57 protein-coding genes (2 of these 57 only partly in view) are annotated in these 57,671 nt (G+C 49.4%); 35 read left to right on the forward strand and 22 right to left on the reverse strand.

The annotated features are described in order from the left end of the window. On the forward strand, nt 1–388 hold the 3' portion of the coding sequence (locus HHL17_RS12860; RefSeq protein ID WP_169225113.1) for an NUDIX hydrolase. 17 nt of this gene lie to the left of the window's left edge; the window shows 388 of its 405 coding nt (coding positions 18–405); the start codon falls outside the window, past its left edge; its stop codon occupies nt 386–388. Nucleotides 389–397: 9 nt separating this feature from the next. Then, nucleotides 398–1,174, forward strand: a complete 777-nt coding sequence (locus HHL17_RS12865; protein WP_169225114.1) for a hypothetical protein — start codon at nt 398–400, stop codon at nt 1,172–1,174. Nucleotides 1,175–1,177: 3 nt separating this feature from the next. Here HHL17_RS12865 and HHL17_RS12870 read toward each other — a convergent pair whose 3' ends face one another. Beyond that, nucleotides 1,178–1,903: a hypothetical protein gene (locus HHL17_RS12870; protein ID WP_169225115.1), complete on the reverse strand. Its 726-nt coding sequence runs from the start codon at nt 1,901–1,903 to the stop codon at nt 1,178–1,180. Nucleotides 1,904–1,998: 95 nt separating this feature from the next. Between HHL17_RS12870 and HHL17_RS12875 the strand changes: the two genes are divergently transcribed. Together HHL17_RS12875 and HHL17_RS12880 are read left to right on the forward strand one after the other, a co-directional pair. Further along, a complete protein-coding gene (locus HHL17_RS12875) occupies nt 1,999–2,568 on the forward strand; it encodes a Crp/Fnr family transcriptional regulator (RefSeq protein ID WP_169225116.1) in 570 nt (189 codons plus the stop codon). 57 nt (nt 2,569–2,625) lie between these two features. Then, nucleotides 2,626–3,318: a class I SAM-dependent methyltransferase gene (locus HHL17_RS12880; RefSeq protein WP_169225117.1), complete on the forward strand. Its 693-nt coding sequence runs from the start codon at nt 2,626–2,628 to the stop codon at nt 3,316–3,318. A 2-nt stretch (nt 3,319–3,320) separates the two neighbouring features. On the opposite strand, the gene HHL17_RS12885 is transcribed toward HHL17_RS12880, so the two are convergent. Beyond that, nucleotides 3,321–4,508, reverse strand: coding sequence for an MFS transporter (locus tag HHL17_RS12885; RefSeq protein ID WP_169225118.1), 1,188 nt, complete (start codon nt 4,506–4,508; stop codon nt 3,321–3,323). A 65-nt stretch (nt 4,509–4,573) separates the two neighbouring features. Between HHL17_RS12885 and HHL17_RS12890 the strand changes: the two genes are divergently transcribed. Continuing rightward, nucleotides 4,574–5,419: an AraC family transcriptional regulator gene (locus HHL17_RS12890; RefSeq protein WP_169225119.1), complete on the forward strand. Its 846-nt coding sequence runs from the start codon at nt 4,574–4,576 to the stop codon at nt 5,417–5,419. Here HHL17_RS12890 and HHL17_RS12895 read toward each other — a convergent pair. From HHL17_RS12895 to HHL17_RS12905, 3 genes are all read right to left on the reverse strand, one after another. After that, nucleotides 5,402–6,151 (reverse strand): metallophosphoesterase family protein, encoded by a 750-nt coding sequence (locus HHL17_RS12895; protein WP_169225120.1) that lies wholly within the window; start codon nt 6,149–6,151, stop codon nt 5,402–5,404. The genes HHL17_RS12890 and HHL17_RS12895 overlap by 18 nt on opposite strands. A 197-nt stretch (nt 6,152–6,348) precedes the next feature. Further along, nucleotides 6,349–7,326, reverse strand: a complete 978-nt coding sequence (locus HHL17_RS12900; protein WP_169225121.1) for a 3-keto-disaccharide hydrolase — start codon at nt 7,324–7,326, stop codon at nt 6,349–6,351. 76 nt (nt 7,327–7,402) lie between these two features. Beyond that, nucleotides 7,403–8,731, reverse strand: coding sequence for a hypothetical protein (locus HHL17_RS12905; protein WP_169225122.1), 1,329 nt, complete (start codon nt 8,729–8,731; stop codon nt 7,403–7,405). A 265-nt stretch (nt 8,732–8,996) separates the two neighbouring features. Between HHL17_RS12905 and HHL17_RS12910 the strand changes: the two genes are divergently transcribed. Next, a complete protein-coding gene (locus HHL17_RS12910) occupies nt 8,997–9,506 on the forward strand; it encodes an RNA polymerase sigma factor (RefSeq protein WP_169225123.1) in 510 nt (169 codons plus the stop codon). Between the two features lie 5 nt (nt 9,507–9,511). Beyond that, the gene (locus tag HHL17_RS12915; protein ID WP_169225124.1) at nt 9,512–10,162 is read left to right on the forward strand and encodes a hypothetical protein; all 651 of its coding nucleotides are present in this window, start codon (nt 9,512–9,514) and stop codon (nt 10,160–10,162) included. Nucleotides 10,163–10,313: 151 nt separating this feature from the next. Here HHL17_RS12915 and HHL17_RS12920 read toward each other — a convergent pair whose 3' ends face one another. Further along, nucleotides 10,314–10,793: a copper resistance protein NlpE N-terminal domain-containing protein gene (locus tag HHL17_RS12920; RefSeq protein ID WP_169225125.1), complete on the reverse strand. Its 480-nt coding sequence runs from the start codon at nt 10,791–10,793 to the stop codon at nt 10,314–10,316. Nucleotides 10,794–10,847: 54 nt separating this feature from the next. After that, complete coding sequence (locus HHL17_RS12925) at nt 10,848–11,180, reverse strand: SMR family transporter (protein ID WP_169225971.1); 333 nt, start codon at nt 11,178–11,180, stop codon at nt 10,848–10,850. Nucleotides 11,181–11,457: 277 nt separating this feature from the next. On the opposite strand from HHL17_RS12925, the gene HHL17_RS12930 reads away from it, so the two are divergent. The 3 genes from HHL17_RS12930 to xth all read left to right on the forward strand — a co-directional run bounded on the left by HHL17_RS12930 (nt 11,458) and on the right by xth (nt 13,344). Continuing rightward, nucleotides 11,458–12,024 carry a hypothetical protein gene (locus tag HHL17_RS12930; RefSeq protein WP_169225126.1) on the forward strand — a complete coding sequence of 189 codons (567 nt, stop codon included), beginning with the start codon at nt 11,458–11,460 and terminating at the stop codon, nt 12,022–12,024. Continuing rightward, a complete protein-coding gene (locus tag HHL17_RS12935) occupies nt 12,011–12,502 on the forward strand; it encodes a hypothetical protein (protein ID WP_169225127.1) in 492 nt (163 codons plus the stop codon). The genes HHL17_RS12930 and HHL17_RS12935 overlap by 14 nt, the downstream gene beginning before the upstream one ends. A 65-nt stretch (nt 12,503–12,567) precedes the next feature. Then, nucleotides 12,568–13,344 (forward strand): exodeoxyribonuclease III, encoded by a 777-nt coding sequence (gene xth, locus HHL17_RS12940; RefSeq protein WP_169225128.1) that lies wholly within the window; start codon nt 12,568–12,570, stop codon nt 13,342–13,344. Here the strand turns inward: xth and HHL17_RS12945 are convergent, their stop codons facing one another. After that, nucleotides 13,345–13,920, reverse strand: a complete 576-nt coding sequence (locus tag HHL17_RS12945) for a thioredoxin family protein (protein ID WP_169225129.1) — start codon at nt 13,918–13,920, stop codon at nt 13,345–13,347. It abuts the gene before it with no gap. An 11-nt stretch (nt 13,921–13,931) separates the two neighbouring features. Beyond that, nucleotides 13,932–14,537: a 5'-methylthioadenosine/S-adenosylhomocysteine nucleosidase family protein gene (locus tag HHL17_RS12950; protein WP_169225130.1), complete on the reverse strand. Its 606-nt coding sequence runs from the start codon at nt 14,535–14,537 to the stop codon at nt 13,932–13,934. A 139-nt stretch (nt 14,538–14,676) separates the two neighbouring features. On the opposite strand from HHL17_RS12950, the gene HHL17_RS12955 reads away from it, so the two are divergent. Next, entirely contained in the window at nt 14,677–15,612 is a 936-nt protein-coding gene (locus HHL17_RS12955) for an SRPBCC domain-containing protein (RefSeq protein ID WP_169225131.1), read from the forward strand. On the opposite strand, the gene HHL17_RS12960 is transcribed toward HHL17_RS12955, so the two are convergent. After that, entirely contained in the window at nt 15,609–15,965 is a 357-nt protein-coding gene (locus HHL17_RS12960) for a winged helix-turn-helix transcriptional regulator (protein ID WP_169225132.1), read from the reverse strand. The two genes, HHL17_RS12955 and HHL17_RS12960, sit on opposite strands and share 4 nt — an antisense overlap. A 95-nt stretch (nt 15,966–16,060) precedes the next feature. Here HHL17_RS12960 and HHL17_RS12965 point away from each other — a divergent pair, with 95 nt between their 5' ends. The 5 genes from HHL17_RS12965 to HHL17_RS12985 all read left to right on the forward strand — a co-directional run bounded on the left by HHL17_RS12965 (nt 16,061) and on the right by HHL17_RS12985 (nt 23,418). Beyond that, a complete protein-coding gene (locus tag HHL17_RS12965; protein WP_169225133.1) occupies nt 16,061–16,465 on the forward strand; it encodes a putative quinol monooxygenase in 405 nt (134 codons plus the stop codon). 65 nt (nt 16,466–16,530) lie between these two features. Then, a complete protein-coding gene (locus HHL17_RS12970) occupies nt 16,531–16,833 on the forward strand; it encodes a hypothetical protein (protein ID WP_169225134.1) in 303 nt (100 codons plus the stop codon). 378 nt (nt 16,834–17,211) lie between these two features. Next, nucleotides 17,212–18,192 (forward strand): aspartate--ammonia ligase, encoded by a 981-nt coding sequence (asnA, locus tag HHL17_RS12975; protein ID WP_169225135.1) that lies wholly within the window; start codon nt 17,212–17,214, stop codon nt 18,190–18,192. Between the two features lie 475 nt (nt 18,193–18,667). Then, entirely contained in the window at nt 18,668–21,763 is a 3,096-nt protein-coding gene (locus HHL17_RS12980; RefSeq protein ID WP_169225136.1) for a SusC/RagA family TonB-linked outer membrane protein, read from the forward strand. 11 nt (nt 21,764–21,774) lie between these two features. Continuing rightward, nucleotides 21,775–23,418, forward strand: coding sequence for a SusD/RagB family nutrient-binding outer membrane lipoprotein (locus HHL17_RS12985; protein ID WP_169225137.1), 1,644 nt, complete (start codon nt 21,775–21,777; stop codon nt 23,416–23,418). A 73-nt stretch (nt 23,419–23,491) separates the two neighbouring features. Here HHL17_RS12985 and HHL17_RS12990 read toward each other — a convergent pair whose 3' ends face one another. Further along, nucleotides 23,492–24,385, reverse strand: coding sequence for an alpha/beta fold hydrolase (locus HHL17_RS12990; protein ID WP_169225138.1), 894 nt, complete (start codon nt 24,383–24,385; stop codon nt 23,492–23,494). A 257-nt stretch (nt 24,386–24,642) separates the two neighbouring features. Here HHL17_RS12990 and HHL17_RS12995 point away from each other — a divergent pair, with 257 nt between their 5' ends. After that, nucleotides 24,643–25,644, forward strand: a complete 1,002-nt coding sequence (locus HHL17_RS12995; protein WP_169225139.1) for a sensor histidine kinase — start codon at nt 24,643–24,645, stop codon at nt 25,642–25,644. After that, entirely contained in the window at nt 25,641–26,354 is a 714-nt protein-coding gene (locus HHL17_RS13000) for a LytR/AlgR family response regulator transcription factor (protein WP_169225140.1), read from the forward strand. Before HHL17_RS12995 ends, HHL17_RS13000 begins: the two co-directional genes overlap by 4 nt. 9 nt (nt 26,355–26,363) lie before the next feature. Here HHL17_RS13000 and HHL17_RS13005 read toward each other — a convergent pair whose 3' ends face one another. Further along, a complete protein-coding gene (locus HHL17_RS13005) occupies nt 26,364–27,275 on the reverse strand; it encodes a serine hydrolase (protein WP_169225141.1) in 912 nt (303 codons plus the stop codon). 81 nt (nt 27,276–27,356) lie between these two features. Here HHL17_RS13005 and HHL17_RS13010 point away from each other — a divergent pair, with 81 nt between their 5' ends. The 3 genes from HHL17_RS13010 (at nt 27,357) to HHL17_RS13020 (ending at nt 29,226) form a co-directional block, all read left to right on the forward strand. Next, nucleotides 27,357–27,776: a c-type cytochrome gene (locus tag HHL17_RS13010; protein WP_169225142.1), complete on the forward strand. Its 420-nt coding sequence runs from the start codon at nt 27,357–27,359 to the stop codon at nt 27,774–27,776. Nucleotides 27,777–27,939: 163 nt separating this feature from the next. Next, nucleotides 27,940–28,722, forward strand: a complete 783-nt coding sequence (locus tag HHL17_RS13015; protein WP_169225143.1) for a hypothetical protein — start codon at nt 27,940–27,942, stop codon at nt 28,720–28,722. A gap of 3 nt (nt 28,723–28,725) precedes the next feature. Beyond that, the gene (locus HHL17_RS13020) at nt 28,726–29,226 is read left to right on the forward strand and encodes a DUF2004 domain-containing protein (RefSeq protein ID WP_169225144.1); all 501 of its coding nucleotides are present in this window, start codon (nt 28,726–28,728) and stop codon (nt 29,224–29,226) included. On the opposite strand, the gene HHL17_RS13025 is transcribed toward HHL17_RS13020, so the two are convergent. Next, nucleotides 29,210–29,593 carry a winged helix-turn-helix transcriptional regulator gene (locus HHL17_RS13025; RefSeq protein ID WP_169225145.1) on the reverse strand — a complete coding sequence of 128 codons (384 nt, stop codon included), beginning with the start codon at nt 29,591–29,593 and terminating at the stop codon, nt 29,210–29,212. The two genes, HHL17_RS13020 and HHL17_RS13025, sit on opposite strands and share 17 nt — an antisense overlap. A gap of 95 nt (nt 29,594–29,688) precedes the next feature. Between HHL17_RS13025 and HHL17_RS13030 the strand changes: the two genes are divergently transcribed. Beyond that, complete coding sequence (locus tag HHL17_RS13030) at nt 29,689–30,441, forward strand: SDR family NAD(P)-dependent oxidoreductase (RefSeq protein WP_169225146.1); 753 nt, start codon at nt 29,689–29,691, stop codon at nt 30,439–30,441. A 77-nt stretch (nt 30,442–30,518) separates the two neighbouring features. Here HHL17_RS13030 and HHL17_RS13035 read toward each other — a convergent pair whose 3' ends face one another. After that, a complete protein-coding gene (locus HHL17_RS13035) occupies nt 30,519–31,481 on the reverse strand; it encodes an ADP-ribosylglycohydrolase family protein (protein WP_169225147.1) in 963 nt (320 codons plus the stop codon). Between the two features lie 3 nt (nt 31,482–31,484). Here HHL17_RS13035 and HHL17_RS13040 point away from each other — a divergent pair, with 3 nt between their 5' ends. From HHL17_RS13040 to HHL17_RS13050, 3 genes are all read left to right on the forward strand, one after another. Then, the gene (locus tag HHL17_RS13040) at nt 31,485–32,060 is read left to right on the forward strand and encodes a Crp/Fnr family transcriptional regulator (RefSeq protein ID WP_169225148.1); all 576 of its coding nucleotides are present in this window, start codon (nt 31,485–31,487) and stop codon (nt 32,058–32,060) included. Nucleotides 32,061–32,141: 81 nt separating this feature from the next. Next, the gene (locus HHL17_RS13045) at nt 32,142–32,573 is read left to right on the forward strand and encodes a carboxymuconolactone decarboxylase family protein (RefSeq protein ID WP_240975199.1); all 432 of its coding nucleotides are present in this window, start codon (nt 32,142–32,144) and stop codon (nt 32,571–32,573) included. Between the two features lie 147 nt (nt 32,574–32,720). Then, on the forward strand, nt 32,721–33,665 hold the full coding sequence (locus HHL17_RS13050; RefSeq protein ID WP_169225150.1) for a polysaccharide deacetylase family protein: 945 nt from the start codon (nt 32,721–32,723) through the stop codon (nt 33,663–33,665). A gap of 85 nt (nt 33,666–33,750) precedes the next feature. Here HHL17_RS13050 and HHL17_RS13055 read toward each other — a convergent pair whose 3' ends face one another. From HHL17_RS13055 to HHL17_RS13070, 4 genes are all read right to left on the reverse strand, one after another. After that, a complete protein-coding gene (locus HHL17_RS13055; RefSeq protein ID WP_169225151.1) occupies nt 33,751–35,127 on the reverse strand; it encodes an AlbA family DNA-binding domain-containing protein in 1,377 nt (458 codons plus the stop codon). 123 nt (nt 35,128–35,250) lie between these two features. Further along, nucleotides 35,251–36,153 carry an NAD-dependent epimerase/dehydratase family protein gene (locus tag HHL17_RS13060; protein ID WP_169225152.1) on the reverse strand — a complete coding sequence of 301 codons (903 nt, stop codon included), beginning with the start codon at nt 36,151–36,153 and terminating at the stop codon, nt 35,251–35,253. A 134-nt stretch (nt 36,154–36,287) separates the two neighbouring features. Further along, nucleotides 36,288–36,422 (reverse strand): hypothetical protein, encoded by a 135-nt coding sequence (locus HHL17_RS13065; RefSeq protein WP_317166550.1) that lies wholly within the window; start codon nt 36,420–36,422, stop codon nt 36,288–36,290. Nucleotides 36,423–36,451: 29 nt separating this feature from the next. Continuing rightward, nucleotides 36,452–36,667: a DUF1016 N-terminal domain-containing protein gene (locus tag HHL17_RS13070; protein ID WP_169225153.1), complete on the reverse strand. Its 216-nt coding sequence runs from the start codon at nt 36,665–36,667 to the stop codon at nt 36,452–36,454. A gap of 236 nt (nt 36,668–36,903) precedes the next feature. On the opposite strand from HHL17_RS13070, the gene HHL17_RS13075 reads away from it, so the two are divergent. The 10 genes from HHL17_RS13075 (at nt 36,904) to HHL17_RS13120 (ending at nt 53,861) form a co-directional block, all read left to right on the forward strand. After that, nucleotides 36,904–37,503, forward strand: coding sequence for an RNA polymerase sigma-70 factor (locus tag HHL17_RS13075; RefSeq protein ID WP_169225154.1), 600 nt, complete (start codon nt 36,904–36,906; stop codon nt 37,501–37,503). 95 nt (nt 37,504–37,598) lie between these two features. Beyond that, a complete protein-coding gene (locus tag HHL17_RS13080) occupies nt 37,599–38,576 on the forward strand; it encodes a FecR family protein (protein WP_169225155.1) in 978 nt (325 codons plus the stop codon). Nucleotides 38,577–38,797: 221 nt separating this feature from the next. Then, on the forward strand, nt 38,798–42,235 hold the full coding sequence (locus HHL17_RS13085) for a TonB-dependent receptor (protein ID WP_169225156.1): 3,438 nt from the start codon (nt 38,798–38,800) through the stop codon (nt 42,233–42,235). Nucleotides 42,236–42,260: 25 nt separating this feature from the next. Then, the gene (locus HHL17_RS13090; RefSeq protein WP_169225157.1) at nt 42,261–43,985 is read left to right on the forward strand and encodes a DUF4397 domain-containing protein; all 1,725 of its coding nucleotides are present in this window, start codon (nt 42,261–42,263) and stop codon (nt 43,983–43,985) included. A gap of 6 nt (nt 43,986–43,991) precedes the next feature. After that, nucleotides 43,992–45,155 carry a hypothetical protein gene (locus tag HHL17_RS13095; protein WP_169225158.1) on the forward strand — a complete coding sequence of 388 codons (1,164 nt, stop codon included), beginning with the start codon at nt 43,992–43,994 and terminating at the stop codon, nt 45,153–45,155. 7 nt (nt 45,156–45,162) lie between these two features. Next, nucleotides 45,163–46,194: a fasciclin domain-containing protein gene (locus HHL17_RS13100; RefSeq protein ID WP_169225159.1), complete on the forward strand. Its 1,032-nt coding sequence runs from the start codon at nt 45,163–45,165 to the stop codon at nt 46,192–46,194. Between the two features lie 8 nt (nt 46,195–46,202). Further along, nucleotides 46,203–47,372: a fasciclin domain-containing protein gene (locus HHL17_RS13105; RefSeq protein ID WP_169225160.1), complete on the forward strand. Its 1,170-nt coding sequence runs from the start codon at nt 46,203–46,205 to the stop codon at nt 47,370–47,372. 24 nt (nt 47,373–47,396) lie between these two features. Next, the gene (locus tag HHL17_RS13110) at nt 47,397–48,374 is read left to right on the forward strand and encodes a fasciclin domain-containing protein (protein WP_169225161.1); all 978 of its coding nucleotides are present in this window, start codon (nt 47,397–47,399) and stop codon (nt 48,372–48,374) included. Nucleotides 48,375–48,398: 24 nt separating this feature from the next. Next, nucleotides 48,399–51,659, forward strand: a complete 3,261-nt coding sequence (locus HHL17_RS13115) for a TonB-dependent receptor (RefSeq protein ID WP_169225162.1) — start codon at nt 48,399–48,401, stop codon at nt 51,657–51,659. Nucleotides 51,660–51,683: 24 nt separating this feature from the next. Next, nucleotides 51,684–53,861, forward strand: coding sequence for an IPT/TIG domain-containing protein (locus tag HHL17_RS13120; RefSeq protein WP_169225163.1), 2,178 nt, complete (start codon nt 51,684–51,686; stop codon nt 53,859–53,861). A gap of 175 nt (nt 53,862–54,036) precedes the next feature. Here the strand turns inward: HHL17_RS13120 and HHL17_RS13125 are convergent, their stop codons facing one another. From HHL17_RS13125 to HHL17_RS13140, 4 genes are all read right to left on the reverse strand, one after another. Beyond that, nucleotides 54,037–54,774, reverse strand: a complete 738-nt coding sequence (locus HHL17_RS13125; protein WP_169225164.1) for a M57 family metalloprotease — start codon at nt 54,772–54,774, stop codon at nt 54,037–54,039. A gap of 511 nt (nt 54,775–55,285) precedes the next feature. Further along, nucleotides 55,286–56,236 (reverse strand): HEAT repeat domain-containing protein, encoded by a 951-nt coding sequence (locus tag HHL17_RS13130; protein ID WP_169225165.1) that lies wholly within the window; start codon nt 56,234–56,236, stop codon nt 55,286–55,288. Nucleotides 56,237–56,340: 104 nt separating this feature from the next. Then, nucleotides 56,341–57,525, reverse strand: a complete 1,185-nt coding sequence (locus HHL17_RS13135; protein WP_169225166.1) for an MFS transporter — start codon at nt 57,523–57,525, stop codon at nt 56,341–56,343. Between the two features lie 108 nt (nt 57,526–57,633). After that, nucleotides 57,634–57,671 carry the final stretch of a TetR/AcrR family transcriptional regulator gene (locus HHL17_RS13140; protein WP_169225167.1) on the reverse strand. The gene runs 541 nt beyond the window's last position, so 38 of the gene's 579 nt are visible here — the last part of the coding sequence; its start codon lies off the right edge, out of view; its stop codon occupies nt 57,634–57,636.

Consider the following 57,671-nt stretch of genomic DNA (forward strand, 5'->3'; position numbering starts at 1 on the left):
TGTTGGCCTGATTGTAGTAGAAAACAGGGAGCTGTTATTGGCTTTCAGTAAGAATAAAGGCGCCTGGTACCTGCCTGGCGGAAAAGTGGATGCTGGTGAAACACCATTGCAAGCTATGCAGCGGGAAATAAAGGAAGAGTTGAATATGGACCTCCCGGAAGACAGCCTGCAATGGTATTATCACATCACGGCGCCTGCTTTTGGGGAAAAAGAAGTGGAGATGCGGCAGAACTGCTTCCTGCACCAGTTGCGGCAAACGCCGCAACCATCCGCAGAAATAGGCGCCGTGCGCTTCTTCAGCCTCGAGACTTACAGAAAAGAACCACACCAGGTGCGCGGCGTATTGCTGGCATTTGAAAAACTGCAACAGGATGGCCTGGTAGATTAACTGCAACATATGAAAGTCATCCGTCATAACGACATTGTCAATATTATCCCAGAAGAAGGAGAGGAGATCACCATCCATCGGGAAACCGTGTACCCCAACAGGATCATTGTCTTCAAACGCTTGCCTGAAAAAGGCTGGCAGGAAATCCATTTCGATAAAAACAAAGGAACACTGATCAGCCGCGAAGAACGGGAACAAACACTCCCCGTTTTCCGCTATCATTTCGATGACGCAGGCATTAAAGCTGAAGTGCAACACATATTCCAGGATACGGCCCACTTTAACGGCTATACGGTGGAAGACGAGGATGCGGAAACCATACGCATCAAATTATTCCGCGATGGGAAAGAGTTGAGCCATGGCATCCGTGTGGAACGGATAAACGCCCGACCGCATAACTATTTCGAAGAGATGCGTCGCGATGTGGACAGCCTGTTGCAACAGGAAGAAAGCAACCGGAAATTTGATCTGTTCTTGCAGGAAACGTACACTCATTGGACCATGGAAGAAAAGGTCCATTATCACTACGGCCGCATCCTCTTCGAAGACAGGATGCAGGGCGGATATCCTTCCGGTTATACCAGTCCGGCTGCGCACTATTTCTCCAAATGGTTCATGAATACCTTTGAGCCTTATAACATCGACAGCATTGGTACTTTACAGGCGATCGCAAAACGGTTTGATCTCCATATTGAGGAAACCCTGCTTCGGGAAATGGTCCGGCACGAATTACGTAGTGACGAATGGCGGACCATTGCCCGTCAGCTGGGACTGCTGGACAAATAGCCGTTACCGGGCCGCAGGCTTTACCAATTGGTCGAGCTTTGTTTCCAGTGTGTCTATACGTTTCTGTTGGTGGATGATGTATAGCGTCAATTCCTCAATTTTCTCCAGCAGTTTGCGGTTCATCTCTCCCAGTTCTATTCCTTCCTGTGCTACGCAGGCTGCTGCCGGAATATTGGGCAGATGTTTGTTGGTCCTGATATACTCCTCCAGTGTCTGCAGAGAGGGCAGGTGATAGTCTTCCCCAAAAACATAATCGGGCCAGTTGCTGATGTTTTTAACGGTTATTTTTTGTGCCAGTATATTTCCGTTGACAGCCAGTTTAGCCCCGCCTGTCCGGTCAGTGCCGATAGAAACATTTCCCTGGTTATCGATGCGCAGGCCGTCGTAGTTATCTGCCCAGGGTGTAATCACAAAGCTGCCGCGCCCGCTGGTGCCGCCGGAATAAACAATGCCCTGATCACCGGGATGCATCATGCTGGAATAGTTTTGACCACCAAAGCTGCTGCTGATCAGCACAAAATGGCTGTCGTTGTTATACAGGGCGAGGGTGGGATCGGGGGAGTAACCAACCGGGTTGGTAGCGACGATGGTACCTACTACGTCCAGTTTACGGCTAGGCGTCCGCGTGCCGATACCGACGTTGCCATTGCCCGGAAAAATGTTGGTGGAGTCCTGTGCGCTGGCAGACAGTCCTGCCGCGGTTAACAAAATAAGAAGGGTCTTTTTCATAAGTAAAGGATGATTGTTGGCAAACAACAAAAGTATCCATTTTTTGTAATCCCGGTCAGAAAACTCTAAGTTTACAGCCCATTAATACTACGGCCATGCAGCGCATGCACGAATATCTCCGTCAACAGGTAAATATCTCTGAAGAAGACTGGCACATTTTTTCTGCCTGTTTTGAACCCAAAACCTATCCCGCCAAAACTTTCTATCTGCAGGCAGGGGAAACGGAGAACTACCTCACCTTCGTGGACAGTGGTGTGGTACGTTTTTATGTGGAAGATGCCAATGGCGATGAAACTACCGTCGGCTTTGGGTTTGATGGTTGGTTTATGTGCGTGTACAGTTCGTTCTATACCCGCCAACCTTCACGTTATTACGGTGAAACCATCACCGAAACAAGACTGTGGCGTATTCACTACGATGATATGCAGCGGATGTACGACCGCCTGAGGATCGTAGAACGGATAGGCAGGCTGGCAACGGAACAAATGCTGCTCTTTAAATCAGAACGGGAGCTGTCGTTGTTAATGAAGACAGCGGAAGAGCGTTACCTGGACCTGCTCAACAAATCTCCGCAGCTATTCCGGTATGTGCCGCTGAAACACCTGGCTTCCTATATCGGTATCACACCGCAGGCCCTCAGCCGTATCCGCAAACGTATTTCTTAACCCAGGTTCATCTGCCCGGGGATGTTTGTCCGCTACCTTTGCTGAAAACTATGTGAAGTGAGCGAAACAGACCCATTCCGTCAGATTACACGGGGCATTTACACCTGTCTGGAGAATACTGGAGGTGCATCCTATGATTTTAAGGCCGGTTATTATGAGCGGCTGGTCAGTACCCACTGGTTCAACCGCCTCTTTTGGGATACCTCCCGTAACGATTACCAGGAGTTTGCAGCCAAAGCTATTCTACGTACAGCCGGTACCGTGCTGGACATCGGTTGTGGCGGCCTTGCGCAGACAGCACAGCTGTACAGGGCCACCAGCAATGATTGTATACTGCTGGACCGCTCCCTTGAAATGCTGAAAATAGCGCGGGCCAGATTGTCTGCCGATAACGGCCAGCTGCCTTCCCACATACAGCTGTTGCAGGGCAACGCTTTTCAGCTGCCCTTCCCCGACAATACTTTCGATATCGTTTGCAGCTTTGGCACCATCCATCTGTTTGACAACAAGCGGGAGTTTGTGGACGAAGCATTGCGCGTGCTGAAGCCAGGCGGGAGGTGTTACTTCTATTCCATGACCAATGAACGAAAGATCAGCCGCGTTTTTATGTCGTCCCTGCGGCTGATACATGAATTCGGAGAAGTATACTCCGCAGCGCAAACATTGTCATTGTTCCATCAGCGGCCATTCCTCCTCCAAAGCCATCTGATTGGCAGTACCATATTCATTGAAGGACGGAAAATGGAATAAACTTACTGCTCAGTAGGCACTATGCGGGCCCGCGCTCTGGCAGACCATCCCACGATGATCAATGCCACTATGCTCCATAACAGCAGCTGCCAGGTGGCCATGTCCCAACCACCATACTGCCACGCTGCCACACCACACGAGGTGCCAAGGGCCGCGCCCATAAAGTAGGCGGTCATATATACGGTATTAAGCCGGCTGTGGGCATGTTCATGCAAACTGTATATCCGTGTGAAATTGGTGATCTGCGTGGCTTGTACGCCTACGTCCAGCAGGAAGATACTAACAGACAGCAACAGGATAGAATGTGGAAATATTTTCAGCAGCAGAATACTGACAATGACCATAGATACGGTAAATAACAGGGATTTATACACCTGTCCCTTATCTGCCAGTTTACCGAAGAGAGGGGCCGCCAGCGCTCCGCCGATAGCGATCAGGCCAAACAGCCCGATGCGGGAGGCGGAATAATGCAGCGGTGCAGCGCTCAGGTGAAAAGTCAGCGTTGTCCAGAAAGAACAAAACGTGCCAAACGTAAAAGCACCGAGCAGGGCTGCCTGGCGCAGTACGCTGTATTCTCCGATGAGTTTTATGGTAGATGATAATAGTTGTGGATAACTGCCCTGGAACTTCGGCGGTACCACCGGCAGGTAACGATACATGAGTATGGTCACGATGAGTACCAGCAACGCCGATATGGCAAATACGTAACGCCAGCCCAGCAGGTCAGACACGACGCCGGCCACTACCCGTGCGCCCAATATGCCAATGAGAATACCGGCAAACACGCGCCCTACGGTTTTGCCCCTGTCGCCGGTACTGATAGTTGCCGACATGGGCAACAGTATCTGCGCTGGCGTGGAACCAATGCCCACAAAAAAGCTGAGCAGGCAGATAAGTTGTATGCTGCGCGCAAAACTTAATAGCAACAACGAAAGAAACAACAGGCTGGTCAGCCCGGTGATCAGTTTTCTACGGTCCAGCTTATCTCCCAATGGCAGCACGAAAAACATGCCCAGCCCGTAACCCAGCTGGGCGAGGGTGGATATCCTTCCGGCTTCGCCGGCAGTAGCGCCGGTAGCGGCGCTGATATCATTCAGGATGGGCTGGTTGTAGTAGATGTTGGCCACCACCACACCGGCGGAAATAGCCATCAGCGGGATGGTGAAAGGATGGTAAGGCGTTGTTTTCATCTTACAAACCTACATTGGCAGGGCTGCGGAAAACTTGTACTTTTGAGGATATTACTTGTATCAAAATGAGATTGATCCAGCACGACGATTTGTTTATCCGGCATTTTCAGACAAAGGAATGGCCCTTTGAACTGCACAACCACAATCATTTTGAGCTGATCTTTATTCATCACGGAGAAGGTACGCACCAATTGAATGGGGAGACTTTCCGTTATGCAGGCCCCTGTGTCTATGCGCTGGCACCGGAAGATGAACACATCTTTTTCATTGAACAGGAAACGAAATTCACCGTACTGAAATTTACCAATGTATACCTGGGGCAACAATTACAGGCAGCTGCCAAAGAGCTATGGGAGCAACGTTTTCAGCAGCTGATCGTGGCTACGCGCTCGCATGGCGCACCGGCAGCCATGCCGGAAGCGCTGGCCCGTATTGGCAGTGTGATGCTGGTGATTGCGGCAGAATGGACGCTGCATCCGGTGCCATCCAACGAAGGGGTGTTACATTTGATACGGGGGGTGCTGGCGATGCTGGCGGAACTGCCCACGGAAACGGAACAGGGGCCGCAGCGCTCTGTGGCGCTCACACAGGCCATGCATTATATCCATACACATATCGCCAGTCCTGAACAGCTGCAGCTGGAGGTGATGGCGCCAGCGCTGCAAATGGGAAAGGCGCGGTTACAGGGACTGTTTAAACAGGAGCTGGGCACTTCTGTCCGGGATTATATCAATGAATATAAAAGCCGCCAGATCGAAAACAAACTCCGGTACAGTGACATGAGTATTAAGGAAATCGCCGTCCGGTATGGATTTGGCGACCTCAGTCATCTTAATAAGTTCTTCCGGAAAATGAAAGGTATCAACCCCCGCTCTTACCGGGCACAGTTAAAATCAGGTGAGGACGCCTGACAGGAAATCAGCATAAAAATCCGGTACGGGGCTATTACGTATGCCCGTTAGCGTTAATTTCATATCATATTCCACTTTCCGTATCGTTGCATGGAACAGTTCGGGCAACGTAGGTGCGTTCCTGTTACAGATCTCCAGCCGGAGGTAAGCCGCCAGCCGGTCGGGCTCTTTGCTGCGCCCTGCGGAGCCGGTATTAATAGCAATTTTCTGTCCGTTGCCAATGGCACGGATATACGACAGGTGCGTATGCCCGGTGATGAGGATATCTGCGCCGGCGTTATTCATCATTTCCAGCAAGGCTGCTTCCGGGTGATCGGCGTAGAGATAGGTCTCGTTGCTGTCGGGAGTGCCGTGCGCCAGTAAAATGCGGTAACGGCCAAAGCTGAGATGTAAGAGGGATGGCAGTGTGCGGAGGAACTGTTTGTTATCGGCCGTAATGGTGTTCCGGGTAAATTCGATGGCTGTCAGCCGGGCGTCTCTTTCTTCCGGGCCGTGTTTGGCCAGGGGCTTTACCGGCAGGTCAAAAGCGATGCGTTCATCGTGGTTGCCCATAATGGTAGGAATGCGCAGGTTACGGACCCGTTGTATCACTTCGTTGTGCCAGGGAGCTGCGTCGGTAAGATCGCCCAGGCAATAGAGCTGGTCGGCCCCATAGCGGGAAATATCTTCCAGTACGGCCTCCAGTGCGGGCAGGTTACCATGGATATCACTAATAACGGCTATTTTCATCATCCTCTCTTTGGGGTGAAGGTAGGAAAGCGGGAGTACAGAAAAGTGGTATCAATCGCAGGAAAAGTTGTACAAATATTTAGGGATTTTTTGATTTACGGATTTTGGAATTTATTCAGGCATTTTGCTATTTGGAGGTTTATCAATGATAACATATCCAAATAAATTCCAAAATCCGTAAATCAAAAAATTCCTAAATCTTATTTAGCTGGTGTGATCACGAGTTTCCTGAATTCGATCGGACCGTGGTCGCCCTGGATGTAGATCGGACCGGGTTCGCCTTCGTTGCTGTCCAGTGCGCCGCCGGTGATGCCGGGGATTTCCTGGTTGTTGATCACGGTTTTACCGTTTACTACGATGGTCACCATCCGTCCGATGAGCGTGATGTCGTAAGTCTGCCATTTGTCTGGACCAAGCGCGTTGATCTCGCTGGGTGCGAGGAAGCCGTATACGCCGCTGAACAGTACGCTGGACGGGTGTGTGTCCGGACTGCTGTCTTCGATTTGTACTTCATGACGGCCTCTCAGGTAGATACCGCTGTTGCTGCCTTTCTGGTATCTGAATTCAGCGTGCAGTTTGAAGTCGGTGAATTGCTGGTCGGAGACGAGATTGGCGCCGGAATGGGGGCTGGTAAGGATACCGTTTTTCACTACCCACTGGTTTTCTTTGCCTGCGGCTTTCCATCCGGAGAGGTCTTTACCGTTGAACAGGTCGATGGGTTTACCCCATGCTACTGTGCCGGTTTTTTTCATGTAAGGTGCTTTCACGCCTTTCCAGTTGTATTTTTTGCCTTCGCTGGTGGTGATGGTGCCCTGGATGCCGGCGTCGGTCAGTTCACCTTCGATGAGGAAGTCCTGGTTGCCGCCTTCCCACTGTGGTGGGATGGAGAAGCTGAATTTGCCATTGTCGAAATTGACTTTAGCAACGGGCCGGGCGCTGCCGGAGGTGCCTACAAAATATCCCACGAGGGTTTTGAAGCCGGAGAGTTTCACTTCCAGCCAGGAAGGGGCGGATTTGCCGTTTTCGTCGATGGTGATGTCCCAGCGGCCAATCAATGCTTTAGCATCTGTGGGCGCCTGAGAGGTGTGGGGCTGCGGCCGGCCGGATGCCATTGCCGGAGCCATGGCTCCCAGTGTTAATAAGCCGCTCATGCCGAGTACCAGGATGTTTCTGCGCATATGTATCATGTTTTTAGCTGATTCGTGAAATCTTTCAGCAGAACAAGATAGCGCTTATTCGCAGTTTTACAAATGCCTATCTTACCACAAACCGCAGGTATTTACTGAACACGCCCATGGTGGAGATGCCCTGGATGACGCACACAAATACGCCCGGGAGATCGTTGAGCCGGAAGGAGAAATTGGCGTGGCCTTCTTCGTCGGTATTGATCAGGTGGTTCCAGTACTGGGTGGTGTTGTAATTACGGGTAGTGACGGTGTCGCTGGCTTGTTGGAATTCCGGTGCCTGGTATACCGGCTTCACTTTTTTCACATAACCGGGTTCCTGTTGAGGGGCAGGTATTTTAGGTTTGGCGGCAGCGGGTGTGATGACGGTGGCCGCTGTTGTTTCTTCCGGCGTGAAGAGTGTGCTGTCAGCCATTTCTTCGGGGGTATAGGGGTAGTTGATTTTAGCCAGTTGATAGTTGACTCTTTCAATATCATTCAGAAAATTGATTTTAAATTCAGACTGGTTACCTTTCACCACGCTGAGGATGGCATCTGGTTGCCCGGAAGCGGTGTACAGCTGGTAGGAGTTGAGGCAGAAAATGCCGTCTTTATTGGTTTTGAGGGTAATCATTTCATTGTTTTTCATCAGCAGCATGGGGATGGGCTTTTTCACTTTTTTAGTGCCTTTGGTGACGAAGCCGCTGACCGGGTTGAGTTCCTGTTGCGCAGTGGAAAGATCTATCGAAGCGGGGAGCCGGTACTGGTCGATGTAATAGTAATGGCAGATATCCCATTTGTCGTGTTTGCGCAGTCTTTTTTCGCATACGCAGGCCACGGAGAACAGTCCCTGTATGGCTTTGCCGGTGGTGTCGGTCAGTACCACGCGGCAGTTGACCATGCCTCGTTGCTGATAGGCAGCGGAGTCTGTTTCCAGCTGGATGCAGATATTGGAATCAGGTATTTTCAGTGTAGCCGTGCGGGCGGTATCGGCCGGTGTTTTTTTCATTTTAAAGGGGGGCTGATGTGGTTTGCGGACAGATATCCATTGCTGGAATTCCTGTTCGTGGTTATCAGCGATGTAGTTGTTGGTGTAACCTACGAGGGCGTAGTCGCCGGCGGGGAGGCTGTCCGGCAGGTCCAGCATGCCTTTGCAGACGCCGCGGTCAAATGCAAAACGTTCGTTGAGTACAGGTTTATGGGTGTTGGGATTGATGAGTGCTACGAAGAGTGTATGATAGGGAAGGGTATCAGTAGCCTGGATATTGAGCAGGTAGCCGGTGAACCATATTTTTTCTGTGGGCGTATAGACGTGTTTGTCCGTATGGATGTACAGTCCTGTGGAGTTGATGTCCCTGTTTTGTGCAGTGCAGGGTGCGTACAGAAAAATGCTCAGTAGCAGCAGTGTAGCGTTTTTCATAGTGGTCTGGTTAGTTGTAGTCAACAGTTTGCGTGGAGGCCGGGAAGGGCCGGTTAATAGATGGTGGTGGAGCCGGTGCAGTCCTCACCATGTTACTGCAATACTACAGCAGAACCAACTTTTAAATCTCCTGATTTCCCTAAAAACCAACGATTAACGTCGGATTAACATGTTGTTAGACAGGCCCTTCCGTAAAAATACCCTCTGTCCTGTGATTTTTCTCTTTATCCGGCGAACAATTAAATAGTAACATTATTTTTCACCAATGGATTCAGTTATCACAGATCAGTTCCTGGCCGTTGTAGAGGCACACAAGGGCATCATTTACAAGGTGGCCAATGCCTGGTGCAGGCAGGCGGAGGACAGGAAAGACCTGGTCCAGGAGATCATTATACAGTTATGGAAAGCATTTGGGCATTATGATAGCGGGCAGGCGCGGTACAGCACCTGGATATACCGTATTGCGCTGAATGTGGCCATTTCCTTTTACCGTAAGGAAACCCGCCGTCAGGCTGCAGCGGACAGGCTGGAAGCTACGGTGCTGGAAATGGTGGACAACGGACCGGCAACGGAAACAGATGAGCAGTTGCAATTGTTGCAGCGGTTCATCCACGACCTCCGGGAGCTGGACCGTGCGCTGATACTCTTATACCTGGAAGAAAAAAGCCACCCCGAAATTGCGGAGATACTGGGCATTTCCGTGACGAATGTGGCGACGAAGATTGGCAGGATCAAAGTATTGCTGAGACAGCAATTTTCACGTATTAAAACGTAATCGTCATGCAAGACACAGACATCATTCATCTTTGGAAATCGTACGAAAAGCATTTGGACGAAAACCTGTTCCTTAACAAAAAAAACGCAGCAGAAATTACCGGCATTAAAATCCATTCGTCTATCGCCTCCATGAGACCCATTAAATATTTTGCGCTGCTGGCGGGCATTTTATGGGTGGCATTTATTGATACGCTGCTGGTCAGCATGTTTAACACCGCCAGTCCGTTTTTCCTGGTGTCAATGGGCATTCAGTCCCTGCTCACCACCATCGCTATCGGTATTTATCTCTATCAGCTGATATTGATCGAAACAATAGATATTTCAGGGCCCGTACTGGACACGCAGGAAAAACTGTCCGGGCTGAAATCCTCTACCTTATGGTGCGCCCGTTTGTTATGGCTGCAACTGCCGGTGTGGACTACCTTTTACCTGCACGCGGCCATGTTCATTAAAGAGAATGCATGGCTGCTGGCCATACAAGGGATCGTGACGGCTGGTTTTACCATCGCGGCGATCTGGCTTTTTGTGAATATCCGTTATGAAAACAAAGACCGTAAATGGTTCCGATGGCTCTTTGAGGGAAAGGAATGGACGCCTGTGATCCGGTCCCTGGAAATGTTGGAAGAAATAAAGGCATTCCGGGAAGGAAAATGAGCGGGTGGAGTGAGGCACGATGGTCTCTTTCGTATCGTCCTCGGAAACATCTTCGGAAACATCTTGAAGACATCCACGGAAATATCTTCGAACGTAATCCACACGATCAAACAAATCGTAGCCCAGGGCTTTAGCCCTGGGACCATGGGCATCACGGTTGCTGGCGGCGCAGGGTGTATTCAGGCCCGCCGGTTTTTTCCGCCTGTCCCGGGGCCTGTATGGAGTGGTCTTGCAGTTGAATGGTGTTGTCATCAATGATGGAGAAGGAAGTGCCCCGGTCAGCCAGATTTTTATAAGCCAGGTAGATGCTTTTGCTGACACCATCATAGCTCCATTTACCGGTATTGTCCATCTCGTGTTCCGGCTTGCCTTCTTTGGACAGATAACTTTCTTTCATGGTGAAAGTGGAGTCTGCATGGAAGGTAATGGATACGTCCCTTTTCTGGGCGCCACCGGGAATAGTGCCCTTAAAAGTGCCGGCATTAAAAGCGGCTGTTTTAGGGAAAGGCTCAGGTTCGGGAGCTGTAGAATCAGGCATTTCTTTTTGGCTGGAAGTATTGCTGTTGTTGCAGCCCAGTGTGATAGCGGCAGCTACCGTACAGATCAGGAAGAAAAAAGGTGTTTTTTTCATACAGCAGTTTTATGCATTAACAGCGGTATGCCCGGGTTTGTTTGACGGGAAGGGTCAGTGTGCAGAAGTTTTGGAAAACAGGTTCACGATGATCACACCAACGATGATGAATAATAACCCGATGATGGCCGCGGTGTCCAGCTTCTGGCGGAACATCACCACCCCGATGATGGACACCAGCACAATACCGAGGCCGGACCAGATGGCATACGCAATGCCCAGCGGGATTTGTTTCAGGGTAAGGCTCAGGCAATAAAAAGCAATGGCGTAGCCGGCAACGACGGTGACGGAAGGCCAGAAACGGGAAAACCCTTCGGAGGCCTTCAGGGCGGAAGTCGCGATCACCTCTGCTACAATGGCTATCAGTAATAGTACGTATTTCATCAGCTTCGGTTTACGGCTAAAATAGCAGATGTGCCCCGGAAAAAAATTTTTTTATCTGATGAAAAAACAGGCGCTTCATACAAAAACGTATAGGCATCAAGGAGTTACCGGCAGTAGTCCGGGACACTACATCCTGCTAAAATCGTTTATCCCCGGTAGTTAACCTCAGGACATGCGCTAACAGGGAGACGGACCGTTTAATCCAGTACCGGTTATTCTTTTTCGGATAACCGGTTTTGCTTAAATTAGCATTTCCTATACTTTGTGTTTACTTATGTCAATGACCAAACTGATTGCTGTTGCACTGTTGAGTACTTTGCCCCTGACCACTGCCGCCCAGAAAGATTCCCTGCCGGACAATGGATTGAAACCCCTGCAGATAAAAGGCAACCTGATGCTGCCGGGTATCGGCTTTTCGCTGGAGAGGAAGTTGTCGCACCGGACCTCCTTACACGCGGAGATGGACCTGGTGGGTTACTATTACTATACCTACAGTGATTATTACGGAGGTGACTGGGGATATGAACTTGTCCCCGTAGCCCGACTGGAAGAACGTTTTTATTACAACCTGCGTAAACGCCTTGCCAGAGGCAAATCTATGCGCAACAACAGCGGAAATTTCTTCGCTATCAGCGGGAGCTACTTTTTTGGGACCGTTGCCAACCGTAACATGGGGCGCAGCCAATGGGCATTTTCCTTACAGCCGCTATGGGGGATGCAACGGGGCGTAGGCAAACATTTTAGTTTTGATGCCCGCTTTGGTCTCGGCCCTGTATATTATAGTGATCTCCGCAGATGGGAGGTACAACCCCGCGCGCAATTAATGTTAGGATATGTTATCAAATAAACGTACACGGCTATACGCTGTCGCACTGATGTTGCTGTCAATTGGCTGGACAGCCTGTTCTCAGGGGCCTCTTAAAGGGTTTAGTGTTAACGGAAGAGAGCACCGGTCGGACTATATCCCTATAAAAGTGAAGAAAGGGCGGAAAAAAATCCATCCGTCGATGTTGTTCAACGAAGCGATGCGGGACTACTGGATTACCCGGAAATGTTTTCCGGCCACGCTGCAGCAGTTTGAGTATTCGGGCGACAAAGCCCGCAGGGCGGTGAAAGATATGCGAGAGTCAGGATTCACCCATCTTGAAATAGGTTATTCGCTGCTGGATTCGATGGAGGTGTTTTTCCGGCATAAACCGGTATTTAATCCCGTTATCGACGATGCTTCACTGGCCGTGGACGCCAGCGGGAAATTTATATACACCGCAAAAGATTCTTCGGTATTTAATATCACCAAACTGGACAGGGGATTGTTTACACGTTAAGGATGTCCTGTCAGGGCTTCCCGATTTTTTTAGTTAACTTGGATAGCTAACCAAGACCTGTTCCCATGAAAATCGCTACTTATAATGTCAATGGCATCAATGCCCGTTTGCCGGTGCTGTTACGCTGGCTGGAAGAGTCTGCGCCGGACGTGGCCTGCCTGCAGGAGCTGAAAGCGCCACAGGAGAAATTTCCGGAACTGGCTATCCGGGAGGCGGGATATGACGTGATATGGCACGGCCAGAAGAGCTGGAATGGTATTGCGATCCTATCGAAAGTGGGAGTGCCTCAGGAAATCAGAAGGACGCTGCCGGGAGATGAGGAAGATGTGCACAGCCGTTACATGGAAGCTGCTATCAACGGCGTATTGATTGGTTGTCTGTACCTCCCCAATGGCAATCCTGCACCAGGGCCTAAGTTCGACTATAAGCTCAGCTGGTTCAAAAGGCTGACGGACCATGCACAGGAACTGCTTTCGCAAAAAACACCGGTCATCCTTACCGGCGATTATAATGTGATGCCTACTGACCTCGATGTTTACAAACCGGAGCGCTGGGTGGATGACGCCTTGTTCAGGCCGGAAGTAAAATCGGCTTTCCATACGCTGGTGGCGCAAGGCTGGACAGATGCCATCCGCAAGCTGCATCCCGACGAGAAGATTTATACTTTCTGGGATTACTTCCGTAATGCTTACGAAAGAGATGCCGGCCTGCGGATTGATCACTTCCTGCTAAGCCCCGAGGTAGATAAACGCCTGGTTGCCGCGGGCGTAGACCGTCACGTGCGGGGATGGGAGAAGTCCAGCGACCATGCGCCGGTATGGATAGAGCTTAAAAGTGTATGATCACGCTACGCTGACTTTCTGTACCGCTGTCAGTACTTCCAGTAGTTCAGCCTGCAAGCTTTGGCCTTTATCTTCATTGTACCACTGCTGCAATTCGATCTTCGTCCGTTCAAAGTCTGCTTTCTCTGCTTTCAGCTGGTTGTACAGCACCTGGCAACCGGCAGGCCTGGGGCCCCATACAGCCATATCGTTACCATCGTTGTCACGAATAATCAGTTTGGGGATGGACTTGGTGCCGTTGGTCAGATATTGTTCGATCAGGAAGGGCGGCGTATCGCGTAACTGTATGTCGATCGTGATCAGCGGATTCAGTGCTGCTATTTTGTGAAGGAAAGGCACAATATGTGCTGCATCGCCACACCATGGTTCGGTGATGATCACCCACTGTTGCGGTGTGGTGATATCTTTTACCGCAGCTGTGACAGCGTCCGTAATTACGCCGGTTTTCAGCCAGCGTTGTTGTCTTGACCAGTTGAGTTTGGTGTAATTGAAATAATCCGGGTTGTTGTAAGGAGCCTTCGGTTCCGCGTCTTGCAGGATGTTTTCAAACAGCTGCAAATAGTCTGTAAAGTTCATCTCTCACATTTTTATTGTTGAAGGCCGGAAATAATTTTCCGGAAGGCAGCAGCGGCATGGTGTACTTGTACGCTCCATTCTTCTGCTGCACCGCCATCGGCGCCATCCGTGATATATTTCAGGCACAGAAAAGGTATATTCTCTTTCATGGCGACCATCGCGAGGGAGTAGGCTTCCATATCGATCACATTGTAATCGACAGTGGTGTGGCCTGTCTCGAAGTTGTCGCCTGTACCGCAGATGCCATGCTGAAAGCCGTCCAGGTGAAGGCCGTACTCCAGCACTGGTTCCAGGTCGGAGAAAGGCGTTTCATATTTACGGTAGCCGAGGCCGGTAACATCCATGTCCCGTTGTATAAAACGGTTGCAGCATACTACCTCGCCGCGTTTGAAAGTGTTACTGCCGGCAGAGCCCAGGTTAACGATCAGTCCGGGTCTTTCTTCCTGTATCTTTTTAGTCAGGTTAAAAGCAGCGTTCACCTTTCCGATGCCGGCAATCAGGATATTATCCTCGTTGAATTCTTCTGCTGCTTCTGAGCTGAGGGCAAAGACAAAAAGTGGTCGCTGGTTCAACAGGCTGGTGATATGCTGCGTCTGTACTGACGGTCCCTGGATCATATGTGTTCTACGGTTGTGTTGGTAATTAAAAACTGCCGCAAAGTTACGTTAAAATGCGGTACCGGGGCGGTGTTTTGAGGGTGTGGTTACCTGAGGGATACCGGTGTTATTGACTTACATTTATTACTTTAGGCATACTATGGGCCCACAGCAACAATTTAATGACACCCTGCAGCAATGGGTGGCCTTTCTCGACGATTATTCACTGGAGATGATCTGCCGGCCTACGAAGGCGGCGGCATGGTCACTCGGGCAGGTATATATGCATATCATTGACGATACCGGCTGGTTTGTAGAACAGGTCGCTACTGCCCTCGTAAGCCAGGCGCATCAAGATCAGGAAATGACGGAAGAAGGCAGGCAGATACTGGCCAACGGCTTTCCGGATATACAAATCGCAGGGCCGGCCACCAATACGTTTATTCCACAACCGGAAAGCCTTGACCAGCTGCGGCAAGGATTGTTGTCCATTCAACAGGCGATTGCGGAACTGTGCCGCGATGGTGATTTTGCTTGCGCGACGGGCAAAACGAAGCATCCGGGCCTGGGGTATTTCACGGCAGCGGAGTGGTTGCGTTTTGCGGAGCTGCATATGCAGCATCACCTGCGGCAGAAAAAAAGAATTGATGCGGCGTTGTTTGCCGGCAATACCGTGAACAAATCGGTCTGTATTCAGGCATCGGCAGCCACGGTGTGGGAGATGTTGACCAACCCTGAAAAAATAGGGCGGTGGATGATGGACACGCCGGTGCATATCGAGTCCGATTGGCAGGTGGGCAGTCCGCTGGTATTTACCGGCGATCTGCATGGTATTGCTTATGAAAACAAAGGCGTGATATTACAACTGGAACCGGAAAAACTGCTGGTTTATACACATTGGAGCTCCCTCTCCGAAAGGCCGGATGAACCGGGGCAGTACGGCACTATCACTTTCCGGTTGACCAGCACCACAGCAGGCACGGTGCTGGATTTTACCCAGACGAATACCGGCAAATATGCCACGGACCGGCATGTTAACTACTATTGGGGTACTGTATTGGTATTGATTAAAAAACTTTGCGAGGCAACGGTCTAAAGACGGGCTTTATGCCTGTCGCCCCAGGCTTGCAGTTGCTGGAAAATAGGTTTTAATTCATGGGTGCTTTCCGTCAGCTCGTATTCCACGCGGGGCGGTACTTCCGGGTAAACGGTGCGGGTCACCAGTCCGTCTTCTTCCATTTTACGCAGCTGCAGCGTCAGCATTCTTTCCGTGATCTGCGGTATTCTCTTTTTCAATTCCCCGAAGCGCAACCTGCCTTCGAACAGATGACAACAGATAGCCAGCGTCCATTGCCCGCTGAGCAAGTTGATGGCATAGACTTCCGCGCATATTTCACCAAGACTGTTTTTGTTGGCCTGATGGGTAGAGTTTTCCTTGATTTTACTCATACTTACACAACTGTTAGTATCCTACAATTGGGTGCTAAGATACAACACAATAGCGGATGGCTTTACATTTGCACCTGTTGATAAAAACAAGACAAATGTACACACGAATGATCGCCCTGTTGTTGTTGATAACAGCATTTTATTTTCCTGCACAGGCCTATGCTGTAAAACCTTCTGCCATGAACACCGCCAAAGATACCACTGCTGCGGTGAGCCTTTATGGTTTCCTGCGTCCTAAAAAAGAACATGCCGCCACGCTCCGGCGTGAGTTGCTGGCATTGGTAGCGCCTACCCGCGCGGAAGCCGGTAACCTGGTGTATAATATCCATGAAGAAAAAGATGGCGCTATTTTCATTTATGAAGTATGGCGTTCACAGGCCGATCTGGATAAGCATATGCAGCAGCCGCACCTGAAAAGGTTTATGGGACAAGTGTCTGCATGGCTGGCCAGTGATATCGAAGCGTATTCCGGTAAACTGATCACGCCCGTAAAAAAATAAGGGCTGTCGGTTTTGTTCTATTTTCCGGGTACGGCGACAGGTAATTTTGAGTAAAATTAAAAACAATGAAATACCTGATCATACTCGTTGCCCTGTTAAGCGTTGCTCACATTGCCACTGCCACTACTCCTACTACTCCGGAAGAAGATAAAGGAAAAGCCCTGCTGGTGCTTCAGACCAAATGCAATATTTGTCATGTCCGCAATAACCCTTTCCGCATTTTCAAAGAAAAGAACATGGAAAGAAATGCAAAGGATATCTATAAACAGGTATTTGTAAAAGGACGTATGCCACTCGGCAACGAAGTGAAGTTGACAGAAGAGGAGCGGGAAACGCTGAAAAAGTGGCTGGAAGCGAATATACATTAAGGACATTGCAGACGCGGCGCCGGGGAGTAGTGCGGCTGTTCTACGCCCGTGCGCCGCGTTTGTATTGGCGCTTTTCCCTCAAATGTTCCACTTTATCCCTTTCTGCTTTTGGTACTTCTCCTTCCCTTTAATAGTTTCCTACCCCCTTACGGATTTTGTTGGTAGTTTGTATGGTATTGATAATCAATATATTAAAATATCTTAGCAAGATCCGTATAGTAAAATTGCAAAATTTGCATAGTTTTTATGGGTTTTCATTAAGTATTTCCTGTTTTTATTGAAAAAATATTTCAAGATGTGATGATTTGTTAGTGAATATTTATAGTTTTGCATTAAACGTTGAAATATATCCAAAACAATCTTATATCAACTAACAAAATGATCACACTAACTGCAAAAACAAACGATATCCTCCATTTGGAGAAGGGAATATCCCTCATTAAAGATTATTTCCCGGCACGATTAAGCCAACGGCTGTCGCTGACTAAAGTGTCTGCCCCTTTGTTCGTTCAATCCGGTACAGGATTTAATGATGACCTGAACGGCGTGGAAAAACCCGTAAAGTTCAACCTGAAAAATATTCCCTATCCGGTGGAAATTGTTCAGTCACTGGCGAAATGGAAACGTATGCGCCTGCATCAGCTTGGACTGGAGCCGGAGCAAGGCATCGTGACAGACATGCGGGCTATCCGTCCGGATGAAGTCGTGTCACCTATTCACAGCTTTTATGTGGACCAGTGGGACTGGGAAAAACGTATCCTGGTGGAACATCGCCGCATCAGTTACCTGAAGGAGACGGTAGAGCAGATCTATCAGGCAATTCTGGATACCAACGCCATGTTGGAAGAAGCACACGAAAAGTCACTGGACCTGCCTTCATCTGTGTATTTCATTGATAGTGAAACACTGCTGAAACGTTATCCTGGCCTTACACCTAAAGAAAGAGAAAACCACATTGCGAAGGAATATGGCGCCGTGTTTATCATGGGGATCGGCGGTCTGCTGTCGGATCGGGCAGTGCATGATGATCGTGCCCCTGATTATGATGACTGGTCTACAGCCAACGAAGAAGGATTCAATGGTCTGAATGGGGACCTTATCCTGTGGAACCCGGCCATGAATAGTGCGCTGGAACTGTCTTCCATGGGTATCCGGGTAGATGCGGGTGCTCTCCGTGAACAGCTTTCGCTGAAAGATTGCGGAAGCAGAAGTGAATTGTTGTTCCACAGCAATGTATTAAACGACGTATATCCGTTGAGTATGGGTGGCGGCATCGGGCAGTCCCGCCTGTGCATGTTCCTGCTGCAGCGCAAACATATCTCTGATGTACAGTCTTGTATCTGGCCGGAAAATATTTAAATATTTAAATATTGAAATATTGAGAAGTCCCAAAAGGCGTGCGGCTTTTTGGGACTTTTTCATGATGGGAGTTGTAGTGATGACGGGAACAACGGAGACGCCTATATGATGCTACTGCGCAGTGATAATTTCTTCCACCGTTCTTCCAAAAACAAAAAAGTCTCCCCATCATACATACATAATTGTATTATAAAGAAAAAAATATGGCCGTTGCCGTGAATTTACTATTGTTTGAAACCTGCTTTTCCCCTTATCTTTAACAGAGAAATATGTCAACTAGAATCTAAACTAAATCTAAAAAAAATTGTCAACCTGTATACCCGGCCCTTTATGAGGGAGCATCTATCTGTACCTGTTTCCAATCAATACCAGTTTATAGTTCAGGGCTTCAGTCCTGGGGGAGCAGCACAGCGATGACTTCTACATCTAAACGCGCATATCAACCAAATTTCGAGATCAATTAAAACAAGAAAACATGAGAAAACTTCTCTGGTTATCGGTGATGCTATCACTGGTGACGCTGTTGTCTCCTGGGTCGGCTTATGCCCAGAAGATGAAAACAGTGCTAGGCACTGTATTGAGTGAAGACGGCAGCCCCATGCCTGGTGTCACTGTAAGGATCAAAAACACGAACCGTAATGCTTTGACGAATGCTTCAGGCATATTCCGCATTGAGGCAAAGGAGGGGGAGAGCCTGGAACTTTCCTTTATCGGTTATGAAAACAAAAGCGTCAAAGTAGGGGAGGGCAGTGAACTGACCGTTCGCATGCAAACGTCTGCCAGCGCGTTGGAACAGGTGGTGGTAACCGCTATGGGCATCAAAAAAGAGAAAAAGGCGCTCGGCTATTCGGTGCAGGACATTAAATCCGCCGAACTGCTGAAAAACAAAGATGCTAACCTCGTTAACTCCCTCAATGGTAAAATTGCGGGCCTTAACATCACCAACTCCGGCGGTGCGCCCGGTTCTTCCGCCTCTATCGTTATCCGCGGCGGTACTTCCCTGGAGCGCGACAACCAGCCGTTGTTCGTGATCGATGGCATGCCGATGGACAACTCCACCGGTCAAGGCGACAACAGTGCTTTCGACGGCTCTGTCAACATTTCCACCACCAACAGCAACCGCGCGATGGACATCAACCCTGAAGATATCGAGTCCATCTCTGTGCTGAAAGGTCCCGCTGCCGCTGCGCTCTACGGCCTGCGTGCTGCTGCCGGCGCCATCATCATCACCACCAAAAAAGGTACCGCCGGCAACGTCACCGCTTCTGTGACCAGCCGCTATCTCAATAACTGGGTAAACCGTTTGCCCAAACAACAGGGCCGTTATAAACAAGGTTCCTATTATAATGGCACGTTCAACGGCCAGACAGCTTTATCCTGGGGCGATCCGTTCAAAGATGGAGAACAGGTTTACAATAACATGGGTGATTTTTTCCAGAATGCCCATGCTTTTGATAACAGCTTCACGGTTTCCGGTGGTTCCCAGACGGGCAACTTCTTCCTGTCCGGTTCCAACCTTAACCAGTCCGGTGTAGTGCCCACGACTGACTATGTGCGGTCCACCGTGCGATTCAACGGAGAGCAGAAAATCGGCCGCTTTACTTTCGGCCTCAATGCGTCCTACGCTACCAGCGCTACGCAGAAAACCCTTACCGGTACCGGTTTGTGGGGGTCTAACGGCACCGGCTATATGGAAAGTATCATCGCCTGGCCCCGCAACGATGATATGAAAGTGTGGCTCAATCCTGATGGCACCAAACACCGGCTGTTGCCAGACCTGCCACTGGACACCGATGTGGACAACCCTTACTGGATCATCAATCGTAATCCGCAAACCGACAAAACCAACCGTTTTATCGGTTCTGCCTATGCCAGCGTAAAAATTACCAACTGGCTGGACGTGACCTATCGCCTCGGGGTAGACAACTATACCACACAGTTCCGTAACCTTATCCAGCCCGGTTCCAGCGTAAAAGAAGCGTGGCAGAAAGGTATGCTGGCCGAAACAGATAAGAACTACAGCTATGTGAATTCCAACCTGATGGTGACTTTCCACAAGACCTTCCACAAGGATTGGGATGTAAACCTCATAGCAGGTACGACTGCGGAAGACACTTATCTGAAATCCAATTCTGCCCGTGCGGAAAATTTCTCCCTGCCTAATTTTATCAGCATCAATAATGCGGATAAAAAGAACCAGTATATCAACCAGGCCATCAACCGTAAACGCCTGGCCGGTTTCTACGGTGACTTGCGACTGTCTTACAAGAATATTGTATACCTGAGTGCTACGGGCCGTAACGATATTTCGTCTACGTTGCCGGAGCAGAACCAGTCGTTCTTCTATCCTTCCTTCAGCGGTAGTTTGGTCTTCACAGAACTGTTGCCTAAAAACGACATCCTGAGCTTCGGTAAAATCCGCGCTTCCTGGGCACAGGTAGGTAAAGATGCGCCGGCCTATCAGACGCTGACTTACCTGTTTGGCCCCGAGCTTACTATTGGCGGCGGCTATCGCAACTTCTGGTCACGCGGTAACCCGAACCTGAAGCCGGAGACCACCACCTCTACCGAATTCGGCGCCGAGCTGCGTTTCCTGAAAGGCCGCCTGGGACTGGATGTGACTTACTATCAGAACAGAAGTACAGACCAGATCCTGACACCGCGTGTAAGTAATGCCACCGGGTATATCCTCAGCTCTGTCAATACCGGCGAGATACAGAACAAAGGTTTTGAGGTCAGTATCAATGCAACGCCTATACGCAACAAAAACTTCAGCTGGGATGTGATGCTGAATGCTTCCAAAAACAAGGGTGTCGTGAAAGCCCTGCCGGGTGCACTGCCTATCTTGTACGTGACCGACGTGCAGGCGGGCAATGCCAAAGCCGCCTCTTTCGACGGCAGCACCTTTATGGGTATCAGCGGCTCCAAATGGCAGACCGATGAAAACGGTAACCTGCTGCTGGACTGGAATACCGGTTATCCGCTGACATCTACCTCCACCACTTCGTACGTGGGCAACCGTGAGCCGAAACTGCTGGGCGGTTTAAACAACAGCTTCAGCTACAAACAGTTTAATTTCTCTTTCCTGTGGGATTTCCGTATAGGCGGCGACGTGTATAACGGTACCGAATACCTGCTGACAGCCTATGGCCTGAGCGAGCGTACCGCCAACAGAGGAGAAGACGTTACATTCAGCGGCATGGCGAAGAATCCGGCTACCGGTAAGTTTGAGCCGGTGACCAAAACAGTAAAAGCCACAGAGAAATATTACCGGGACATCTATACCAATAACGCACCGTTCTTTATTGAGAACGTGAACTGGATGCGTTTGCGTTCCGTATCGCTTTCCTATTCACTGCCTAAATCAGCCCTTACCCGTGCCCCTTGGTTGAAAGATGCTACCATTACCGCTTCTGGTACTAACCTGCTGCTCTTTACCAACTATTCCGGTATGGACCCCGAAACCAGCGCCGCCGGCGCCGGTGTGGTGGGATCTGGCTCTGTAGGTATTGACTATTGCGGCGTACCGGCTACTTCCGGTTTCGCGATTGGTATAAACCTTAAATTTTAAATGTTACGGAAATGAAAAGAATCGCATATATACTCAGTCTGTCACTCGCTTTCAGTTCCTGCAAGAAGTGGGTGGATATCAACGATAATCCTAACAGTGCCAATTCTACCGTGCCGGCAGCAGAGCAGCGCCTGCCCTCGTTGTTGGCGCAGTTCAGCGACGCCTACGAAAGTACCGGTACCCGCACTGCTTTCCTCGGACAGCAGCTGGCTACCGTATATGCCAACGGTGGCAATAACTATAACCTCACTGCCTGGGTGTCTAACGGCGCCAATGCGGGCTGGCCCTGGCAATGCTGGTACGTGAACACCGCGGTGAATGTAGCGCCGCTGATCGCGGCCGCGGAGAAAGTACAGGCCTATCACTACATGGGCGTGGCTAAAATCATCAAGGCATGGGGTTTTGGTACGCTGGCAGATGTATACGGTATGCTGCCTTATGATGAATTTGATAATCCGCAGATACTGACACCTAAGTTCGATCAGGGTGATTATATCCAGCAGAAAGTACTGGGCCTGCTGGACGAGGCTATTGCTGACCTGCAGAAAACACAAGGTATAGCAGCGCCAGCGCTGTCTGTCGGCGATACCTACAACAATGGTAAAGTGGACAACTGGATACGGCTGGCTTATGGCCTGAAAGCACGTTTCCTGTTGCACGCTTCCCAGCAGACCGGGTTTAATGCCCAGGCTGTGCTGGATGCCGCTGCTAAAGGCCCGCAAACAGAAGATCAGAGCACGGTACGGCAGTATATCGATGAAGGGCCGGATGTTCCGGCTACCAATAAGGAAGCGTTGCAATACTCCAATACAGGGCTTACCGCCAGGGTGACCAAACTGTACATCGATTATATTTCCAACAAATATACCGGCGCCCCCACCGGCGCCAGCAATATGGAAGATCCCCGCCTGGACTCGCTGATCCCCAGCCAGGCAGACGGTACCGGCGTGTTGCGCCGCACCATGGGCGTAGACATGGCCTCCAGCGTGCCTACGAACGGACCGCTGTCCTATACTTATAATGCCAAGACGAACAGCTTCAGCAATAAGGACTCCATCTATGTAGTGATGCGTAGAGTGCCGGCTATTGCTGGTGCTAACGACCGTATACAGTCTACCGGCACCTGGTATACCCGCCGTGGAAGCAAAGGGTTGCTGCTGACCAACGCAGAGATGCGTTTCATCCAGGCGGAGCTGTTATTTAAACAAGGGAATAACATCGAAGCGCTGACGGCCTATAAAGCTGGTATTCGTGCGCATATGAGCCTGATGGGCATTAAAGCGGGCGTTATTGACGCTTTCCTGAACAGTACTTCCGTAGAACAAGATGCGGCCAAACTGACGCTGAGCAATATCATGATCCAGAAGTACATTGCGCTGTCCTATTCGCCGGAACTGTGGTCGGACCTGCGCCGGCTCAACTATTGTGCGGATGGTGCGGGCAACTACAACGAAACCGTAGGCGTGTATAAAGGCTTTAAACGCCCTACCCATGTTAATAGCCTGTATTATCCGGCACAGACGGATTGGCCCCGCCGTTTGGCCATTGCCAGCTATGAAATCAACTACAACATCGAGCAGGTATTGAAGGCAGACCCTACGGCGAATACGCCCGCTTATCTCACCAAACCGGTATGGTGGAACAAAGCACAATAAATCTTATATCGCATAAAAAACATACAGCCGTCTCCGTAATGGGACGGCTGTTGCTTTTAAACAGGGTTTCCGGTTAGCGGCCCAGGAAGGTATCTACCTGGTTGAAGAACCATTCAGGTTGATCAGTCATGATGAAATGGCGGGCATCATCTGACATCGAAATAACAGCTTGGGGCGCCTTCTGATATTGTGAGCGATAATTTCCCAGCACCATGTCGCGGCTGATGCCGTAGTTTTTATAACCTATCCAGTCTGCCAGCACCAGCAAGGGACAGGTGATCAGGTTCAGCTGCTGACGCAGGTCGGTGGTGTACAGTTCATACATCACCTGTGCCTGGGTAGGGGCATGGCTGCGCATCGCCATATCCATCACAGGGACACGGTTGATGCTGTCGGTGATCAGGCTGGGAAGGATCATCAACTGGCTGGCACGTGTTTGTTCCGGTGTCTGGGTGGCCATACTTTTTTGTATGTTGGCGGCTATTTCGCGCGTTTGTTGCGGGGTAGCGTCCGGGCCCATGGCGAATGCCGGGAAGAAAGGGCCGGCGCTGACAGTCACCACTTTTCCTGGCAGGTCGGGGTACAGGATGCTCAGCTGCAGGGCTATCCAGCCGCCGAGGCTATGGCCGACGATGGTGGGTTTTTCCAGTTTATTATCCCGGATAAATCCTGCCAGCTCACGGGTGATGGTTGTCATCATGCTGTCAGACTTGATGGGAGGCTGTCCGGCAAATCCGGGCAGTGTCAAGGCATAGCAGGTGTAGTGATCACGGTAATGTGCAACAGATTTGTCCCACACTTCGCCAGAGCAATACAGGCCGGGGATGAAAATAATGACTTTGCCTTTGCCTTCTTTTTTGATGCCGAAGGAATAGTGCTGTGCATGTACTTCGGGCCTGATCATAGCCAGATACAGGCAAACGAACGTGAAAATGCGGACAGGTACGTATTTGAAAAATGGTATCATATAGCGTTGTTTTATTGGTTGAAGCTGGCACAAAGTGAATTATTCTGCAGGGATGATAAAAATCAATGTGACAAAAAGCCTGTTATCAAGGATGAAATAGTGCTTTCAGCAGATGTGGCCTGTTGGGCTGCCCAGGAGTGGCCCGACACAGCATTTAATCCATCCGTAGCCTGTTTTCGTCAATAAATGTTGTTAACTTACCCGGAGCATGCTACTTTGCCTGACTTATGCGACAGTTTTTAACCAAATATAAAGGGATGCACATCCTGTTTTGGATGTGTAGTCTCACATTCTGGACCTATTCCACGTGCAATACCTACCATGTGTCTGTATGGGAATCCATGCGGAATAACGGGATATGGCTGGTGCTTCAGGCCATACTGGTTTACTCCATTATCTATTGGCTGATGCCGCAGTATTTCTACCGCAGGCAATACTGGCGGTTCACGCTGGCCTCGACGGCATGTTGGCTCGCTATGTCTCTGCTGAATGCCTGGGTGATGCTGTCGCTCGTGAAATCAGATCATCCACAGGCGCAGCTGGGCAGCGTTTTCTCTTTTGCCGTATTTACATCGATGACCAATTTTTACGTTTGTTTTGTGTTTATCGCGGCCAAAACGGTTAAAGATAAACTGGAGGCCGAACGGCATCAGCGGGAAGCAGACAAGGAGCGGACGGAAAATGAACTGCGGTTCCTGAAATCACAAATGAACCCGCATTTTTTGTTTAACGCCATCAACAGCATTTATGTGCTGATACGCAAGGACCAGGAGATGGCGGCTGGCACATTGGCTACTTTTGCAGATATGCTGCGTTATCAGTTGTACGAATGTAATACGGAAACCATCCCGGTAGAAAAGGAAATAGCGTACCTGAACAACTATGTACAACTGGAGCAGCTCCGGAAAGGAAAAGCGTTGCAGCTGGATTACCAGGTAGGGGAGAATGTCCGTCATTTTTCCATTGCTCCGCTGCTATTAATTCCTTTTGTGGAGAATGCATTTAAGTATGTGTCTACCTACACTAATCAGGACAATCATATCCGGTTGACACTGGACTACCAGGACAACAATTTCCTGCTGGAAGTGGAGAACAGTGTGGAACCGATGGCCAGCCGGCCGGTGATGAATGGTGCGGGCGGTATCGGGCTGGAAAATGTGAAACGCCGGCTGGAGCTGATCTACAAAGGGAACTATGATTTACAGATCACCCCGGGTGATCGTGTTTTTACTGTAAAACTGACCATAAAAATAATATGAATCTGCGTTGTATTATTGTTGACGATGAACCACTGGCCAGAGAAGGGCTGGAGCTGCTGGTCAGGGAAACCGGCTTCCTGGACTTCCTTGGCGGATGCTGCAATGCCATGGAAGCCAGTCAGGCGTTGGCGCGCGAAAAAGTAGACCTGATGTTCCTCGATATTGAAATGCCGCGTATCCGTGGCATCGATTTTTTGAAAGGGCTGGCATCTCCTCCGTTGGTGATCATTACTACGGCTTACCCGAATTTTGCATTGGAAGGTTTCGAGCTGAATGTACTGAATGTACTGGATTACCTGGTGAAACCTATCACACCGGAACGTTTTCTGCGTGCGGTCAACCGGGCACGGGACATGTTTACAGTCAAACATACGCCCGCGCCGGAGGTGGATTTTTTCTTTATCAAATGTAATAACAGCTACGAAAAAATCAACTACGATGATATTCTCTATATAGAAGGCACACAAAACTATGTAACGATCAATACACGGCAGGGCAAGTTTATGACGCTGGCCACAATGAAATCGGTGGAAGAACAGCTTCCTGCGGGCCGGTTTCTGCGTATACAGAAATCGTTTATTGTAGCGGTGAACAAGATACAGTCATTATCAGGAAATGAAATTACCATCGGTTCCCATAAAATCCCGGTGAGCAAGATTTACAAGGATGAGCTGATGCAGCTGATCGACAAACACCTGATCAGGAAATAAAACGGGTGCTTAATATTTATCCTTTCTGAAAACGGGCGACCATTTACTTTTAGGTTCAAAATGTTTCCAGAGGAGAGCAGAAATTTCCCGGATCATGTTTACCGCTTCATTGTCGGCCACCCAGCGTTGGTCCTGGATGTTTTTGGTGCCGATATAGAAAACATAATCTCCGTGCGGCGCATTGACCAGCACTACTTCTGAACGGGATTCGTTGACAGAGCCGGTTTTGGCAGCGGCCTGTACATAAGGAGGGATTTGGGTGAGCGCCTGTTCATCGTAGTAGCCTTTGGTCATGAGGCGGTACATCCGTTCACTGGATGGACGGCTAATGACTTCTCCCCGGAAAATTTTTGCCACGAGGGTCGCCATTTCACGCGGGGTAGTCTGGCCCCAGCCGTATATTTTCCGGTTCTCTTCCCGGCCAGGGGTACGGGAGTTTACGCGGGTATCTTTTAAGCCATATTTCTCCAACAGGGCGTTGACGGCGGCGCCGCCACCTGCCAGCTGCTGGTTCCAGAGGGAGGTGGTATTGTCGCTGTAAGCCATCATTAAGGCAGCGAGTATACTGACTTCTGTTTCGGAGCTGTCTTTGAAAAACTGCATCAGGCCAGAGCCGCCGGTTTTGGCGGAATCGCGGTATATCAATGTCTGGTGGTAACCCAGCTCTCCTTTGTCTAGTTTGTCGAACAATCCTACCAGCAGCGGGATCTTTACAATGCTGGCGGTGGGGAAAATGGTGTCAGCATTGATAGCTGCCCATTCGCCTGTTTCTAACTGCTGCACATACACGCCGGCGGTGCCTTTGAACTTATCGACGATCTGCTGCAATCCTTGCTGTAACCGGGCATCCGGTTTTTTCTTCAGTTGCGAAAAGGTAACGGCTGGCCATAGCAGCAATGCCAGAAGCGTGAATCTATGCATAGGAATGATGAAATTGTACGGCAAAAAGATAAAAAGAAAAATGGATTAATAAAAGTACCTTGTCAATAACATCCATTCCTTATGCGTCCCTGTCTCCTCCTTGTTTTGACGGCCATCGGGCTGATAACCTATAGTTCCTGCCATCAGTCGCCGCCCACACCGGTTAAAACAGATAGTACCGAAATAAAACTGGTTGCTGGTTTTCAACAAGGCGAAGCGCTGTTTCGCCGGTATTGCGCCAGCTGTCACCGGTCTCCCAAAAGAGGGGGCCACCACAATGAGATGTTGGTCGGGTTGTTTGAGAGAATGCCTGCACCATCAACGCAGTATTTTATCCGGTATATTCAGGACAGCAGAGCGTTGGAGCAAGCGGGAGATCAATATGCTGTTGCGGTGGCGCGGGACTATAACCATACTGCGAATCATCATTTCAGGGACAGCATGACGGTAGCGGAAATGAGAAGCTTGATCGTATACATTCGTGTTATGGGCAGCAGATAAGTTTAACGCAGAGGGTCTCACGTTTATAGAGATTTAACAACTGATCAAGTGTGGTTCCGGGTATCTGTGCTTTGATAAAATAGGTGGTCGCAATGGGCATATCTGCTCGGTATAAAGGATAAGGCGAAATTAATTACATTAGTGTCTCAAATATATAAAACCTATGAAGAAATGTTTGTTTGCCTTTGTATTGAGCATAACATCTTACGCTGTACAAGCACAAGAAACTTTAGAGACCGTAACCCAAAGAGGAACGACCACTACACAACGTATTGTCCTAGGGACAGTGGACGACGGTTCCACCAAACTTCAGTTGTTGGATGGTGGCATGACGATCAACGGAGGATTGAATAATCAGTCTGCCCGCCCTCCGCTTACAGCCGGAACGGGGTATGAGATCAGGGCACGCAGCAAAGATTATCATACGTTGGATGATGGCTTTCTGCGGTTGACTGCCGGAGGTGGTACTAATTACCCCACAAAATCCTTTATTGAGCTTTCCGGGTACTCAACGGTCCCTGAAATGAACCAAAACATTGTGATCGGGACAGCTGGCACAGAGCGGATACGCATCAGTCCCAATGGCTATGTAGGTATTGGTACCAATAAACCCTACTCGATGTTGTCTGTAGCGGGCGACATCATGGCTATGCGGGTAAAGGTAACGCGGACAGGCTGGGCAGATTATGTATTTGACTCCGCGTATGTGCTGCCGTCGCTGGAAGCAGTGGAAAAACATATCCGCCAAAACAAACATCTCCCGGGCATACAGGCTGAAGCAGTGATCCTGAAAGAAGGGCTGGATTTAGGTGACATGCAGCAGCAACAAATGAAAAAGATAGAAGAGCTGACTTTGTACCTGATAGAACAAAACAAGAAGATGGAGAAGCTTCAGCAGCAATTGTTACAGCAGGAAGCCCGTATTAAAGAACTTGAAAAGAAATAACATATGCAATATTCATTACCTCACTTCGGAGAACTCAGCCTGGAACAGCTGGAAGAATACTATAATGTGGAAACCGCCGCCGGCGTTAGCCTTGACTTAAACTTTGAACATACCCGCATAGATATAGAGAGGGCTGATCTTCTCAAGTCGTGGCTGGAGGACCTTGACTATTTCCAGCAGCAGAACAAGGTAGCTATTCAGCATGATTTTAAAACAGGAGAAGGGGAAGTACAGTCCTACATCCGTTTTTACATAGAAGAACTGGACGAAGAGCAGCTGGCCGACATTGTAGGTGATGCGGAGAGCGACGAAGAAAAGTCAGCAGTGCTACTGGATAAACTGCGATTAAAGCGGTTGGGCTTTTATCCTGATGGCAAATATGGCACCCCCAATTTTGCTATTTTCGACTATACGATTGATATTGACGGCGAACCCTGTAACCAGCTGTTGGTGATAAACTGGAATGATCAGCGTGAGATAGTTGAAATCACATGGGAGAGCTAACCGCTGTTTCCTGTTGCGCGATTTTCCGCTGTTTGTTGCCCCAGTCGCTTAGCTGGCTTAATATAGGCTCCAGTTCCCGCGCGGCATCTGTCAGTTCATATTCCACCCGGGGCGGTACTTCTGCATAAACAGTCCGTTTTATCAGTCCATCCTGCTCCATCGTCTTGAGCTGTAACGTCAGCATACGTTCTGTGATATACGAAAACTCTTTTTTAAGCTCGCTGTAGCGCATTTTGCGTTCGGCGAGCTTGTCCAGTATCAGTAGTTTCCATCTGCCGCCCAGCATGTAAATAGCATAGGTAAGATCGCAGCCGGTAATGCATTTTTCATTGCGGCTATAGGTCGAGTTTTGTTTTCTGTTTGCCATTACGCACATATTTGTATGTACCACACAATTGATTGTATACAACATAAAATTAACGGTTGCGATTTACTTTTACAAAGAATTTCAAAACAACAGTTATGGACCTCTATTTAAAAGGAAAAACAGCAGTAGTAACAGGCGCTAGCCAGGGTATGGGACGTGCCATCACCAAAGAACTGGCAGCAGAAGGTGTGAAAGTATTGGCCACCGGAAGGAACGAAGATTTATTGAACAGTCTCCGTGAGGAAGTGCTGGCAGCAGGTGGTGTGGAACCGGTGATATTGTCACAGGATTTTATGGCGGCTGATGCGCCGGAAAAAATAGCCGCTGCGGCATTCGCTGGACTGGGGCATGTGGATATTCTCGTCAATAATGCCGGTAAAAGCGTGCCATTGGATGTTATCGGAGCTGATAAAGACTGGGATGCTTCTTTTCTGCTGCATTTCGACCGCCTGCGGCAGTTGACACAACAGTTTCTCCCTCAAATGATCGAACGCCGCGACGGTGTTATCCTGAGCATCACGAGTACTTTCGAACTGCGGACCATCAATGCCTCTTCAGTAGCCAAAGCCGCCGTAGTAGTATGGTCTAAACAGCTGGCCGGCGAGCTGGGGAAATATGGCATCAGGGTCAATAACCTGCAACCGGGCCTGATAGACACGGAAAATATCCGGCCATATTTTCAGGGTGAGGAACGCCAGCAATTCGCATCGAAAGAAATACCGCTGGGTGATTTCGGGGAAACACAGGATATCGCCAATATGGTAACGTTCCTGGTGTCGCCCCGGGCCAAGTACGTGACCGGTACCATGGTGGGAGTTGACGGGGGGCTGCGTTACGGCGCGTTTTGATGACTGACTGTCACTGCAAAGGCGCCTTTGCAGTTGAAGTTGCCATGATTTCTCATAATCATACACCCTAACAGGATTTATTTTTTATAGAATACCGAAGTGTCAACTTTTTCAGCGCGGGTCATCCATTCCGCCGGAATAGTATCATCCCCCGCGTATAACACCACGATGCTGCCGGTAATGGCAGCGATGGTGTCGCGGTCCCCGAGGCCGCTGACAGCTGTCCATAACGCATTTTCATAGTGAGTGAGATGATGTGCCGCACACCATAGCGCGAAGGGTACTGTGTCTGCTGCGGTGAGCAGTTTACCGTTGCCCAGTATGGACACAACAGTCCGGATGTCGTAGCTGACCGGCAGGGTAGCGGCTTTCCTGATTTTATATTTGATGTCGCTTTCGGGGAGATGGTGAATAATAAAATCAAAGAATACGGAAGATGTGAGGGCTGTCCTGTTTGCCCGGGCTTCCGCGCAACAGCAGGCTCCCAGCGCAACAGCGATGGCGCCCGCAATAGCCTCCGGATGGGCATGGGTCACTTCGGCGGCCAGCCGGGCCTGCGCCACCACTGTGGCCGGATCACCGGCAAACCAGGCGCCTATGGGGCCTGAACGCATCGCGGCACCGTTGCCGGCAGAACCCATTCCGTCAAACACCGACTGGCTCACCGTTTGCCATGGTGATCCGGCGGCGATGTTCTTCATGATGGAATGTGCCGTGCCACCGTAACCCCGGTAGTCGTCCAACAGGTAGTTATGTGCCAGCTCCTTCGCCAGAAAATCCTGATCGATAACGCCGCAGGCCGACAGCGTACGGAATACGCCAATGCCCTGTACGGTATCATCGGTAAATAACCACTCACCGTCTTGCAGTGTTTTTTCTGCAATCCTTTCTACGATTACAGTCTCTTTTCCGAAAAATGTTTCGCCGAAAGCGTCGCCGATGGATAATCCCCACAGCGACTGCCATGCCAGCTCCGGTGTTCCTGGTTTCATCATGGTGGAAGATAAGGCTTTTGCTGATTTTTGTGGTATTTTTGACATACCATGTCCACCGTATTAAAACAACACATCCGTAAGTTTGTGGATGTCAGTGATGAAGAACTGACTTCCATCCTCTCTTATTTTGAAACTGTTTCCCTGGCTAAAAAAGTCAACCTGCTGGAAGAAGGCAAAGTTTGCAAGTATGACTATTTTGTGGCGAAAGGCTGCCTGCGGTTGTTTTTTGTCAACAGCAAAGGCGTGGAAAAAACGATCCAGTTTGCCATTGAAAACTGGTGGATAGCAGACTATACTTCGCTGCAATTACAAATACCTTCTGAGTTTTATATACAGTCTGTAGAAAAGTCTGAAGTGCTGGCCATCAGCGTAACCAACCGCGAAACGATGTTGGCGCTCTTTCCCAAGATGGAACGTTATTTCCGGCTCGTACATCAGAAAGCGCATGCCGCTGCCCAGTACCGGACCCGTTACCAGGGAGATTACACCAAAGAAGAGCTCTACCTCCATTTTAGCCGTAATTTCCCTGAATTCGTACAACGGGTGCCGCAACACCTGCTGGCCTCTTACCTGGGCCTTACCCCCGAATATCTCAGTGAACTAAGGGCCAAACGCATTTCTTAATCCAGCTTAAGTTTTTCCGGCAATGGGCGTTGTAGTTTTGTGGTGTACTAAAAAATAACAACCATGAGTCAACGCCTCAATATGAAAAAGTTAATCCCTGAAGGATATAAAGCCATACTGGCTATGGATACTTTTCTGGCCCACAGTCCCCTGAAGGAATCACACAAAGACCTGATTGATATACGCACTGCGCAAATCAACGGCTGTGCTTACTGTATGGACATACACAACCGTACGGCGCTGCAGCACGGGGAAAGCAGTCAGCGGTTGTTTGTACTGAGCGGCTGGCGCGAAGCAGGTCTCTTCAGTGATGAAGAGAAAGTGATACTGGCCATGACGGAAGAAATTACGCTGATTCATCAACACGGACTGAGCGATGAAACCTATCAGCTGGCTTTGCAATATTTTGATGAAACCTATATCTCTTACCTGATTACGGCCATCATCTCTATTAATGCTTTAACGAGAGTAGGAGTGAGCACACATTTACAAGTGGTAAAGGTCAACGAATAACATCCATAACAGGCAAAATCGCAGCAATAGTACTATTGCTGCGATTTTGCCTGTTACATCTTTTACTTTTACTGATTTTTCAGGGAGAAGTACAAAATTTATACGGTGATACCGGGCGACATTTGTGTTGACAAACAGCCCGACAGTATGAGCAATCGCAGAACATTTATTAAACAGACCAGTGCCGCTGGCGCACTCAGCGTCCTACCCTTTACCAACCTTTTCTCCAACATTCAACAAACAAAAACGATGAACAATCCTACGCACTGGGCTGATGGCTCCCGGCTGGTGGTGTCCGTATCCATGCAGTTTGAAGCTGGTGGGCAGCCGGACAATGCAGAAAGCCCTTTCCCGCAAAACATGCAAAAAGGCTACCGCGATCTGCCTGCGGCCACCTGGTACCAGTACGGCTACAAGGAAGGTATCCCCAGGATGCTGGACAACTGGGATAAACTGGGCATCAAAGTGACTTCCCACATGGTGGGCACGGCGGTGCTCAATCATCCGCAGCTGGCGAAGGAGATCGTTGACCGCGGCCATGAAGCAGCTGCGCATGGGATGAACTGGAGTTCACAGTACAACCTTTCCTATGAAGAGGAAAAGAAATTTATCAAAGACGGTGCAGATGCGGTTAAACAGGTGACGGGCATGATGCCGGTGGGCTATAACGCCAACTGGTTGCGGAGAGGGGAGAACACCCTGAAGATATTACAGGAACTGGATTTCATTTATCATATCGATGACCTGAGCAGAGATGAACCATTTGTAATACAGGTCAACCAGAAAGATTTTGCGGTAGTGCCGTACACCTTGCGTTGCAATGACATCCTGCTGATCGAAGGAAAGAATTTTTCCGCGGGTCAGTTTGTTGAGCAGGTGAAGATGGAGTTTGACCAGTTGTACCTGGAGAGTGCGCAACGCCGCAGACAGATGTCCATCAGTTTTCATGATCGTATCGGCGGTACGCCACAGATGGTGAAAGCTGCGTATGACATCATCCGTTATATACAAGATCACAAAGGTGTGCGCTTCAAACGTAAAGATGAGATAGCGAAAATGATTCTACAGGATAAAACGGCGGTGAGGGAGTAACTAATGATATAAGTCTCAGAAACAAAGCTATAGCTTTGCTCAAATGAATTATAGCCCGGAGATATAGTCTCTGGGTTATAGCGTATTATAAATGTTTTTTGTGTTGGAAGGTTTGTAAAAAATCATACAATGAATCTGCATCTTTAAAATAATCGCCCAGAGCATAAGATCCTCTCTTGTTATTGTTTATCCTGCCAAATGAAAAAGTATTATCATCTTTTAGCACCATTAAGATGTCTTGATCTGCATTGACGGTGCCAATTTGATATATTCTGCTTGAAGTAGCGATTCCTTTTATGAACCCGGGATCAATTGTCCGACTGTTGAATAGTTGTTCCAGTTGATATAATTGAACGTTATACCCATTAATTGTACGATTCAATCCGTTGTATATCGAGTAAAACTCATATAACTCTTCACTTATCGGGACGTGGGACACGTATTCTGCGGCATATAAAGGGTTGGTGTAGGTTGCGGGTAGCGGCTCAGGATCAGGTAATAACTTCAGCCACTCGTTTTTCCGGAGGGTTTCATATTGGTTATATAAATCGTTATTCCGGATACCGGATTCTCTCGAATGATAAGACTCAATTATTTTGTTACCCTGTATAATCGCGTTGAGTTTTTCAGCCCTAAGATCTTTGCAGTAGTAAGTAAATGATAAATAGACATAAGATTGGTTATGTTGAATTTCAATATTCAGACGTTTTTCTAATCCGTTGACAAAAATTCTCCCGAGTTCTTGTTCTGAACAATACACAGCATTGTGTTTGAATTGAGTTTGACCGATTGTTTTTCCAGGATAAATCCGACTTATTCCTTTTATTTCTAATTCCCACCCAACGTTTTCTGCAGATACATAACTTTCATTATGAAGAAAAATGCAGATGCAGCAACTATTTGCAAGTAGCATTTGATCAGCTGCAAATAGCTCTATCCGGGTGGTTAAAGCTGGCATGTCTCGTTTTCGGAACAGGGCTTCTACTACCCCATGAGGAGCTGCCTTAGCATCTCTTTCCAACCTGATGTAATAAATCCCTTTTTCAGTGACTTGGTGAGGAGGAGTCATACTTTGAGGGATTTCCAGTATGTACACTGATCCACCTTCAATATAAATTTCCTGTATGCGAATAGCCGTGGGAGAGGGCATTATATTGCCGGCTATGGATCTTGTCAAGGTGTCTTTACTCAAGATTTTTGTGCAGGGAGTTAAAGCGCCTTTACAGACCTTCATTTTAAGATCATTTTCCCGTTTGGATTCTCTGGGAGCTCCAATAATAAGTAGCCCTCCCTCCGTATTTAGAAAGGCGGCGACTTCCTTATAAACATCTTCAAAGGACGTTTCTCCCGATTTGAATTCAAGCACTGCATTCTCTTCCTGTTCAGTGCTGAAGAATATCTCGAGGTCTTGCTTCGTTATATTATAGATCTCTTTCTGAAAAATAGCATTGCTAAAGCTCATGGGTTAAAAGACTGGTTGAACAATAGTGCGGGGCAGGGAATTTGCCCACGCACTATTGAAGATACAGAATTTTTGCCCCATTTATTCAACCTGCCTCGAGAATTAAGGGGGTACTCGCTCTATTTAATATGTCTTGTCTATCTCCTCCAACAGACTATTGTGCACCGGTTGCCATCCCAGTTCCTGCCGTGCTTTTGTTGCACTGGCCACAATATTGGACCCCAGCCCAAAATGCGCCATGACAGGGCCCCATATCTCAATGGCTTCACCGATGGAAATGGATAGCACTTCTTTTTGAAGCCCCAGTGAATGACTGATCTGTTCCGCAATGGCTTTAAAGGATGTTAACCCGTTTTCGGCGTAGTAGAAAGATCCTGCGGGGGCTTTGCTTATCGCCAGCTCATAGAGTGACAATAAATCCATGATGTGCACATTGGAGGTAAGATGGACGCCTTTGCCTACCATCACGGACTGGCCGCGTTGTTGTGCTTCTCTGATCAGTGTGGGGATCTGATCGCTTTCCTGTTTTAGTGCCAGCCCTTTTCCATAGACCATCGTAGGACAGATCACGATCGTATGCACGCCTTTTTGTGCATAGTTCATCACCTCCTGGTCAATCAGTACGCGGCCTGCTCTTTCCAATAATGGCTTTTCGATAATGTCCGTGTAGGTGTTGCTGTTAGCATGCTGTCCCGCTGCCTTATCGCCGAGTATACCGCCACCGGAGGTGTGGATATACATCTTCCCGCTGCCTTCCAGCGCTTCGAGAATAGTAGTTACCAGGAAGGGGTCGTCGGAGCTGGCTACGTTGATCACGATATCAGCTGCCTGCAACTCGGCTGTAAATGCCGGATCACCAGTCATTAAACCGGCTGTGGCTGTAATGCCCAGTGCTTTGAGCCTGGGGATATCTGTTTCCCTGCGTACCCGGCTGTAGATCTCATAACCCTGCTGCTGAAGATGAATCGCCAATGAGCCGCCAATATAACCGGTAGTGCCAAGAATGAATACGCGTTTTGTGTCCATATATTTTTTAACAGTAAAAATGGAGGATGAGGTAACAACGGTCAACCCGAATCTTGCTTTTTTTCATGAACAGGCACAGCGGAGAGGGGATAGCTCTTCCTCCTCCGCCGACAATTAAAGAAGGAGAAGACTTCTTACTCGTCCATTAATTCTCTTTCCATTTCTTCAATTGTGGGCAGTTGAGTTTTAAGGTCGTCAGGGATGATTTCTGATAACTCAAAAGAACTAATGCCTATAGGTTTATTCAAATCGCGAAGCGCATATTCCACTTCTATCTTGTCTTTTAATCTACATAATATTATCCCAATAGATTGGCTATCAGTGTTTCCAGCTCTTTAGTTTTTGAAATCAGCAGCCGCTGATACGACCAGGGCAATTGTGCCACAGGCTGTGGCACAAATTCAAATTGTTGGGAGAAGAAAGCATACCATTGTCTGATTGTATACAAATTTCTATGAGAGAAGCCATTGATCTGGGGAAAACTTTTCTTGAGGTCGCTAGAAAGCTGTTCCAAAAAAATTATCGCCCCATTTGTATGCAGTCTGTTTAGAGGTTGTTTTACCTTGTTTTTTTATTTCCACTAGCCAGTAACATTTTTAAATATCAAAATGATTGTTGCAGTGTAGGACGACATAGCAGTGGTCAACCCGAATCTTGCTGTTTTTCATGAATTGACACAGCAGTGATGACAGAAATGGCGTCTTAACAATTATTTTATATGCGATCTTACCCGCTGCTGATTACTTTTGGATGGAAAAGAAACATATGGCTATCGAAAAGGGGGGACTTCCGGATGAAGGGCTGCTGGTAGAAAGGCTGCGGCGGGGCGATGAAAAAGCCTTCCGTGCGCTGTATGATTTCTATTGGGAGAAACAGTACGACCTGGCTTATTATAAGCTGGGCGAGAAAGCGTTGGCCGAAGAGATCACCCAGGAAGTATTTGTGGCCCTGTGGTTGCAGCGGGAAGAGCTGGACCCACAAAAGCCGGTGGGTGCCTGGTTGTATGGCGTTGCCAAAAACAGGATATTGAATACCTACCGGAAACAGTTATCCCATCATAAATACCTGCAACAGGCCCCTTTGCAGGAAATTACTCATAACACCACGGAACAACTGTCCTTTAATGAACTGAATGCCGCTGTTCAGCAAAGAATCAGCGAATTACCCGATAAATGCCGGGAAGTATTTACCATGAGCCGGATACAGGGCTTCAATACACAGCAGATCGCTGAAATGCTCAACATCTCCCCCAAAACTGTTAACAACCACCTCGTAAAAGCACTCCGCATTATGCGGGTGAACCTGAAAGATTATATCACCCTCTTGATCCTCTTATCACTCCGCAGGTAACATTAATTTAACGTAGCACAGCGTAGGTGTAAGTGCCCGCTTGCGGTAAGTATGATTGACACCGGCCATCAGCCGGCGTTGTAATTGATACTTCCATGCAGGACAGGAATGAATTAAACAGGCTTATCGATAATTACCTCAACGGAAAAGCCACTCCGGAAGAAACCATCTGGCTCAACAACTGGTTCGAGCAGCTGCATACGCCTGGTAAAGACAAGGATGCTAACCGCCAGGAGCTGGGACAGCGCCTCTTTGAGGCCGTACAAGCCCGGCTGGATATAGCGGTACCACAGGAAGAAACACTGACCATTCGCCGTAGTTCACGGGTGGTGCGTTGGCGTATTGCCGCTTCCGTTATCTCCGCCGCACTGTTGGCGGGTGGTGGCTGGTGGTACCAGTCGGCCGTGAAAGCACGCAAGCCGCTGGCCAAAATGCTGGACCTGCGCACGCAAGGCGGGCAGATGACCAAAATCACGCTGACAGACAGTTCTGTGGTATGGCTCAATGCCAACAGCCACCTGTGTTATCCCGAAGCATTTACCGATGACCGCACGGTGTATCTCCAGGGAGAAGCTTACTTCGATATCCATCCTGACCCCGGACATCCTTTTATTATTGAAAGTGGCGGCTACAGGACCAAAGTGCTGGGCACCGCTTTCAGCATCCGCGCTCATGCTGCGCCACAGATATACAAAGTGACCGTGGCCTCCGGGAAGGTGGCCGTATTTAAATCAGCCGACAGCAGCCGTATCGCTTACCTGACAGCCGACCAGGAGTTGCGCATCAATGAGGATGCCGGCACGCAGCAGGTAAGGACCGTGCACGCACAAACTAAAATGTCCTGGAAAGAAGGAAGCCTTACTTTTGAAAAAGACTTCCTGTCGGAAGTGGTGATATCCCTTCAGAACCGCTATGGTACAACTTTCTCCTTCAAAAAGGCACAGCTGAAAAATATGGAAATCAGCGGCATTTTTGATCACTCCCAATCACTCGACGACATCCTGAAAATATTAAGCAAAGTATACGGTCTGCATTTCAACAGGCAGGCAAACGGTATGATCCATATTTCCTGATCACTAAAATCCACAGCATGGAAGAAAGATTTACATAACACGGCAAAGAAAAACCGGATCACGCAAGCGTACCCGGTTTAAGGTGCGATGCTGATGATACCAGGCCTGAGAAACCGCATCATCGCGTCGCTGTCATTAACTAACCCGAAGGATTAACTAATTAACAAGGTAAAAGTATGAATTTTTTCCTGGGGAAACCCTGCGCTTATTTTAAATGGGTTATGCGTATCTCCTTTTATGTAATGGTGGCTTCCATCGTTACTACAAACCTGATGGCCAGTGTGAGCACCAAAGGGCAGTCCGTGGAACGGATACGCCTCTCGGCCGATTTCAGGAAGACGCCGCTCCGGACAGCATTGGAACAGCTGTCTGCCAGGTCCGGTATACGGATCTATTTTAACGATGAAAAAGTGGATAACGCGCAACGCGTATCTATCCATACCGACGATGCGCCACTGCTGGAGATCTTGGACAAACTACTTGCCCCGGCCGGACTGGCAGCACAGGTGTATAGCGACAATAAAATCACGGTCGTGCCCCTGAGCGCCATTCCTCCGCCGGTGAAAGGTATTGTGACGGATAAAAACAACGGCACGCCCCTGCCAGGTGTAGGCATCCGTATCAAAGGCCAGAGCACCGGTGTTATCACCGACGGCTCCGGTCATTTCAGCATCAGCATCCCGGAAGAAGGCGCTGTACTGGTGATCTCCTATATCGGTTACCAGCAACAGGAACTGAAAGTGGCGGCAGGCACCACTTCCCTGCAGATTGCGATGAAACCTGCCCGTACCCAGTTGAATGAAGTACAGGTACAGGCACGCCGTAAAACCAACACGGAAGCCTCTGTGCTCGCAGAAAGAAAATCATCTGCTATCGTACAGGACGCCATCTCTGCAGTCAACATCGAAAGGACAGCGAGCATCACCACCACCCAGGCGCTGCAACGGGTGTCCGGTGTTACGATCACGGATGATAAATATGTGGCTATCCGCGGCCTGGGCGACAGAAGCGTGATCGGACAGCTCAACGGGGTGCGCCTCGCTTCCTCTGATCCTGACCGCAGCGCCATTCCACTGGACCTCGTGCCGGCGGCGCTGCTCGACAATATCACCATCTATAAAACCTATACGCCCGATAAACCGGCCGATGCTGCTGCGGGTATCATCGAACTGAAAACCCGCTCCGTGCCGGATACAGCGGTGCTCAGCATCATCGCGCAGACCGGCTTCAATTCCAACATAGGACTGGGCGGAAAAATCAACAGCTTCAACAATGCTGATCCCGGTTTCTGGGGCCAGAAAGTGAAACAGGCCGGCCTGTCAAAAGATTTTATTGCGCTCGGCAGCCAGTACCCCGGCGGCTTCTCGCAGGTACAGTCCATGATCGCCAACAGCGGCAACGATCCACAGCTGAAGCAGGAAGTGAACCGTATCAACAATATCATGCACGGCTTCGACCCGGTGCTCACTACCCGTTACGCACCGGCGAAAATGAACCAAATATACTCCGTGACCTACGGCAACAGCTTTAACGTTTTCCGCAAGCATAAGCTCGGTGTGATCGCTGGTGTTAACTACTACCAGCGGGCGACAGATATCCACGGTGGTGACCTCACCCAATGGAGCATCTACCAGGGGGTGCTTACCGGGAATAACCAGGTGAACAGTACCCGCATCATCCCTAATTACATCACACCTAATAACATCAACCTGGGGAAGTATATCTCCTACAAGGAAAATACCGGTACCTCCACGCTCAACTATGGATTTCTCGGAGGGCTCACTTACCGCTTTAATCCCCGTCATGAAATCAGCATGCAGTACATGGGCAGCAGGGGAGCGGAAGTACAGGCAACTAATTTGTATGGCGCCTATGAGTACACCGGTTTATCCGGAGATGTGAGCAACATTGTGTATTCGCTGAAGCGCAGCTACCGTACCCTCAATACCTTTAACCTGCAGGGGGAACATAAACTGACAGCGGGCGAATACGCACCCCGGTTGAGCTACAACTTCGCCACTTCTACATCCAGCCAGGATGATCCGGACTACCGCTTTGTGAACCTCGCAGCTTATACACCCGTTGGCGGTGGTGCTATCAGTGTGCCCGGCAGCCTGCCTAATTCCACTGGCGTCACCGGCACACCGGTATATTATTCACTCGTGTCTGGTTATGTAAATGGTTACGGCCCTTACGGCATTATTCAGGCCGATCCTAATGGACGCCGTTATCGCAGCCTGAAGGAAACGAACTATAACTATAAAGCCGATCTCACGCTGCCTTTCCGCTTGCTCGGTAAACGGCAGGAATTCAAGACCGGCGTCAACTACCTGTTCCGCGACCGCAAATTCACGGAGAACGTGCTGTCACTGCCGGGTTCCAACTTTTCGTCTGCCGGCAACCAGGCACTGTATACCGTTCATGGTAACCTGGACCACCTCGTAGGTTATGACCAGATCGGCATCAAACAGCCCAGCGGCCCTATCGGCGAAGGTCAGCCTGCTGTTGGCGGTTTCCTGTACAATGCACAGAAATCTCCCAACAACTACAAAGGCTCTTTTGAAACACGCGCGTTCTATGGTATGCTCGACTTGCACCTGCTGGACAATCTGCGGTTGACAGGCGGCGCCCGTTTTGAGTTGACCGACATCCGCACGGCTGTGGATACGGCTGGTGTTTTCCTCGATCCTGCGCTGACCACACCCAACAAGGACGGTCAGACGGTGAAGCTGGTATTCACCCAACCATACTCTATTTATAAAACAGATTATAAGCCCTACTATTCCCTGAACCTTACCTATACCCTGCAGGAAAACATGAATTTCCGCTTAGGGTACAGCACCACGCTGGCAAGGCCGGAGCTGCGTGAAATCACCAACGTGTTTGAGTTTGATCCGTTCCAGTTTGCACTGGTAGTAGGTAATCCCAAACTGGTGAACCAGTCCACTACCAACTACGATTTCCGCTGGGAATGGTTCCCTCACTCCGGTGAAGTGATCGCCGCTTCTGCCTTCTACAAACAGATAGATCACCAACTGACGAAAGTGTATACCCAGAACTCCGCTGGCCTGGACGCCCGTTTTCCCGAATTCCCGGCCATCCGCTTTGAGAATGATCCCAACCGCGGACAGGTATATGGCATCGAGCTGGAAGTAGTGAAAAATCTTGGTAGATGGTGGTATCCGCTCCGGAACTTCAATCTCGGTTCCAACCTGCTGCTGGCACAGAGTGAAATCAAAAAATCACCTGAACGGCTAAACGATTCCCGGATCGTCGATCGTCGTTCTCCTTCCAACAGCCCGCTGTTTGAACAGGCACCTTATTCCATCAATGCTTATCTGAACTATAATAACCCGCGTACCCGCACGGACCTCACTCTTACGTTCAACGAAGTGGGAGAGCGGTTGATACAGATCAACCTCACCGGCGAGCCCGACCTGTACAGCAGACCAGCTCCCGTACTGGATTTTGTTTTCAGTCAATATCTCACTAAAAGATTGCAACTGAAAGGATACGCCAAGAATATCCTCAATCCCGCCTGGAGAGAGGTGTATGCCAATCCCGGTACCGGTGGAAAGTACTACGGTAACACGTATATCCGTCGCAGTTACTACAGAGGTACGGAGTTTATGCTGGGGCTGAATTATAATATTTTCTAAAGGGAATGACCGCAAAATGAAGATAATGCAAGCAGTAAAATATTTTTTCCTGACATTCCTTCTTGCCGGGCTATGGGCCTGTAAGAAAGACAAAGCGGACTACCTGTTCCAGGAACTACCGCAACAGCCGCCGCTGACGGCATCCACCGCGCGGTTGATGAACATGGGGCGGACCGCCACAGAACTGATCATCAATGATACGCCGCTGACCAGTTTCGTCCAGCCTAACATCGAAGGGTATTATCTCGACGCGCGGCCTACGCCGTATTTCCAGAATGGCCGTATGGGCGCCAGTTATACCATCCCGCAGCGATTTATCGGTGCGAACGGTAATGCACATATTAAAATCGGTAGTATGATTTACGGTCATAAGGAGCTGATATATCCCAAGGAATTTGATATCCATGAGGATGTAAACAATCCGACTGATTTCTATAATGTGCTGTATGGCCCACATGGCGGTACCACCCTGCTGGGAGACGATTCCTTGTTTGCCATTCCCCGTTCTATCTCTCCTCCGGCCAATCCGGAACATTTCAGGATACGCCTGCTGAACCTTGGCTCTGCACCGGATGCAGCGTCTCTCGAAGGAGATATGTCACTCGTGTTTGCAGACGGCACAAAAGTGAGCGCCGCCACCAATAATGTAGTATCCGGGAAATATTCCGATTACATAGAGCTGCCTTATGGTACTTACCAGTTTAAGGTGATGACCAACGACGGCAGGCTGCTGCCGGCTGTGAGAGTGAATGCGGAGGAGCTGCTGAGTACGGTCAATAGGACCACCGGCACCATGACAACCGGAAATAATCCGGTCGTTGACAGCCGTCTCACTTATGCGCCTGTACGCACTTTCCAGCCTGGCGGAGTGTACACCATCATGGTATGCGCCAGTATGAGCTTCAGCTCCCTCGATGCAGGCAGCAGCGTTGCTTCTCCGGCGGGTATCAACAGTTACCGCATCATTGCAGATAATAAAGAAGCGTTGAATATTACCTATGGCCGTTTACAGGCAGTGAATGCCATGCCGGGCGTATCCGTTTCCGTTAGTGCAGATAACAAACCATTACAGGAAGGCGCTTTAACTTTTGCTAAAGCTACTGCCTACAAAACGTTGGTCAATGGTACGCACACCATACAGCTAACAGATGCCAGCGGTAAGAAACTGGCAGAACAGGCACTGACCATACAAGGCAGCGACAACTACACCGCGTGGGTATATCCCGGAGAGAACGGTCAGCCCGTGCTGAAGTTGGTGGCCAATAACCTCAGCGGCAATTTTTATCTCAGCAGCAACCCCAAAGGGGATGATGGGAGCAATGACCAGTACACTTATTCCATGCCGTTCAAGGTACGTTTCCTGAACCTCTCCACCGACGTTCCCGAGGTGACCTTTACAGAGGCCAATGGCACGCTGTTGAATGATTTCCTGAGTTTCAGAGGCAGCTGCAGCCAGCATATCAGAAGAGGACAGGTGATTACCGATCAGCCTTATATCTTTTTCTCTCCTTTGACCGGTATAAAAAAACTGGGCATATATGCTTCCCAGCCGGGCGTATTGCCGGGGGACTGGATACAGGACATCCCGCAGTTGTCCGGTACTGACTTTATAGCCCGTCCGGAGTTATATGCCGGCGTAATACCCGCCTACGAAACAGGCGTGTATACCGTAGCGCTGACAGGCAGCCTGCATCCGAAAAATGCCGGTGAAGCCGCGGCCAGCATGATTATCATCAAGCATAACCAATAATGATCTATGAAGCAGGTATATAAAAACAAGATCCATTTTTTAGGGGGACTGATCGCGTTGGTTTGTATCCTGGCAACAGGCTGCCGTAAAACGGATTTCCCTGATGTCAGTTCACCGGCTTATCTCCGGGTATTCAACTGTCTGACCTATAACGTCACCATCGATAATAAGGATGCGCCACAGCCTTTCCTGACCATGCTGATAGACCCTGTGCTGGATGCTTCCGGAATGCCGGTCAACGCAGACGTTACCTTCGATTTTATGGCCACCAGGGGCCCGCTGGCAAGACCTTACCCGGACGCCGGCAATACCGCCCTGTGGCAGAAAGAATTTCCCGGTACGGCTAAAATCTCGGTAGGGCCTATTGTAAACGGCTACGACCTCTCCGGTTATGGAATGGTGAAAAGTGGCACCCACCGGTTTATGTTCGTATCACGGCCACGCAGCAACGATCCCTTCTATTCCCTGCCGGCCAGCGCCAGGAAAGGAATACTGGTAGACACTACCATCAACCTCGAACAAGGCGAGATCTATACTATGAACATACTGGAGAAATCAGTATACACACGGAAGACCGGTCTTTATCTCCGCAAGGAAATATTTACCAAAATACCGCTGTCGGATTCACTGGTGTACACCAACTTTTATAACCTGAGCTCAGAAGGATATGCACAGACATTCGTGTTCAGTGATAACAGTAAAAATACCTGTATCAGAGATACCATGAACGTCTTCTATTCCCTGTATGGAAATGACCGGAAAGGCATTAAAGGGTATACCAATGCATTTATGACCGGCATGACACGCTCACAGGACCCGGTGGTGCATCCTTACGGCAACTTCCCGCTGTTCCCGGACTCCACCGCCAGCCATATTTATGCTGGTACTTCAGGTCAGATGTTCAATATCCTCAGTCCCGGTACGCCGCCCGACCAGGGCGAACAGTCAGACGACAGCAAAGGCAACTATACCTCCTTTGCATTAGGCCCTCAGGCGCCGGTGGCCGTGTTTAATCTCGGTGGCGATGTACGCACCGGCATGGTCATCTCTGTTTACTCCGGTATCTATAATCCGCGGTCATTTGCTACCGTCAATACAGTAGAGTATGTGAATGGCAATATGTACATCACCACGCTGCAACGCCGTTATGATCCGCCTGTCTATAAATAAACGAATCATGAAAAGATACTTCATCACTTATATTTCCCTGTTGGTGCTGCTGGTGACCGCCTGTAAAAAGATAGATGTTACCGGTGACGAACATACGTCCGACATCCGCACGATAGGTGACTTTATACACAATAACTATGACCTGAGCCTGTTGTCTGCCGCCTTGCAGCAAACAGCGCTGCTGGACAGCCTGAATGCAGAAGGGCCTTTTACCATATGGGCGCCGGACAACAAGGCGTTTAACAACATCGGTATCAACAAACCGGATGATTTCAGTAAGCTGAACAAGGATAGTCTTCGTACAGCCCTGAAAAACCTGATGCTGAAAGAACGTATATACACTTCTGTTATCCCTGCACAGCTGGACAACCGCTATACCTGCCTCGGCGGCATGTCGTCCTACATCTCAGTGGGCGTAATAGGTACCAACGCCGATGCATTTCCCACCGCCTTCAATGGCAGTATGGTGTACGATGTCGGCAAACGTAACCTGGCCATGAAAAATGGCGTGATACATATCCTGAAAGCAGTACCCAAATATAACGGGCAAAGCACGCAGGAGCTATTGGCTGCCGATACCACCCTGTCCATCTTCGTGGCTTTATTGAAGAAAACCAATCAGTGGGATGCCCTGAAAGCAGAAGGTCCGTTTACCGTGTATGCACCGGTAAATGATGCTTTCCGCAGCTTTCAGCTGACACCTGACAGCATCGCCAGAATAGACCTGAGCCGCTACAAACCACTTGCTTTTAACGTGTATACGCTGGGGTTAAAACCGCACCATATCCTGATGAGTGACCTGATCGTGATTGGCGCCAGCAGTGCCCGTATTGATCTGGGAGATGGGTATGCCATCAATCCCAATCCCTACGGTGGCTTTAATGTCTATGCGCCTCCGGGAGCAAAATGGAACTATCATAGTCCCAGTGGGGTTGTCATTGCGGATGGTGCAAAAGGACAGGATATCATGGCCACCAACGGGGTGATCAACCGTATCAATAACATCCTGTTGTACCCTGACTCACTTTTAATCAAATAAAACCGGAAATGATGAAGAGACAATATTTCATATATACGTTTGCGTTGTTCCTGCTGTTTCTCTCCGCCTGCCGGTTAGAAGATGCACAGGTGGCACCGGTAGGCAAGCCGCTGGAGTATGCCGGTCCCACCCGAAAAATCCGTGAGTTGCTGGATAGTACCAATCTCACCGTTTACAAGGCTATCTGGAAAAAAGTGAATATGGATTCCGTCATTGCTGAGGGTTACTGGCAGGCCTATACGCTGTTGGCCCCTACGGATGAAAGTTTTGCCAAAGCGGGTATCACCGTGGATAAAGTGAAGGATATGCCGGTGGCCGATCTCGATACCCTGTTGTTTTATCACGTGCTCGACAGCTGGATGTCCGGCGACCAGCTGAAAAAGCTGACCGGCAGCAACAATATGCGTTCGCTGCTGCGGCGTACAGACCTGCCGGGATTCTATAGCAATGACCCTTATATCTACGCGCAATACCTGGGCTATCACGACGGCAAACTGATGATCAATGGGAAACCTTATGCGCTGAAGCCGCTGGAAGCTATCAACGGTACCATCTATATACTGGATGCCGTGCTGAACAAGCCGGAGCAGGATATGTACGATTACCTCCTTGACAAGCCGGAATTCAGTTACCTGATGGAAGCTTTCCGTATCAGCGACAGTATTTACCAGTCGGCATGGAAGCAGCCCCAGATGTTGAAACTGCTGAAGACAACATCGGAAAACAAGTCGATCACGCTGTTTGCGCCGACCAACCGCGCCTTTCAACAATCCGGATTTAATACGGTAGATGATCTTCGGCAAAGAGCGCTGCGTTATGAGGTAGGATATTCCTACTACAATGATGACATGTATTACGTGAGCCCCACCACTTCACTGGACTCCGTGCTGTCAGCCAATCATCTGGATTTTAACAGTGCTATGAGGGTCAATTACCCACTGGTGCTGTTCTCTAACGATCTGACGGATAATGCCACACTACCCGGTTTCCAGATCAGACCGGGATCACAATATCACGAAGGGCCGCAGTTTGTCCGGCTTTCCTTTACCAACAACGCCGGCAGCATTATGGTGAAGCAGTTCAATACATCCCTGCCTGCCCGCAAACTGGTAACAACCGACCTGCTGTTCCGCAACGGGGTTATTCATGTGATAGACGACGGTCTGTTTATGCCATAAGGCTCATCAAAAACATTTAACAAGATGAAGAAATATATATTGTTTGGGTTGATGACAACCGCTTTGTTTTCCTGTAAGAAGGACGACGACAACCTGTCCAGGCCTGATAAAGACAACAATAATATCCTGTACGTGATCGAGGATAACAAGTTCAATTTTTCTTATTTCAATACCGCATTAACGGTGACCAATTACGGTCTCACTTTCCGCGAAAAGGGGCCTTATACCGTACTGATACCGGATGATAACGCCTTTCAGAAATCCGGTTATAATACTGCTGCAGATGTGGCCAAGGAAAAGGGAGGGGTGCTGATGAACCTGGTGAAATATCACACCCTGCCAGGACAATGGCAGCTGGATAAACTGCCTTTCCGGTTTAACCAGCCGGTTACCACCGCTATGGGCGCGCAACTGTATGTTACCCACTGGGTACATGGAACAGATACGGTCATCGTGGTGAACGGCACCCGCGTGACCGCGCTCAATATGCCTGCCGGCAATGGACTGATACAGGTGATCAACACCGTGCTGAATCCACTGGTGCAGGATAAGCTGAGTGATGCCATAGCCGCAGAACCAACGCTGACATATTTCAACGCTGCACTGCAACGGGCAGGTTTGAAAGACCTGCTGAAAGGCGACGGCCCGCTTACGGTATTCGCCCCCGGCAACAGCGCTTTCGTGGCTGCTGGTTTTCCTACCACCGACAGTATTGTGCAAACCGATCCGGCGCTGCTGCGTAACCTGCTGCAGTTCCATATGCTGGCCACCCGCCGCTTCGTGTATGATTACGTGTTAACTACCGATAACAGCAACCAGACGCAGCAGAATATGCTGAATAGCAGTACCACCACTGTTAACCTGCAAAATAACGGCAACGACTATAGCATTACCATCCAGGGGACCGGTAACCGCCAACCTGCACAGCTGTTGAAGTCCAATGTGCTGACCAATAACGGGGTACTGCATATCATCGATCAGGTACTGACAGAAAACTTCTGATGCGTTACTTAAAATGATCCGAAAATGAAAAAATTATATATACTATTAAGCCTGCTGTGTGTACTCATTGTCACGCACCTGCGGGCACAGGAAACCAGCGGACGGCTCGACGGGCGCGTACTGGATGGTAAGGGGCAGCCTGTTCCCGGTGTAACGGTACAGGCCATACATACGCCTACGGGCACACGTTATGGTACCGTGGCCAGTAATGACGGCCGTTATCACCTGCCGGGACTCCGCATCGGTGGCCCCTATACGGTACAGGCTTCCATGATGGGAATGGGAACACAAACAAAAGAAGGCTTGCAGATAAGACTGGGGGAGCCTTTGCAGCTGGAACTGATATTGGAAGATAAACAGAAACAGCTGTCGGAAGTAGTGGTGAAAGGAAACAAAGTGGCTAAGGCCAGTACCTATGGTGCCGGCCAGAACATCAGCAGCACGCAGCTGAAAAACATGCCTACCGTTAGCCGTAGCATACAGGACATGACGCGGCTGGTGCCGCAGGCATCGAAAGATAACTCTTTCGGCGGTACGAATTTCCGCTATAACAACGTTACCCTCGACGGCGCCATCAACAACGATGCGATAGGCTTCAGTCCTTCTACCGGCGGTATTACCGGTACTTCCGGCATGCCCGGCGCCAGCACGCATACCAATCCGGTGTCTATGGACGCGATCGAGGACATGCAGGTATACCTCGCCCCGTTCGACGTGAAGATCGGTAATTTCACCGGCGGCAGTATCAACGCGGTCACCCGCAGCGGTACCAACACCTTCACCGGTTCCGTATATGCTTTCGGCCGTAATGCCGCTATCACCGGCAAAGACAGAGCCGGCACCCTCGGCAAAATGAACAGTGACTTTTACGATTATCAGACTGGTATACGCCTGGGCTTTCCTATCATCAAAGACAAACTGTTCTTTTTCACCAATGAGGAATTTACAGGTCGCCGTGATCCCACGCAGCTGCTGGCCGGCCAGCCTGAAACAGCGCAGATACTCAGCGCGAAAGATGAGCAGGATATCCGCAATGCTACACTACAGCGTTATGGCAATGCCTTTGATCCCGGTACCGGCGGCGCCTTCAGCGCCAAAAGCAACTCCTGTAAATTTTTTAATCGCCTCGACTGGAACATCAATGACAAACATCAGCTGTCTATCCGCAATAACACTATCCTCTCTGAGGCCATGATGATGGACCGCGACCAGGCTGATTTCCGCTTCACCAGTATGGCTTACAAACAGACCAACAACCAGACATCGACGGTGGCGGAGCTGAAATCCCGCTTCACTCCCCAACTGGCCAACAGCCTGATCGTAGGTTTTACATCGGTGAAGGATAAACGTGATCCGCAATCCGATCCGGCATTGCCGCAGGTGCAGATCATGGGCCGCACACCGGGTACTACCATCTACCTGGGAACAGACAGGGAAGCAGCTATTTTTAACATGCAGCAACGTACCTGGGAAATCACCGACAACGTGACCCTCTACAAAGGAAAACATACTTTCCTCTTTGGTACACACAATGAGCTGTATCATATCAACTATGGCTTTGTGAACAGCTGGAACGGCCGGGTGGACTATCTCAGCATAGATGACTACCTCCAAAATAATCCATGGCGCGTAAGAGGCAGCTATAACTATACTGACAATAGCAGAGGTTATATCATGGACCATCCGCAGTCCTTTAACCTGGATATGTTAAGCGCTTATGCACAGGACGAAATTCAGCTGACAGACAAACTGAAAATTACACCGGGTATCAGGGCCGACTATACGTTGTTACCGGAAAAGCCCACACTGAGTGACAAAACCCAAACCGCCCTACAGGACGGCTTCCTCGGTACGACTTATTACTACACGCCACTGAACCAGATCACGAATCACTACTTCAACCGGGTACAAATCTCTCCGCGCCTGGGTTTCCGTTACGACTGGATGGGTAATCAACGCCTGATTCTCCGGGGTGGCATCGGTATGTTCACCGGCAGGATTCCGCTCGCCTGGCTGGCTTATGCTTACTACAACAATGGCGATACTTACGGCGCATTCGATCAGAAAGCAGACCAGCAGGCATTCGTAAAAGGCTCTGATCCGCTGAAAGGCGGCAGCAATGGCATCGGCGGATTTATTGAACAAAACGGCGCCGTGCTGAACAACAAAAACACCGGTAAAACACAGGTGGACGTGGTGGATAATAACTTCGTAATGCCAAAGGTGCTGCGTACCAGCCTGGCCGCTGAATATACCACTACGTCAGGATATAAATTCACGGTAGAAGGTATTTATACGAGGAGCCTGAAAGATGTAATGTTCAGACAGGTAAACATCAAAGATGACCCGCGTTATTTTGGATATGATACAAATCAGTCACAGCCTGTGTTTGGCGGTAGTGTAGATCCCCGCTTTGCCAATGCTTACGAATTAAGCAATACCAATAAAGGTTACCGCTACAGCCTCACCGGTAGCATCAACAGGAATTACGCTTTCGGGTTAAATGCCGGTGTGTCTTATACCTATGGGGAGTCAAAAGATGTGTCCAACGGTATCCGTAACTCTATGGAGAGCAACTGGCAGCTGAACCAGGCGCTGAATCCCAATAACCCAGACCTCGCTTATTCCAATTTCGATATCCGTCACCGCATCGTGGTGCATGTGGATTATCGCAAGGCATGGGATAAAAAATGGATCAGCAGTTTCGCCTTGTTTGTCAGTGCGCAGTCCGGCTCTCCGTTTACCTACGGTATCGTGAACAACAGTATCCAGGGACTGCCGCAGCAGGTAAGCCTGGTGTATATTCCACAGGCCGCGGAAGCTGCCCGTTACTTCCAGGATTATACAGATGCAGCGGGTAACGCCATAACAGCTGCCACACAGGCAGAAGCCTTTAATCGCTATGTGGATGGAAACGCTTACCTGCGTAGCCGTCGCGGTGATTTTACTGAAAGGAACGCCGGCCGCACACCATGGAATACACAGGCTGATTTCCACTTCGGACAAGAGTATCATTTCTCTGACCGCCCGGGCAGTAGCTTCCTGACCTTTACGCTGGACGTGATGAACCTTACCAATCTGCTGAACAAAGACTGGGGCAGGGCGTATTTCTCGCCCAATACGTTCAACTCAACTGCCAGTGTGGGATTAACACCTTTTTATCCCGGCCGGCAGGGCAAGGAGAATTATCCGGTGTATATGTTTGCTGATCCGGGTAAACCTTATGCAGTTGATTTCTTTAACTCCCGCTACCAGCTGCAGTTAGGGATGAGGTATTCATTTTAGGTAATCGATATCAAATTAAAAGTGATGAAACATTTTATATATTTTTTAGCGGGTGTCATGATCATGCTGGCTGCCTGCAAAAAAGACCATAAGGAGGTAGAGACGCCGCTGACGGTTTCCGGTTTTATGCCGGGCAGTGGTAACCCTGGCACGGTGGTGACTATACGGGGAACAGGGTTCAGTCGTACGCTCGAATCCAATGAAGTAGCTTTCAATGGAGCCGCTGCCCGTGTAGTGAGCGCCAACGATTCTGTATTGGTGGTACAGGCCCCTGATAAAGGGACTACCGGCCCGCTGACGGTAAAGAACGGCGACCGCACCATACAGGGCGGCACCTATACCTATCAGGCGTTGAGCATTCACCATATTGCACCAGCCAATGGTCCGGCAGGCACCAATATCTACATTTCCGGTGCTGGTTTTACGGCGACCGACGGTCCTGCTGAAGTGACTGTCAACGGGCATACGGCGATTATCGCCAATTCCAACGATACCTTGCTGGTGGTGATTGTACCGACAGATGCAGGCGCTGGTGAGATAGAAGTGAAGGTGAATGGCACACACGCTACCGGTCCGAAATTTAATTATCAGTCTATCACACAGGTCAAGCCGGCCAAAGGCGGCGCTGGGACACAGGTTACACTGACCGGTACCGGTTTTGACCAGGCGGCGGCCAACAATCAGGTGTCCTTCAACGGAGCGGCAGCTACCGTGGTGAGTGCCACCGCCACTTCGTTGGTGGTGATAGCACCGGCCAATGTAAAAACCGGTCCGGTGTCGCTGACGATGAACGGACAGAAAACCACCGGCCCTGTATTTATACAGGTGCCGCCGCCTTCCATCAAGACGGTGGCGCCGCTTAGTGGTCCTATTGGCAGCACGGTCACCATCCAGGGTGATGAGTTCAGTGATATCACCGATGAAGATTCCGTGTTTATCAATGGCACGGCAACGCCTATACTAAGCGCTACCAAAGGGCAGTTGATCGTTACTGTTCCTCCCGGCACCACATCTGGTACGCTTAAAGTAGTGGTGAACGGCCAGGAAGTCAATGGGCCGCGTTATGCGGTGCAGGCGCTGGGGGTATCGCAGCTATTGCCCGACAACGGATTGGCAGGCACCGTGATCAAAATCAGGGGTACCGGCTTCGACCCTGTGGCGGCCAATAACAATGTAACCATCAATGGACTGGCGCTGACGATCAATACAGCATCCGATACGGTGTTAACGGCTACCATACCTACCGGCATAACTACTGGTCCGCTGCAGATTACTACCGGCAGCCTGTCGGCGACCGGACCGCTGTTCCGCAGAGCGGGTGTGAGCCTGTTCTATCAAGGAACGATGGTCGTGCCTAATCAGCGAGGCATGGCGATCGACAGCAAAGGATATGTGTACCTGAGCGCTAACACTAAAATTTACAGAATCAATCCGGACGGTTCCGGTGGTACGCTCTTCGCAGGTGGTGACAATTCCGGTAATGCCAATGGCACCGGCGCTGCGGCGCAGTTCAACGGTATTTGCGGCCTTGCTTTTGATGCCAATGACAACCTGTATGTGGCCGACGGCTGGAACAACAGTGTGAGAAAGGTGACGCAGGCAGGAGAGGTGACGACCTTCTATTCCGGTATCGAGAACCCGCCACGTTATATTACAGTCGATCCGTCAGGTAATGTGTATATCGGTTCTGAATACAACGGCACTTACCGCATTTCCGCCGATGGCTCCCAGATCAAACAGCTGTCCAGGGGTGGATTCTCTTCACAATTCACTTACGTGAACGGGTCTGTGTTCTGGTCCAACACGGATGGCGGTGCCGTGTACCGCTACAACAGTGTTACCAGTGAGGTCGGACTGTTTGCCGGTACCTTCTTCCAGTCCGGTTATGTGGACGGGCCGCGCGGCGTTGGTAAGCTGGATGGCCCGGGCACGTTGGTATATGATCCGGTGAGCAGATTGATCTATGTGATAGATGGCAACAATGCTTCTATCAGAAGTATATCACTGGCAGATGGTACCATTAGTACGATCACGGGCTCCGGGGGAACTTATGAGCCATGGCATACCGGCAATAAGAACGGCACCTTGCAGGAGGCCCTTATTTCACCGGCATCGGCAGGGTCTATGGCAGTAGACCGGCAGGGGAATATTTACTTTGTGGAAGATTTCCTGCGCCAGATCAGGAAAATAACGTTGCGCTGAGAATAACCCGGCTATGTGAAAAGGTTCGTTTGTCTATGGATGAACGAGCCTTTTTTCAGCTGAAGAGGAACGTAAAAATCCGCTCCGGCAGGCCGGAGCGGACACCTGTTATATTCAGATCATTTCAGAATGTGTTTTTTTCAGACAAGTTACCGAATGATGGTAACGAGATTTTTCAATATAACCACTGTGCGGCTATCTTATCAAAGTTAGACAATACAGTGGCGCCGGAATTACACTGGCCTGCATTCATAAGAGAATTTGCGTCAGTAATAGGTGTGCCGGGGATTTGCATGCCACCGGTCTGATTGGTGTGCATGATGGAAATGTTATGCCCTATTTCGTGCGTAATAGTGCGTTGACGTTGTGCAAAGCTGTTAGGGGCAATATATGCTTTGTTGATCTGGATGAGATTACCCGCTTTACCACCGGAAGGGAAAGTGCCCATGCCACAGATACCTGCACCAAGATTGGTATCCTTGATTAATATGTCATAGGATGTACCGGTAACGATGCTGACGTGTAGGGCAATAGCACCGCCGATGGTGTTCCACTGGTTAACGGCAGAATTGATTTCCGGCATCATGGAAGTCATGCTGGGGTCTACTTTGATACGAACATTCAAAGCGTTGGCAGCGGTCAGTTTGCTACCTGTCCATTGTTGCTCTGTGGTGGCTTTGCCATCAGGTACTTCCATGTCTTTGGGGAAGCGGATGTCTCCATCAACGATATAGGCGTCGCCGTTATCAACGATGTCATTTTGGGAAAAGCCCAGGCGCTGAATGTAGGTGAACACTTTGTCTGCATTATCCTTTTTTTCAGGAGCTACAGGTGCCTCAGCATTTTTGCTGCATGATGCCAATAGTAATGCTGACAGTACGATAGAGGTGAGTGTTTGAAGGCTTTTTTTCATGGTTAATTTAATTTGGGTGATTGAGGGTAACGATCAGAATATACAGGATAACATGTCCAGTAGCGGAAATATGGCTATTTCGCTTCACTACCGGAATATTTTTGAGTTTTCAAGCTGGGTACTATTTTATATGCATAGTTTTATGTGCGCTGACGGATTTTAGTTGTTTGAAACGCAATAACAGCATAGCTTTTCGGGCATAAAGAGCATGTGTGATATTCCTATCGCGCCGACAGATGTAGAACTATGAGTATTGTTGATAGTAATATAGGTTTACGAAATAATTTTGTTATACGGGTTCGATCAGATTTTCGTTGTTCTTGAGGGTCTTGAAGCGTGTGCCGTGCTTTCGTGTACAGATATTGAGACTGGTCAGCAATAATACAATAAGCAATTCAAAAAAAGAATTTTTTTTGAATGAAAAACATTTTTACCCGGACGGTAATTGTTTTGATATCTGATTATTGGCAGTGTGCCCGGGCATACTGCCAATAATCAAATATCGAAATGTCTAAATAAAATAATGGCGAAATGTTCGTAACCATTGCTTTTCGCGGTCCCAGAGCAGTACGTTCTTTTTACCGGTCAACAGTTCGTAGAGCTTTTTTATTTCGGGGTTACCGGCAACATGTTGTACCAGGAATTCAAGCGCCACGATAATTTCTGTTTTACCATCGGTGCTGATTGCTTCTATGGCCCTTTGTTTGGCAATCAATTGTTTTACACGCCGGATAAGATCGGGCACTACTTTTTCATCCCCATATTTAATCACACCGTGCAGGGCAGTGAATTTATTTTTCCCCTGTTCCAGTTGTTCGCGAAAGAGGTCCAGGTAAGAAGCATCGCTTAACTGAAGAATGGCGCTCAGCGCGGTGCCGGAGACATCCTGCTTTTTATGTTCCAGCAATTTTACGAGAGAAGGCAGGCTGGCCGGTGACCCGGAAGTGGACAAGGCCATGTTGGCATATATCAGGTCGTATTCATTTTTGCTGGTACTAAGGACTTCCAACAATGTTTCTTCAGCTGTTTTTTCAGCGGAGCGGGAGAGTGCCTGGATAGCGCTTTGCCTGATCTGCCAGGCACTGCTTTTGACCGCCTGGACCAGGGGCGTAAGATCGGTGCCTGCCGGCTTGTGCAAATAAACGATCTGGTCCAGCATGGAGGACAGGATATACTTATCCTTTTCTTTCGCTACCCGGGAGATAAGGAATTCCATTGCTTCCCGGTTGTTGGTGTTTTGTCCGATATGTGCGAGGGTGAAGTAAGCGCTCTTCCGTCGCTTTGCATCTTTCTCTGCATTGATGAAAGTTATCAGCTGTGGGATATAGGCCGTATTATCGAGTTTTTCCGCTTCTCTCAGCGCAGCCCACGATATGGTGGTGCTGCTGCTTACACCCGGCGGCGGAGGCCAGTCACTGGTGTCATTCATGCGGTCGATCAGTTCTATCAGGTATTGGTCCATGGCGGATGAAAGAATTAATGAGGGGTTAAATATAAGGAATTGTCCGCTAGGATGTTATATCATACGGCTGATGAGGCGCCGGTGCCTCATCAGCCGTATGGATATCAGGCTGCAGTGCGGCGCCTGAATTGAAGCGTGATCAGTATCACCACACAGGTAGCCAGAACAGCCCATGGAAAAGATACGGGGCCGTACCGGTCCAGCAGTACGCCTCCTGTGATGCCGCCCATCGCTACTGCCAGGTTAAATACGGTGACAAACATGGACTGGCCCACATCGCCATGGATGCCGGTATGGTCGGCCATTCGTTTTTGCAGCAACGTAGGAAGTCCGCCGAAGGATATGCCCCACAGGAAGACGCCTGTATAGAGGAAGAGACGCTGTTCAGGTGCTGCCATCAGTGCTACAGCGCCCAATGCAAACAGTAACAGGCTGATGAGGACCAGCGAATGCAACCAGCGGTCTACCAGTGCGCCAACGATGAAAATGCCCAGGATAGCGGAGATACCGAAGAAGAACAATATCATGTCTACCGCCCCGGCCAGTCCTGCGCCGGAAAGGAAAGGCGCAATGTACGTGTATAGAATGTTGTGGGCCAGTACCCATAAGAACATAGCGAACAGCAGTGTCCTTACGCCATGCAGCATCAGGACGCCGTAAATATTTGTTTTCTTTTTTTGCTGTACCCCGGCAAAATCAGGCATGCTGCGGATAATCCAGCCTACCAGCAATGCAGCGGTGACTGTCATGATCCAGAAGGCGCCGTTCCAGCCCAGTTGTTTGCCAATCCACGTGGCCAGCGGTACGCCAATAGCGAGGGCAATAGGTTGCCCCAATCCCACCAGTGCCATGGCTTTGCCCTCCATGGCAGGCGGAACGATCCGTTTGGCATAACCGATGAGCATGCCCCAGGTGATACCGGCAGCCATGCCGGCGAGGAATCGTGCCACCAGCGTGATGGCATAATTGGTAGATAACGCCGTGACGGCGTTGAAGACAAGAAAGCCGGTGATGGCCAGCAGTAGTAAACGTTTGCGTGGCCAGTGCAGTGTGAGTGCGATAGCCGGAATGGCCGCCAGTACTGAACCCAACGCATATACGGAGATGAGTTGTCCTGCATAGGAGGCTGTTACCTGCAGCCCACGGCTTATTTCGGGTAGAAGCCCGGCGGGCATGGTTTCCGTCATGATGGCAATAAACCCTGCGAGTGTCAACGGCAATAGTTTCCGGATGGGCAAGCGCTTGCCCGTGGCCACTTCAGTGAGTGGCCTTTCAGTGGTTTCGATCATATTTTTAAAGTTGATTGGCTTAAGTCAGCCTCTGTGTAAATCTTTTATTATTGAATGATTGTTCAAGAATAGAGAATAAAAAAAGCTCATCCGGATGAGCTTATGTTTTTAATTGGTCAATATACTGATCAGTGTATTTTCGAGGC

The sequence above is a fragment of the Chitinophaga fulva genome, assembly GCF_012927205.1.
Taxonomy (GTDB): Bacteria; Bacteroidota; Bacteroidia; order Chitinophagales; family Chitinophagaceae; genus Chitinophaga; species Chitinophaga fulva.

Bases quoted from the DNA above. Each gene is read 5' to 3' on its own strand.
- HHL17_RS12865 (WP_169225114.1), top strand. From the start codon at position 398: ATGAAAGTCATCCGTCATAACGACATTGTCAATATTATCCCAGAAGAA.
- HHL17_RS12870 (WP_169225115.1), bottom strand. From the start codon at position 1,903: ATGAAAAAGACCCTTCTTATTTTGTTAACCGCGGCAGGACTGTCTGCC.
- HHL17_RS12875 (WP_169225116.1), top strand. From the start codon at position 1,999: ATGCAGCGCATGCACGAATATCTCCGTCAACAGGTAAATATCTCTGAA.
- HHL17_RS12885 (WP_169225118.1), bottom strand. From the start codon at position 4,508: ATGAAAACAACGCCTTACCATCCTTTCACCATCCCGCTGATGGCTATT.
- HHL17_RS12890 (WP_169225119.1), top strand. From the start codon at position 4,574: ATGAGATTGATCCAGCACGACGATTTGTTTATCCGGCATTTTCAGACA.
- HHL17_RS12895 (WP_169225120.1), bottom strand. From the start codon at position 6,151: ATGATGAAAATAGCCGTTATTAGTGATATCCATGGTAACCTGCCCGCA.
- HHL17_RS12900 (WP_169225121.1), bottom strand. From the start codon at position 7,326: ATGCGCAGAAACATCCTGGTACTCGGCATGAGCGGCTTATTAACACTG.
- HHL17_RS12905 (WP_169225122.1), bottom strand. From the start codon at position 8,731: ATGAAAAACGCTACACTGCTGCTACTGAGCATTTTTCTGTACGCACCC.
- HHL17_RS12910 (WP_169225123.1), top strand. From the start codon at position 8,997: ATGGATTCAGTTATCACAGATCAGTTCCTGGCCGTTGTAGAGGCACAC.
- HHL17_RS12915 (WP_169225124.1), top strand. From the start codon at position 9,512: ATGCAAGACACAGACATCATTCATCTTTGGAAATCGTACGAAAAGCAT.
- HHL17_RS12920 (WP_169225125.1), bottom strand. From the start codon at position 10,793: ATGAAAAAAACACCTTTTTTCTTCCTGATCTGTACGGTAGCTGCCGCT.
- HHL17_RS12930 (WP_169225126.1), top strand. From the start codon at position 11,458: ATGACCAAACTGATTGCTGTTGCACTGTTGAGTACTTTGCCCCTGACC.
- HHL17_RS12935 (WP_169225127.1), top strand. From the start codon at position 12,011: ATGTTATCAAATAAACGTACACGGCTATACGCTGTCGCACTGATGTTG.
- xth (WP_169225128.1), top strand. From the start codon at position 12,568: ATGAAAATCGCTACTTATAATGTCAATGGCATCAATGCCCGTTTGCCG.
- HHL17_RS12945 (WP_169225129.1), bottom strand. From the start codon at position 13,920: ATGAACTTTACAGACTATTTGCAGCTGTTTGAAAACATCCTGCAAGAC.
- HHL17_RS12950 (WP_169225130.1), bottom strand. From the start codon at position 14,537: ATGATCCAGGGACCGTCAGTACAGACGCAGCATATCACCAGCCTGTTG.
- HHL17_RS12955 (WP_169225131.1), top strand. From the start codon at position 14,677: ATGGGCCCACAGCAACAATTTAATGACACCCTGCAGCAATGGGTGGCC.
- HHL17_RS12960 (WP_169225132.1), bottom strand. From the start codon at position 15,965: ATGAGTAAAATCAAGGAAAACTCTACCCATCAGGCCAACAAAAACAGT.
- HHL17_RS12965 (WP_169225133.1), top strand. From the start codon at position 16,061: ATGTACACACGAATGATCGCCCTGTTGTTGTTGATAACAGCATTTTAT.
- HHL17_RS12970 (WP_169225134.1), top strand. From the start codon at position 16,531: ATGAAATACCTGATCATACTCGTTGCCCTGTTAAGCGTTGCTCACATT.
- asnA (WP_169225135.1), top strand. From the start codon at position 17,212: ATGATCACACTAACTGCAAAAACAAACGATATCCTCCATTTGGAGAAG.
- HHL17_RS12980 (WP_169225136.1), top strand. From the start codon at position 18,668: ATGAGAAAACTTCTCTGGTTATCGGTGATGCTATCACTGGTGACGCTG.
- HHL17_RS12985 (WP_169225137.1), top strand. From the start codon at position 21,775: ATGAAAAGAATCGCATATATACTCAGTCTGTCACTCGCTTTCAGTTCC.
- HHL17_RS12990 (WP_169225138.1), bottom strand. From the start codon at position 24,385: ATGATACCATTTTTCAAATACGTACCTGTCCGCATTTTCACGTTCGTT.
- HHL17_RS12995 (WP_169225139.1), top strand. From the start codon at position 24,643: ATGCACATCCTGTTTTGGATGTGTAGTCTCACATTCTGGACCTATTCC.
- HHL17_RS13000 (WP_169225140.1), top strand. From the start codon at position 25,641: ATGAATCTGCGTTGTATTATTGTTGACGATGAACCACTGGCCAGAGAA.
- HHL17_RS13005 (WP_169225141.1), bottom strand. From the start codon at position 27,275: ATGCATAGATTCACGCTTCTGGCATTGCTGCTATGGCCAGCCGTTACC.
- HHL17_RS13010 (WP_169225142.1), top strand. From the start codon at position 27,357: ATGCGTCCCTGTCTCCTCCTTGTTTTGACGGCCATCGGGCTGATAACC.
- HHL17_RS13015 (WP_169225143.1), top strand. From the start codon at position 27,940: ATGAAGAAATGTTTGTTTGCCTTTGTATTGAGCATAACATCTTACGCT.
- HHL17_RS13020 (WP_169225144.1), top strand. From the start codon at position 28,726: ATGCAATATTCATTACCTCACTTCGGAGAACTCAGCCTGGAACAGCTG.
- HHL17_RS13025 (WP_169225145.1), bottom strand. From the start codon at position 29,593: ATGGCAAACAGAAAACAAAACTCGACCTATAGCCGCAATGAAAAATGC.
- HHL17_RS13030 (WP_169225146.1), top strand. From the start codon at position 29,689: ATGGACCTCTATTTAAAAGGAAAAACAGCAGTAGTAACAGGCGCTAGC.
- HHL17_RS13035 (WP_169225147.1), bottom strand. From the start codon at position 31,481: ATGTCAAAAATACCACAAAAATCAGCAAAAGCCTTATCTTCCACCATG.
- HHL17_RS13040 (WP_169225148.1), top strand. From the start codon at position 31,485: ATGTCCACCGTATTAAAACAACACATCCGTAAGTTTGTGGATGTCAGT.
- HHL17_RS13045 (WP_240975199.1), top strand. From the start codon at position 32,142: ATGAAAAAGTTAATCCCTGAAGGATATAAAGCCATACTGGCTATGGAT.
- HHL17_RS13050 (WP_169225150.1), top strand. From the start codon at position 32,721: ATGAGCAATCGCAGAACATTTATTAAACAGACCAGTGCCGCTGGCGCA.
- HHL17_RS13055 (WP_169225151.1), bottom strand. From the start codon at position 35,127: ATGAGCTTTAGCAATGCTATTTTTCAGAAAGAGATCTATAATATAACG.
- HHL17_RS13060 (WP_169225152.1), bottom strand. From the start codon at position 36,153: ATGGACACAAAACGCGTATTCATTCTTGGCACTACCGGTTATATTGGC.
- HHL17_RS13075 (WP_169225154.1), top strand. From the start codon at position 36,904: ATGGAAAAGAAACATATGGCTATCGAAAAGGGGGGACTTCCGGATGAA.
- HHL17_RS13080 (WP_169225155.1), top strand. From the start codon at position 37,599: ATGCAGGACAGGAATGAATTAAACAGGCTTATCGATAATTACCTCAAC.
- HHL17_RS13085 (WP_169225156.1), top strand. From the start codon at position 38,798: ATGCGTATCTCCTTTTATGTAATGGTGGCTTCCATCGTTACTACAAAC.
- HHL17_RS13090 (WP_169225157.1), top strand. From the start codon at position 42,261: ATGCAAGCAGTAAAATATTTTTTCCTGACATTCCTTCTTGCCGGGCTA.
- HHL17_RS13095 (WP_169225158.1), top strand. From the start codon at position 43,992: ATGAAGCAGGTATATAAAAACAAGATCCATTTTTTAGGGGGACTGATC.
- HHL17_RS13100 (WP_169225159.1), top strand. From the start codon at position 45,163: ATGAAAAGATACTTCATCACTTATATTTCCCTGTTGGTGCTGCTGGTG.
- HHL17_RS13105 (WP_169225160.1), top strand. From the start codon at position 46,203: ATGATGAAGAGACAATATTTCATATATACGTTTGCGTTGTTCCTGCTG.
- HHL17_RS13110 (WP_169225161.1), top strand. From the start codon at position 47,397: ATGAAGAAATATATATTGTTTGGGTTGATGACAACCGCTTTGTTTTCC.
- HHL17_RS13115 (WP_169225162.1), top strand. From the start codon at position 48,399: ATGAAAAAATTATATATACTATTAAGCCTGCTGTGTGTACTCATTGTC.
- HHL17_RS13120 (WP_169225163.1), top strand. From the start codon at position 51,684: ATGAAACATTTTATATATTTTTTAGCGGGTGTCATGATCATGCTGGCT.
- HHL17_RS13125 (WP_169225164.1), bottom strand. From the start codon at position 54,774: ATGAAAAAAAGCCTTCAAACACTCACCTCTATCGTACTGTCAGCATTA.
- HHL17_RS13130 (WP_169225165.1), bottom strand. From the start codon at position 56,236: ATGGACCAATACCTGATAGAACTGATCGACCGCATGAATGACACCAGT.
- HHL17_RS13135 (WP_169225166.1), bottom strand. From the start codon at position 57,525: ATGATCGAAACCACTGAAAGGCCACTCACTGAAGTGGCCACGGGCAAG.